The sequence below is a fragment of the Phycisphaeraceae bacterium genome, from assembly GCA_020851465.1.
Lineage (GTDB): Bacteria > Planctomycetota > Phycisphaerae > Phycisphaerales > Phycisphaeraceae > JADZCR01.
Window position 1 is genome coordinate 173,015 of record JADZCR010000002.1, and the last position, 57,671, is coordinate 230,685.

The 57,671-nt window shown below is 59.5% G+C and carries 50 protein-coding genes (2 of these 50 running past the window's edge); 19 read left to right on the forward strand and 31 right to left on the reverse strand.

Features of this window, described 5'->3' with window-relative positions; all coding sequences use genetic code 11:
- The 8 genes in view from IT444_02845 to IT444_02880 are tightly spaced (at most 27 nt apart) and all read right to left on the reverse strand, a layout consistent with a single transcriptional unit that may run on beyond the window.
- A protein-coding gene (locus IT444_02845) for a flagellar protein FlgN (protein ID MCC7191696.1) crosses the window boundary here: on the reverse strand, positions 1-363 show its 5' portion. It extends 165 nt beyond the left edge of the window; only the first 363 of its 528 coding nucleotides appear in the window; the start codon lies at positions 361-363; the stop codon falls past the left edge of the window.
- Positions 356-769, reverse strand: coding sequence for a hypothetical protein (locus tag IT444_02850; GenBank protein ID MCC7191697.1), 414 nt, complete (start codon positions 767-769; stop codon positions 356-358). The genes IT444_02845 and IT444_02850 overlap by 8 nt, the downstream gene beginning before the upstream one ends.
- A gap of 2 nt (positions 770-771) precedes the next feature.
- A complete protein-coding gene (locus tag IT444_02855; protein MCC7191698.1) occupies positions 772-1,923 on the reverse strand; it encodes a flagellar basal body P-ring protein FlgI in 1,152 nt (383 codons plus the stop codon).
- Between the two features lie 27 nt (positions 1,924-1,950).
- Complete coding sequence (locus IT444_02860; GenBank protein MCC7191699.1) at positions 1,951-2,676, reverse strand: flagellar basal body L-ring protein FlgH; 726 nt, start codon at positions 2,674-2,676, stop codon at positions 1,951-1,953.
- Positions 2,673-3,809 (reverse strand): flagellar basal body P-ring formation protein FlgA, encoded by a 1,137-nt coding sequence (gene flgA, locus IT444_02865; protein ID MCC7191700.1) that lies wholly within the window; start codon positions 3,807-3,809, stop codon positions 2,673-2,675. The genes IT444_02860 and flgA overlap by 4 nt, the downstream gene beginning before the upstream one ends.
- 17 nt (positions 3,810-3,826) lie before the next feature.
- Positions 3,827-4,636: a flagellar basal-body rod protein FlgG gene (gene flgG / locus IT444_02870; GenBank protein MCC7191701.1), complete on the reverse strand. Its 810-nt coding sequence runs from the start codon at positions 4,634-4,636 to the stop codon at positions 3,827-3,829.
- 24 nt (positions 4,637-4,660) lie between these two features.
- Positions 4,661-5,440, reverse strand: a complete 780-nt coding sequence (locus IT444_02875) for a flagellar hook basal-body protein (GenBank protein ID MCC7191702.1) — start codon at positions 5,438-5,440, stop codon at positions 4,661-4,663.
- Positions 5,437-5,739 (reverse strand): hypothetical protein, encoded by a 303-nt coding sequence (locus IT444_02880; GenBank protein MCC7191703.1) that lies wholly within the window; start codon positions 5,737-5,739, stop codon positions 5,437-5,439. Before IT444_02880 ends, IT444_02875 begins: the two co-directional genes overlap by 4 nt.
- A gap of 554 nt (positions 5,740-6,293) precedes the next feature.
- On the opposite strand from IT444_02880, the gene IT444_02885 reads away from it, so the two are divergent.
- Positions 6,294-7,058: a phytanoyl-CoA dioxygenase family protein gene (locus IT444_02885; protein ID MCC7191704.1), complete on the forward strand. Its 765-nt coding sequence runs from the start codon at positions 6,294-6,296 to the stop codon at positions 7,056-7,058.
- Positions 7,059-7,077: 19 nt separating this feature from the next.
- Here the strand turns inward: IT444_02885 and IT444_02890 are convergent, their stop codons facing one another.
- From IT444_02890 to IT444_02915, 6 genes are all read right to left on the reverse strand, one after another.
- Positions 7,078-7,833 (reverse strand): phytanoyl-CoA dioxygenase family protein, encoded by a 756-nt coding sequence (locus IT444_02890; GenBank protein ID MCC7191705.1) that lies wholly within the window; start codon positions 7,831-7,833, stop codon positions 7,078-7,080.
- Between the two features lie 97 nt (positions 7,834-7,930).
- Entirely contained in the window at positions 7,931-8,812 is an 882-nt protein-coding gene (locus tag IT444_02895; protein ID MCC7191706.1) for a thiazole synthase, read from the reverse strand.
- A 102-nt stretch (positions 8,813-8,914) separates the two neighbouring features.
- Positions 8,915-9,115: a sulfur carrier protein ThiS gene (gene thiS / locus IT444_02900; GenBank protein MCC7191707.1), complete on the reverse strand. Its 201-nt coding sequence runs from the start codon at positions 9,113-9,115 to the stop codon at positions 8,915-8,917.
- Between the two features lie 113 nt (positions 9,116-9,228).
- A complete protein-coding gene (locus tag IT444_02905; GenBank protein MCC7191708.1) occupies positions 9,229-12,471 on the reverse strand; it encodes an LPS-assembly protein LptD in 3,243 nt (1,080 codons plus the stop codon).
- A 131-nt stretch (positions 12,472-12,602) separates the two neighbouring features.
- Positions 12,603-13,304, reverse strand: a complete 702-nt coding sequence (locus tag IT444_02910; GenBank protein MCC7191709.1) for a methyltransferase domain-containing protein — start codon at positions 13,302-13,304, stop codon at positions 12,603-12,605.
- Complete coding sequence (locus tag IT444_02915) at positions 13,301-13,891, reverse strand: hypothetical protein (protein ID MCC7191710.1); 591 nt, start codon at positions 13,889-13,891, stop codon at positions 13,301-13,303. The genes IT444_02910 and IT444_02915 overlap by 4 nt, the downstream gene beginning before the upstream one ends.
- A gap of 63 nt (positions 13,892-13,954) precedes the next feature.
- Between IT444_02915 and IT444_02920 the strand changes: the two genes are divergently transcribed.
- On the forward strand, positions 13,955-15,346 hold the full coding sequence (locus IT444_02920) for a trypsin-like peptidase domain-containing protein (protein ID MCC7191711.1): 1,392 nt from the start codon (positions 13,955-13,957) through the stop codon (positions 15,344-15,346).
- Between the two features lie 118 nt (positions 15,347-15,464).
- On the forward strand, positions 15,465-17,471 hold the full coding sequence (locus IT444_02925) for a hypothetical protein (GenBank protein ID MCC7191712.1): 2,007 nt from the start codon (positions 15,465-15,467) through the stop codon (positions 17,469-17,471).
- Positions 17,472-17,555: 84 nt separating this feature from the next.
- Here IT444_02925 and metG read toward each other — a convergent pair whose 3' ends face one another.
- On the reverse strand, positions 17,556-17,912 hold the full coding sequence (gene metG / locus IT444_02930) for a methionine--tRNA ligase subunit beta (GenBank protein ID MCC7191713.1): 357 nt from the start codon (positions 17,910-17,912) through the stop codon (positions 17,556-17,558).
- A gap of 191 nt (positions 17,913-18,103) precedes the next feature.
- Between metG and IT444_02935 the strand changes: the two genes are divergently transcribed.
- On the forward strand, positions 18,104-21,865 hold the full coding sequence (locus tag IT444_02935; protein ID MCC7191714.1) for a hypothetical protein: 3,762 nt from the start codon (positions 18,104-18,106) through the stop codon (positions 21,863-21,865).
- Positions 21,866-21,907: 42 nt separating this feature from the next.
- On the opposite strand, the gene bioD is transcribed toward IT444_02935, so the two are convergent.
- The 6 genes from bioD to IT444_02965 all read right to left on the reverse strand — a co-directional run bounded on the left by bioD (position 21,908) and on the right by IT444_02965 (position 28,384).
- The gene (gene bioD, locus IT444_02940; protein MCC7191715.1) at positions 21,908-22,708 is read right to left on the reverse strand and encodes a dethiobiotin synthase; all 801 of its coding nucleotides are present in this window, start codon (positions 22,706-22,708) and stop codon (positions 21,908-21,910) included.
- 37 nt (positions 22,709-22,745) lie between these two features.
- Positions 22,746-24,155: a magnesium transporter gene (mgtE, locus tag IT444_02945; protein ID MCC7191716.1), complete on the reverse strand. Its 1,410-nt coding sequence runs from the start codon at positions 24,153-24,155 to the stop codon at positions 22,746-22,748.
- 119 nt (positions 24,156-24,274) lie between these two features.
- A complete protein-coding gene (locus IT444_02950) occupies positions 24,275-25,603 on the reverse strand; it encodes a pyruvate dehydrogenase complex dihydrolipoamide acetyltransferase (GenBank protein ID MCC7191717.1) in 1,329 nt (442 codons plus the stop codon).
- A gap of 163 nt (positions 25,604-25,766) precedes the next feature.
- Positions 25,767-26,813, reverse strand: a complete 1,047-nt coding sequence (locus tag IT444_02955) for an alpha-ketoacid dehydrogenase subunit beta (GenBank protein ID MCC7191718.1) — start codon at positions 26,811-26,813, stop codon at positions 25,767-25,769.
- 40 nt (positions 26,814-26,853) lie between these two features.
- Complete coding sequence (gene pdhA / locus IT444_02960) at positions 26,854-27,969, reverse strand: pyruvate dehydrogenase (acetyl-transferring) E1 component subunit alpha (GenBank protein MCC7191719.1); 1,116 nt, start codon at positions 27,967-27,969, stop codon at positions 26,854-26,856.
- Positions 27,970-28,186: 217 nt separating this feature from the next.
- Positions 28,187-28,384 carry a hypothetical protein gene (locus IT444_02965; protein MCC7191720.1) on the reverse strand — a complete coding sequence of 66 codons (198 nt, stop codon included), beginning with the start codon at positions 28,382-28,384 and terminating at the stop codon, positions 28,187-28,189.
- Between the two features lie 69 nt (positions 28,385-28,453).
- Between IT444_02965 and speA the strand changes: the two genes are divergently transcribed.
- From speA to IT444_02995, 6 genes are all read left to right on the forward strand, one after another.
- On the forward strand, positions 28,454-30,499 hold the full coding sequence (gene speA, locus IT444_02970) for a biosynthetic arginine decarboxylase (protein MCC7191721.1): 2,046 nt from the start codon (positions 28,454-28,456) through the stop codon (positions 30,497-30,499).
- 13 nt (positions 30,500-30,512) lie between these two features.
- The gene (locus IT444_02975; GenBank protein ID MCC7191722.1) at positions 30,513-31,238 is read left to right on the forward strand and encodes a class I SAM-dependent methyltransferase; all 726 of its coding nucleotides are present in this window, start codon (positions 30,513-30,515) and stop codon (positions 31,236-31,238) included.
- 178 nt (positions 31,239-31,416) lie between these two features.
- On the forward strand, positions 31,417-32,031 hold the full coding sequence (locus IT444_02980; protein ID MCC7191723.1) for a class I SAM-dependent methyltransferase: 615 nt from the start codon (positions 31,417-31,419) through the stop codon (positions 32,029-32,031).
- Positions 32,032-32,100: 69 nt separating this feature from the next.
- A complete protein-coding gene (locus IT444_02985; protein MCC7191724.1) occupies positions 32,101-33,114 on the forward strand; it encodes a sulfite exporter TauE/SafE family protein in 1,014 nt (337 codons plus the stop codon).
- A gap of 35 nt (positions 33,115-33,149) precedes the next feature.
- A complete protein-coding gene (nadC, locus tag IT444_02990; protein ID MCC7191725.1) occupies positions 33,150-34,820 on the forward strand; it encodes a carboxylating nicotinate-nucleotide diphosphorylase in 1,671 nt (556 codons plus the stop codon).
- A 60-nt stretch (positions 34,821-34,880) separates the two neighbouring features.
- Entirely contained in the window at positions 34,881-35,096 is a 216-nt protein-coding gene (locus IT444_02995; protein MCC7191726.1) for a hypothetical protein, read from the forward strand.
- A 7-nt stretch (positions 35,097-35,103) separates the two neighbouring features.
- On the opposite strand, the gene IT444_03000 is transcribed toward IT444_02995, so the two are convergent.
- From IT444_03000 to acpS, 4 genes are all read right to left on the reverse strand, one after another.
- On the reverse strand, positions 35,104-36,270 hold the full coding sequence (locus tag IT444_03000) for an aminotransferase class I/II-fold pyridoxal phosphate-dependent enzyme (GenBank protein ID MCC7191727.1): 1,167 nt from the start codon (positions 36,268-36,270) through the stop codon (positions 35,104-35,106).
- Positions 36,271-36,375: 105 nt separating this feature from the next.
- Positions 36,376-36,696, reverse strand: a complete 321-nt coding sequence (locus IT444_03005; protein MCC7191728.1) for a small basic protein — start codon at positions 36,694-36,696, stop codon at positions 36,376-36,378.
- Positions 36,693-37,580, reverse strand: coding sequence for a hypothetical protein (locus IT444_03010; protein ID MCC7191729.1), 888 nt, complete (start codon positions 37,578-37,580; stop codon positions 36,693-36,695). The genes IT444_03005 and IT444_03010 overlap by 4 nt, the downstream gene beginning before the upstream one ends.
- A 90-nt stretch (positions 37,581-37,670) precedes the next feature.
- Positions 37,671-38,057: a holo-ACP synthase gene (acpS, locus tag IT444_03015; GenBank protein ID MCC7191730.1), complete on the reverse strand. Its 387-nt coding sequence runs from the start codon at positions 38,055-38,057 to the stop codon at positions 37,671-37,673.
- 155 nt (positions 38,058-38,212) lie between these two features.
- Between acpS and IT444_03020 the strand changes: the two genes are divergently transcribed.
- Complete coding sequence (locus IT444_03020) at positions 38,213-39,367, forward strand: CofH family radical SAM protein (GenBank protein MCC7191731.1); 1,155 nt, start codon at positions 38,213-38,215, stop codon at positions 39,365-39,367.
- Between the two features lie 12 nt (positions 39,368-39,379).
- Here IT444_03020 and IT444_03025 read toward each other — a convergent pair whose 3' ends face one another.
- Together IT444_03025 and IT444_03030 are read right to left on the reverse strand one after the other, a co-directional pair.
- Positions 39,380-40,210, reverse strand: coding sequence for an SMP-30/gluconolactonase/LRE family protein (locus IT444_03025; GenBank protein ID MCC7191732.1), 831 nt, complete (start codon positions 40,208-40,210; stop codon positions 39,380-39,382).
- Positions 40,200-40,979 carry a site-2 protease family protein gene (locus IT444_03030; GenBank protein ID MCC7191733.1) on the reverse strand — a complete coding sequence of 260 codons (780 nt, stop codon included), beginning with the start codon at positions 40,977-40,979 and terminating at the stop codon, positions 40,200-40,202. The genes IT444_03025 and IT444_03030 overlap by 11 nt, the downstream gene beginning before the upstream one ends.
- A 67-nt stretch (positions 40,980-41,046) precedes the next feature.
- On the opposite strand from IT444_03030, the gene IT444_03035 reads away from it, so the two are divergent.
- Positions 41,047-41,757, forward strand: a complete 711-nt coding sequence (locus IT444_03035; GenBank protein MCC7191734.1) for an SDR family oxidoreductase — start codon at positions 41,047-41,049, stop codon at positions 41,755-41,757.
- A 25-nt stretch (positions 41,758-41,782) separates the two neighbouring features.
- Here IT444_03035 and IT444_03040 read toward each other — a convergent pair whose 3' ends face one another.
- Together IT444_03040 and guaB are read right to left on the reverse strand one after the other, a co-directional pair.
- Complete coding sequence (locus tag IT444_03040; GenBank protein MCC7191735.1) at positions 41,783-42,841, reverse strand: hypothetical protein; 1,059 nt, start codon at positions 42,839-42,841, stop codon at positions 41,783-41,785.
- Positions 42,842-42,949: 108 nt separating this feature from the next.
- Positions 42,950-44,470 (reverse strand): IMP dehydrogenase, encoded by a 1,521-nt coding sequence (gene guaB / locus IT444_03045; protein MCC7191736.1) that lies wholly within the window; start codon positions 44,468-44,470, stop codon positions 42,950-42,952.
- A gap of 193 nt (positions 44,471-44,663) precedes the next feature.
- Here guaB and IT444_03050 point away from each other — a divergent pair, with 193 nt between their 5' ends.
- On the forward strand, positions 44,664-46,112 hold the full coding sequence (locus IT444_03050) for a glycosyltransferase (protein MCC7191737.1): 1,449 nt from the start codon (positions 44,664-44,666) through the stop codon (positions 46,110-46,112).
- 20 nt (positions 46,113-46,132) lie between these two features.
- On the opposite strand, the gene IT444_03055 is transcribed toward IT444_03050, so the two are convergent.
- Positions 46,133-48,355 carry a tetratricopeptide repeat protein gene (locus IT444_03055; GenBank protein MCC7191738.1) on the reverse strand — a complete coding sequence of 741 codons (2,223 nt, stop codon included), beginning with the start codon at positions 48,353-48,355 and terminating at the stop codon, positions 46,133-46,135.
- A 121-nt stretch (positions 48,356-48,476) separates the two neighbouring features.
- On the opposite strand from IT444_03055, the gene IT444_03060 reads away from it, so the two are divergent.
- Positions 48,477-49,265 carry a methyltransferase domain-containing protein gene (locus IT444_03060; GenBank protein MCC7191739.1) on the forward strand — a complete coding sequence of 263 codons (789 nt, stop codon included), beginning with the start codon at positions 48,477-48,479 and terminating at the stop codon, positions 49,263-49,265.
- A 35-nt stretch (positions 49,266-49,300) separates the two neighbouring features.
- A complete protein-coding gene (locus IT444_03065; GenBank protein ID MCC7191740.1) occupies positions 49,301-51,217 on the forward strand; it encodes a tetratricopeptide repeat protein in 1,917 nt (638 codons plus the stop codon).
- Positions 51,218-52,098: 881 nt separating this feature from the next.
- Here the strand turns inward: IT444_03065 and IT444_03070 are convergent.
- Complete coding sequence (locus IT444_03070; GenBank protein ID MCC7191741.1) at positions 52,099-52,866, reverse strand: prepilin-type N-terminal cleavage/methylation domain-containing protein; 768 nt, start codon at positions 52,864-52,866, stop codon at positions 52,099-52,101.
- A gap of 505 nt (positions 52,867-53,371) precedes the next feature.
- Here IT444_03070 and hemB point away from each other — a divergent pair.
- The 4 genes from hemB to IT444_03090 form a co-directional block, all read left to right on the forward strand.
- Entirely contained in the window at positions 53,372-54,394 is a 1,023-nt protein-coding gene (gene hemB / locus IT444_03075; GenBank protein ID MCC7191742.1) for a porphobilinogen synthase, read from the forward strand.
- Between the two features lie 55 nt (positions 54,395-54,449).
- Positions 54,450-55,379 (forward strand): hypothetical protein, encoded by a 930-nt coding sequence (locus tag IT444_03080; protein MCC7191743.1) that lies wholly within the window; start codon positions 54,450-54,452, stop codon positions 55,377-55,379.
- 12 nt (positions 55,380-55,391) lie between these two features.
- Entirely contained in the window at positions 55,392-57,032 is a 1,641-nt protein-coding gene (locus tag IT444_03085) for a ribulokinase (GenBank protein ID MCC7191744.1), read from the forward strand.
- Positions 57,033-57,276: 244 nt separating this feature from the next.
- On the forward strand, positions 57,277-57,671 hold the 5' end (the start) of the coding sequence (locus IT444_03090) for a chloride channel protein (GenBank protein ID MCC7191745.1). It continues 1,465 nt past the right edge of the window; 395 of the gene's 1,860 nt are visible here — the first part of the coding sequence; the start codon lies at positions 57,277-57,279; the stop codon falls past the right edge of the window.

Consider the following 57,671-nt stretch of genomic DNA (forward strand, 5'->3'; position numbering starts at 1 on the left):
TCGAACTCGCTCCATCCGCTGCCGCACCTGTTCGCGGAGCACCATCAGCCGCCCGCGCGCCGGCTCCGGCATTCGCATCGCCAACTCAGGCAGCCGCAGAGGCGCCGCAGCACGCGGATCAATCTTCAAGGTCAGGTCACCCACCAGCGTTAATCGCTGTTTTTCCAGTTCGCTGATCGCCTGCACGTGACGATTTTCCTGCTGGAGCAGACTCGTCAGTTTTTTGTGGTCCGCATGCACCAGTGCGGCTTTCTTGTCCGTCAGCGTCACGAGCATCTGTTCATGCAGCGCAAGCTGCTGACGCAGGATCACTTCCAGCGCAGCGAGATCTTTTTCCAGCAAATGGTCCGGTGATTTATCCATTGATATTGATCCCCGCCTGCTGAGCTGGCTGCGGCTTGACGTGCTGCATCAGTTGTTTGTAAACCGTCCGCACGATTGGAAAGTTTGCTCCCGCGGTAATGCGGTCACCCAGAATCGTCTGAAGCTGCTGATTGAAAGTCTCCTCCGCCTGTCCGCCGTGAAACATGGGAGTTTTGAACGGGTCGTTGTTCATCTGTGCGAGCATTGGCTGCACGAGCGTGGTGGCCACGAGTTGCTGCGCCGCCTGACGCGCAGTTTCTTCAACCGATTGTTTCCTGCGATCCGTCGCGCCGTCCAGTGACGCCAGCATCGCGCTGAAAGCGGGAGCCGCGGTACGGGTGCTGCCCGGTTGAGGCAGAGGCATGGGCATCGGTTTGAGGGCTGCGGTCTGGTTGTCGATGTTCATGTTCATTCCTCCACCCACTGAGCATGCAGCTTGCCGCTCCGGTGGATTTCACGCAGGATGGCGATGCGATCCTTCGCATCGACCTTGAGTTGATTGAGCTGCATAAGCAGATCAGACAACTTGGCCCCGCCGACGTTTTCAGGATCAATAGCTACGAATCGCTTTTCCTCGATCCGTGGATTCCCCACCGTTGGCGTCGCCTCCGGGGTGATCGTGGTGATGGTCAAACCTTGATGCGAAATCACGACCGGTGAAATCTGCACATCGCCGCTGACAATCACGGTGCCGGTCTTGGCGTTGACCACGACACGCGCTCCGCCGCTGATCTGCGAAGGATGCACATAAGCCTGGAGAATCTGGCTGATGAAGGTCGCGGGGTCTTTCTGATCGTCCGCGGAAACCGTGACTTCAACATTTTTCTGATCCACAGCTTTGGCGACATTAGGCCCATCAGGTGACATGTAGCCGTTGATCAGACTCGCCAGGTTGTTAGCCATCGGCCAGGACGCGATCGAGTCGTCGAGCACCAGCGTGAGCTTGCCGTTATCGATGTATTGCGCACGGATATCGCGGATCAACTGCGCTCCGCCCTTGACGACGCCGACATTCGGATTGTCCGTATCGTCGATCGTCACAGCTCCCTCTGCGAAGGCAAAGGTGGGTGAGCCTGGCAGCGGACCCACCAGTGGAATCATGAACAGCCGCCCGCCTTCGAGACTCTTGGCCGGGCCTACGCAGGAGAGGTTTACATCCACATGATCGCCTTCACGCACACCGCCTGCGGGCAGAGTGGCGGAGAGCGCCACCAGTGCGACGTTTTTGGCGTCCTTAAGCTCGGCAGCGACGACGTTCGGGTCCATCAGTTGCTGAATCACTGCCGCCAGTGGCCGCATCGCCGGCAGGTATTTCCCGCCGTCACCCGTACCCCGCAAACCAAACACCAGCCCCATTCCCACGAGCTTGTTGGTCTCCGCTCCCTTGATACGAACCAGATCCTGCACCTGAACCGCCTGAGCTGTCGTCGCAGCCATCAGAAACACGACAAGCACAGCTGCCAGGCGGCTCATGCCTGCGGGTAAGCGAGCGGGAAACCTCACCGAGTTGCAGCTCTTGCTTTTCATCAACATCCGATCACTCTCCACTGAACCGTCCATGTCCCGGAAGTTTCCCTCTGCGACGACTCAGAAGTTGAAAATCCCATCGAGAACCTTGGTGATAAAGCCCTTCTTCGCTGTATTGCGCAGCTCACCCTTGTGAATCTTCTTGAGATTCAGGTCATAAATCTGTGTCGAAAGAATCGTGTTATCGATGGTGATATCTTCCTTGCGGCATGTTCCCGACAGAACCATCTCAAGTGTTTCCTTGTCGCTCTGGATGAACTTCCTGGCCTCGATCACGATCGTGCCGTTGGGCTTGACATCAATGATTCGAGCAGTGATGCGGCTGGTGAATGTGTCGGATCGCTTGGCACTGCCGTCACCCTTGAAGTTGCTCTTGAAATTCACGCCCAGGCTCGGATTGCCATTGCTGAAGCTCGACGGCTCAAGCTGGAACTGCAACAGCTTTGCCAGTTGCAGATTTGGAAACGCGCTGACTTCGCCGTCGTACTTCGACTCCTTCTTGGTGTCGAGCGTCGATTCGCTGTCACTCTCCGTGCTCTCACGGATGATGATGGTCACCAGGTCATACATGGCGAACTTGCGCGGCTCAGGCATCTTGACTGCCGCCAGCGAATTGCTGGAAAGAGCGGGTGAAAGGCGATCGACCGGGTTGTTGCCAACTCCCTTCGGAGCCGGTACTGCAACCTCTGTGACATAAAGCGACGAAGTCTGCCCGTAAAGGCGGCTGCCCCATGAGCTGACGACTACCGCTATGACCAGGATCGAAACCCATTTCATCAAACTCATGGTTGTTCTCCTTCTCGCCGACGCGCGGAATCCACGGATGATCTGGGTTGAGGATCCGGCTCGGCAGCCTCAGCAGTGACCAGACCTTCCTGAGAGCCGGTGACCTTGACGTAAAACGCGCCGCGTGATCGCTCGTTACGCGCCGAAATAATCTGGCCGTATGTCCCGTCCTCCCCCGCACGGGCGGTCGTCTTGACCACCAGGTTCCCCGCGACACTCCGCACGGTCATCAACTCTCCGCGCTTGACGAGCACCGGCGACTTGATGCCGTTGGCGAAGACCACCGATCCTTTGCGAATCTGTGAGGTGCATTCCTGGCCGATCACACGCGAGATATCCGTCATCGGCGACGAGCCGCGCGACTGGTCGAGGAACACTTCCTTGATCTCCACGTCGTCGCTGGTGAAAGTCTGTCCACGTGACACGGTTCCGGTGGCGACCACCGCCAGGTATCGCCGCGAAACGCTCGCAGTCACGCGCTGAGTATCCATGAGTCGTTCGTCATGCCAGCGTCTTACGATTACCGGCACGCGACCAAGCCCCGTGCTCGACTGCGGCTCGAACTCAAAGCGATCTCCGCCGAATGCCGGCTGCGCGATCAGACGTGCGTCCTCCGGGGTAAACGTGATTTGTAAATCATCCCTGTTCGATCCCGTAATCTGGATAATCAAATCAACGATCCGATCCTTCACCGTGACGGGGCCGTCGAGTGCCACTTCTTTTTTGGGGTTGGCGATCACCACAGCCGGCTCCGCGATCTCGATCGGCTTGGCCAGTGCCGCCGGGTTCGCCGCCTCACGTTGCACGCGGCAACGGGTGTACCCGCGCAGCGAAATCACGCCCCAGTTGATGTTTCGTGCCGTCAGAAGATCACGGATGCTTTCGAGCGAAAGGAAGATTTCCGTATCGTTGAGATTGGAAACCACGACATCCGCGAGTTTCAGAGCCTCCGGGCCTTCAAGCTGCGCGACATCCTTGAGCGTGATCTCCCCGCTGCCGACTCGTACCTCATTCGAGAGCTTGATCGAGTCCGCCCAGACCGGCGATCCCATCGCCAGTGCCAATATCATCGCCAGCGTGATCAGCACGATGATCAGCAGATCACGGAACATCTGGCGTCGAGATGGATTCATACGGCTGAACATTCGACTTAGACTCTCCTGAGGTTGCTGATGACCTGGAGCATTTCGTCCGCAGCCTGGATGGTCTGGCTGTTCATTTCGAACGCCCGCTGTGTCTTAATCAGCATGACCAGCTCTTTCACGGGATCGACATTGGACGATTCGAGGTGACCCTGAAGAATCGTGCCCAGTGCCCCTTCGCCGGGATTGCCCTCGATGGGTTGCCCGGATGCGGGGGTCTCGACATAGATATTTCCGCCGATTGATTCGAGGCCGTTGGGATTGACGAAGTTGGAAAGCTGGATCTGTCCTGCGACGGTTGCCGTCGTCGATCCGGGAGGAATGTAGCTGATCTGGCCGTCAGCGCTGATGCTGATGTCGGTCGCATCTTCGGGAAGGTTGATGGGCGGATCGAGTCGCGGGCCTTCGGTATTACCGAGCACGATGTCGCCTTCGCTGTTGCGGAAAAAGTTTCCCGCGCGTGTGTATCCGATGCCGTTACCCTTCTCCTGGAGAATGCTGACCCGAAAGAAGCCGTTACCCTGCACCATCAGATCGAGGTCTCGCTCGGTAGGGATCGGGTTGCCGGTGCTCAGGTCGTATTGCGTGTTGCTGATGCGGGTACCCAGCCCGACCTGGAGACCGGCCGGTCGCTCGTCGCCGTTGGCGTTCTGCACGCCCGGCTGGAGTTTCTGGTCGTAGAGCAGGTCTTCAAAGTTCGCGCGTGAAGCCTTGAAGCCGTTGGTATTCACGTTGGCGAGGTTGTTGGCGATGATGTCGATGCTCTGCGACAACGCCGACAAACCCGTAGCCGATGAATGAAGTGCGGAAACCGCCATAAATATCCTTGGTTAGGGATCGAGTCAGGCGACACGACCAAAAGTGTTGACCGCGCGGTCCATGAGTTGATCCTGGTAACGGATCAGATTCCCGTTGGCAGTGCCTTCCTTGGTGGCACTGATCATGTCCATCAGGGCACGAATCGGATCAACACCGCTGGACTCGACGTAGCCGGGCTTGATCGTCGGGTCGCTGGGCGCAATGCGTGGATCGCTCTTTTCCGTCCAGGCAAAGAGGCTGCTCCCCTGCTTCCGCAGGCTCGTCAGGTCATTGACTCCGGTGACCTGAATCTGGGCGATCGTCTCGCCGTCCTGAATCACTCGACCCGCGGGGTCAATCTTCACCGGCCCGATGAGGCCAAGCTGGATCGGCCGGTCGTGTGTATCCAGCAATCGATGATTACCCGCAGCGGTTACCAAGTAGCCGTCGGGATCGCGGCTGAGGCGACCATCCCGTGTGAGACGGATGCTCTGCTGCCCGCCCTCGTTGGTCCGCACAGCGAAAAAGGCGTTTTCACCCCGAAGGGCCACGTCGAGGTCGCCGCCGGGTTTGAGCGGCGCGGGGGTGAAGTCGATTCGCTGCGGCCCGGCGAGCACTCCGCCGCCCAACCTTTCCAGCAGACGTTGACGAAAGGCCGAGCCGGTTCCGGGATCCTCGACAGCCTCAGGACGGCGCTGGCGTATGGCGGGGACATCGGGCTTAAATCCGATGGTCTCCACGTTGGCCAGATTGTTGGCAAAGACGTCCTGGCGATACGAGTTCGTCAGGACGCCCGAAGCGGAGAGATACAACCCGTAGTTCATCGATCAGCCTCCTTGCCGACTGACGCCCCCGCGTGCCGTTCCACGCGTCCGGGATTCACCACAGGCCTCGGGCTAAGTCCTTCAGCCCGTCGCTGATGATCTGTTATCTCCGCATCCGATCGGGCATCCCTCATCGCCTTGACCGACTCGAACTGATGGGCCGCCTCCGCCAGCCGCGCCAAGCGCAGCAGCGTCTTTCCGATATTCGCGTCTCCGGAGGCCCGGAAGATGTCGAGCAGGCTTTGTTCCACGATCCGCCTTTCAGAGCACGACGTTTCATTGAGGCGAAGTAAGTCCATGGAGATCGACGCCTCGTGGTCCACTGAACGCAAGGTCAATGCCAATCGACCCTGCCTGCCGCCGGGATGGTGCCGGCAGCGTCAAATGCTCTCTTTTCATGGTGGAAATGCGTTTGCGGCTATCCGCTGTCCGCATTCCCTCAAACCACAAACCGACCGACGAAGACTGATCACGCGCAAGTTTCGCGGCCCAAGCGCATCCCTTGCGCTCCTTCAGGCCTGATGTGATTTGCTGGACAACAATGTCCTGGAAATGAAATTTTCAACGTTCAACAATCAGCAATCCTGTCTTTGGCGGTAACAACCGCCGGAGAACTCCGCTTCCACAAACTCAAGATATGCCAACAAACCTTACCTGGACTCTCGTCCGTACTTCGTGGATGCCGGAGCAATCCCGATTCGCCTGTGAGATGATTTTCAAGCGACCATAATTATAGGCTGACGAGAGGTAAAAGTCAAAAAATTATTTTACATAATTTTATCTGGCCTAGATGCACCGCGGCTAGCATAATGGGTATCCTGAGTCTGTCGCTTAATCTTTTCCGGAGTATTTCATGAGCACTGCCTCCACCACCACACATGAGCCTTTGTTAACCTCGACACAACTGAAGCAATATCGAGACGAGGGATATACAGTTGTGCGCGGGCTTATTCCCGTCGATGTGCTGCCCCCGATTCGTACGGAGTTGCTGAGGGTCGAAGCAGGCGACTCCATATGGCCGGATGAGCATCTTCATGTCTGTCACCCGGACTACGTGAAAAATCCCAAAGGCGGAAAGCTCGTCGCAGGTCTTCAACTTCCCGCCAAGCGGAGTGAGGCATTCCGCCGCGTCGTAGAGCATGCCAACATGATCGGAGCGATGAGTGAGATTCTCGGCGGGCCGGTCAAGCCTTTCACCGACCAGGCTGGGATCAAAAGCAGGCTCATCACCAGCGAGCAAGGCGGCCGGACTTTCTATCATCAGGATTCGTACTACTGGCACATCGACCCGCAACTGGGGTGCAACTGCTGGCTGCCGCTGGACGAGGTAGGCAAAGACGCGATCGCACTGGCGGTCATCCCGCGCAGTCAGCGAGACTGGAAACTCCAGGAACACGAGAATTATTTCGACGATCCGCCCTACATGGGTGGGCGGGCAACGGAGCCGTTTAAGCGGCACCGAATCCCCAACTCATCTGTGGATTTTTCCAAGGAAGTGCTCGTGTCGATGTCGCCGGGTGACGCACTGTTCTTCACCAATTACACCTGGCATCGCTCCGAGCCGAACTACACCGGGAAAACGCTTTCGTTTTACGCGATTGCGTATCAGCGGAAATAATCTTAAATCTCAGCGATATTCACATTCCGCCATTGACGCTTTGACCGCACACCAGCATCGGTTGTTTCCAGTATTCCTGAAGACTCGGCTGGCATTCATCGCGCACCGACGCATCACGATAAGTCGAGATCAGCGACCAGCGGTCGGTTCTGGCGGTATTGGGATAAGAACTATGAACCGCACAATCATGGAAAAACACCGCCCCGCCACGCTTGATCGCCAGCGTGGAAACCGGTAAACCCGCGATCTCCTTATCATCAATCCGATTGACAAACGCATTGCCCTCGTGACTGGTCTTGGGAAATACCTTGACGTGTGTGCCGGGGATCATCTTCAGGCAGCCGTTTTCCGGCGTCGCGTCGTCCATCGCGATCCAGACGGAAATCTTGCTGGCCCCTTCCCAGTAAAACCAATCCTGATGCCAGGGTGAGGCAAAGCTTGTTGTATCGTTTTTGAACACCGCCTTAGCACTGAGAAACTCCACATTCGGTCCGATGATCTGCTGCAGGATCGGCGTGACACGGTCATCCTTCATCGCCGCCCGCAACGTCGGATGGATGTTCGGAGCATTCCACACCCGCACGCCGCTGGAGGTCAGATCCCACGCATCGCCTACCTGCTTCTTTTCCTCATCGAGCACACTCTGGATCAGCCGCTTCCATTCAAGCACATGCTCGGCTGAGTAGAGGTGAGGTACCGCGATGAATCCATCACGACGATAGGCGGCGACTTCCACAGGCGAAAGCAAACGCGATGAAGTGGCAGCGACAGTCATGGCAAATCTCCAGTAATCAGTGGATTTTACCCAATTCGACAAACCCTGATCCACAAGCGATTCGTGCGAGGCAAGCCTTCCCTGCTTGCTCTGTGCTTTACTCTCCCGGTATGTAGGAGATCACGCCGGACCACGGGCTGCTCGCCGTTGCGTAGAGCTTTTTATCAATACGACCTGACAGATACGCCAGGCGACCTGCTTCGGTGCCCATGCGCATCGCGTGAGCCATGCGAACGGGATCTTTGGCGTGGGCGATGCCGGTGTTGAGCAGCACACCGTCGGCTCCAAGCTCCATGGCAATCGCCACGTCGCTGGCGGTGCCGACGCCTGCATCGACAATCACCGGGTAATTCGCATCGCCTCGTCCGCCGGACAGTTCCTTGCCCTTGAGCAATTCAAGGATGAGACGGATGTTGTTCGGATTGAGCACCCCCTGCCCTGAACCGATCGGCGAACCGGCGGGCATCACGCTGGCTGCCCCCGCATCACGAATGCGCTGCGCCATGATCGGATCATCACTCGTGTAGCACAGGACCTGAAATCCATCGGCGACCAGTTCGCGGCAGGCTTCGAGCGTGCCGACAGGATCAGGCAGCAGCGTTTTCTTGTCGCCGAGGACTTCGAGTTTCACCCAATCCTTGCCTGCATTGCCGAGTTGATCAAGCAGTTCACGCCCCAGACGGGCGACACGTACCGCATCTTCCGCGGTAAAGCAGCCGGCTGTGTTCGGCAGGATCGTGTATCGCTTGAGGTCGATGAACGAAAGCAGGCTTTCACCTTTTTCGTTGTACAGCCGTTCACGGCGAACAGCTACGGTGATGACCTCGGCACCGCTGGCGTCGAGTGCCTGCTGCATGGTCGAGTAGTCACGGTACTTGCCCGTGCCGACGATGAGCCGTGAACGGAAAGTCCGGCCGGCCAGAACCAGCGGTGCGTCAAGAGAAGCCGATGCCTGTGATGTTTGGATGGAAGCGGTCATAGATCACTCATTATGGCGTAAATACACGAATAAGTCGGGCTGCATGCAGCGTCCGCATCGATGGTGATGCGATGTCGCATGCCCAACCACGCTCAGGAGCCTCTAACCGCCGCCAACAAGCGTTACCAGTTCCACCACATCGCCTGTCGCGAGACGTGTCGTCTCATGCAGCCGGCGGGGAACGAGTTTTTTGTTCACTTCCACCGCGACCGCGCGATCGCCGAGCTTGAGTTGATCAATCAACTCGCGCACGGTCTGTCCCTCGCGGGCATCGGTGGTTTCACCGTTGACGGTCAGTCGCATGGGGGAATTATAGGAGCACTGCCCGCTCCGAGAGTGTCCGCAGGTCTGATTGTGTATCCGTTCGCTCGATGCGAGGAAATGAAGGGGCACCGATTCGGACAGGCGGTAAAGGCTTAATCCGTATTTCTAAATGCGCTGAATGGGTCGATCAACCGCGCAGCCGTCACGCCATGCGGAATCAGCACAACGCCAATGGTCTGATCGTCGTCCACCTGATCGAACTGCGCGATGACGATCAGCTCCCAGCGCGGCAGGCGGCGATTGATCGAAATATCCAGGCTCCGTGCCTGATGGGTGGCGACATCAACCGTCTGGCGCAAGCTCACCGTGTACTTGCGCGTCAACTGGTAGGTAAAGCCGAAACTCAGCAACCTGCTGTCGAGAACTTCCGTATCGGTGTAATCGATAAAGGTCGCGAGGTACGGCGTGTGCTGCATATTCACCCCCAGACGCCACTGGGCGGTTTTGCCGTCTTCGAGGTCTTGAATGATCTCGCCCACCACGGCGAGCGTGTCGCTGACCTGCCACATCGCGTCGGCGTGGAAGTGATCCCCGCCGAGACTGTATTCGGGTCGGTAATCAATGAAGCGACCGATCGGGCTGGACGTATCGCCGTCATCACCACGGAAGAAAAAGTCGGTGTTGACTACGAGCCAGTCCACGCTGCGCCAACGACCGGGGCCGCCCCGCTGCGTCTGCAGGGTATTGGTCGCACCGACGCTGACGCCGGCTCCATCCGTGATGCCCTCGATGTCGGGATCATAAATGGGCAGATCACCCATCTCGATCGTACTGCCGGAGTAAAACAGATTCGCGTGCGGCTCGATGATGTGCCTCAAACGATGAAGATCGAAGATTGCGACATCGACATCATCGTAAGTCCTGCTCAACTCGGTCGAGAGTTTTACGCCGACACTTCCCCAGCCGCGAATACGATCATCTTCACCCGACATCTTCTCAAAATCGTCGTCGTAACCGGTGAACCGGCCAGCGATGTAAGGCGTCACGTCGAAGATGCCCATCGTCAGCGGCATGTCGATCTCATGCCGTGAATCGAGTCGCAGTCGGTAATCGCTGGGTGTTCCCGGGGTCAGCATCGCCGAGAACTCCGACGTATCCGGGATGCCAAAGAGCGCAAGACTTTGAGCAGGCGTAAATCCGCGCTCCGCGGGCGTATCCTCGCCTGCACGGATGCGTACTCGGCTGGCGCGTGTTTCCGTGTAATAGGTCAGTCGGTCGTCCCACAGGCTCGTCGCCACCCGGTAGTAGCCAAGCTCCGGAGCCTTATCCACCGAGTAACCGGGGGACTGAAGCTGCGTCGTCTGAGTCTGAAAATCCTGAAGGTCGTACTTGGCCAGGAAGGTGAACGCCCAGTCGTTTTCCTGCTTTTTGATATAGACCGAAGTTTCGTAAGGCTTGGCTTCGTCCGCTTCGCCGCGGAAAAATTCTTCCAGGAAAGTCGGGTCGGAGACGTAAGCCGCCTCAAGCGAAAGTTCCCAGGTCTCCGCGAGCATCTGACGGTGCTGCCAGTGGGCAAAGCCGCGTGTCTCATGATCGAAGGAAACGTCCTTGCGATTTCCGATTTTATCCTCGCTGTCATCGAGACCCACGAGATAGCCATTAAACTCGCCGAACATCTCCGGGCGGTCGTATTCCAGATGCGCTCCCAGTGCAGGGCCGTGCTCGCCGAGGTAGTCGATGTTGGCGGTCAGATCAACACCCGGCGGACGTTCGCGGCCCATCAGGCCAAAGACATCCCACGTCGTCTTGATAATGGGGCCGTTGCTGTTGCTGTATGTACCTTCGGCCTTGCGCAGCGGAATGTCATTGGCGTTGCCGGACATTTTCGGCAGCCAGAAGATGGGCTGCTTTCCGACTCGCGTGGTTACATCCTTGGCTGTGAACTTCGTCTCGACCGTGCCGTCGCCGTTAGGCTCTTGCTTCACGACGATCTGCTTGGCGGCGATTGAAAAGTGAGGCACGGCAAACTCGCTGGTCGTGACCGCCGCCTGCTGCGCCGTCCAGAGATTGGCCGCCTCCTGCCGCATCTTTTCCGCGCGGACGTAAATCGGAATGTTGCGCCGCGGATCCCACGTAAAGAGCACCGCGTCAAGAATGACCGCCTTGTTGCGGCTCAAGTCGTAGTAAACGCGCGGAGCACGAACCGTGTAAAGGTCGTAAGTCGCGATCACGTTGTCTTCGAGATAGATGCCGTGAACATCGCCTGCGTTGAGCTTGCCGCCGGCGTTCATCGCCAGCTTGTCCTTCGAGAGGAAAATGACCGCCCGTTCTGCGGTAAGCGATGCGCCGGGTTTGCCCTGATAATTCTGATAAAGCACGCGCACGTGTCCCAGCAGCACGATGGTGCTTTCGCCATTCTTCCCCGGCTCGACGACCATCTGGTCGAAGTTGAAGCTCACCATGCCCTCCGCAGGCAGGATGGCTGATGATTCCTTTGTCGGCAACGACACAGGAATGCCGCCTGCCGCCGCGGTCTGCCCCCCGCCAGCTTGGGCCGCCGATGGTCCGGTGCCGCTAGCTGTCGGCTGAGTCGTCGCGCCGGCCGTTGGCGTCTGTCCTGAGCCGGCCTGCGCTATTGCGGTTGACTCACCGCCTTTACGGTGTTTCGCCTTCGCTGCCAGCGCCTCCTCGGATCGAGCGCGGATGTCCTCTGCGATCTGCGCCCGTCGCTCATCTCGAATCGCAATCATCTCCGGAGTCATCACCGGCCCATGATCGGGCACATCACGGACAGGCTGGGAAATCGCAGCGAGGTAGTCATCAATGCGTCGCTGTGCGTCAACGACAAAAGGATCGGATGCAGCTGACTTCTGCTCGAGCAGATTGGTGATCAGATCGATCTTGCCGATCGTCGAGGCGGTGACCAGCAGACGCGGGGCCTCGGCCTGTACGGGGCCGCGACCGCGCAGAGGTTTGACGTTATCCAGATAAAGCGAGAGGTGGCGAATCTTTCGCCCCGGAGCCACCTCGGTGTCAATGCGAACAACCGCGCGATCAGCACGGAAGCCGTAAGTCCCCATGGTGAATCTGATGTCACCCTCGACGAGTACCAGTCGGGAATTGCCGACGCTCCAGGAGACGGCTTTATTGCCTTTGATCTCAGCGTCGTTGTCGAGAACAGGATCAGCCAACGGCAGCGCGTGCCGGGCGACGGGTTCGGTTGACGTGCCGCTGCTTTGTGCGAAGGAAAAACTCGGAGCGATCAGACTCGCTGCACCGATCACGCAGGCCGAGGCCAGCAGGAGTGCCGTGGTTGGTCTTCCGGCGTGCCGCGTACTGCGATCGGCGATCACCCAGGGCGCGCCGCCCGGTCTTTGCTGCGTTCCATTCGTCAAGCGATGGTCCGGTCCGAGGTTAGGCCGCGATTATAGAGGACACACACAGCGCAGCAAACCAGACGACATCAACCACTCAAGCGGTTCAAAAGCGGGAGATGATAGCTGCGCTGACAGGCAGGCAACCATGCTCACTGACCTTCGATTGCCAGGCGTTGTGTGGGGATGATCTGCGGCGGATTCGTCGCGACAGGCGGCGGTGCTGCGCCGGCACCGGGATGTTTGAGCACAACGATCTGCCAGAGGTCCACCAGCCGCATCTTGAAACGGTACTCGACGTGCAGGTCGTTGCCGCGCAGGACTTCCTCAAGTGAAAGGTCGCTGCGCCACCCTACGTGGACAAACATCGGATTGAATACATGCTCGAACCACGCGAAGAAATGATTGGTGGATTGGAAGTGGTTGAGCAGGACGATACGGCCGTTTGGCTTCACCAGCTTTTCCGCCCAACTGATCAATTTATTCGGATCGCTGACCACACTGATGGTGTGACTGATCATGATGTGGTCGAAACTGCGCTCGGCAAAGGGCGGGAGCATCGCATCGCAGCGCACCAGACGGCAGTGGTCGAGTCCCAGCTCGGCACATTTATTCGCGGCCTTGGCGAGCATTCCCGCGGAGAGATCCATACCCACGACGGTTACGTTCCGAGGGTAGTGATCGAGGGTCATGCCGGTACCGACGCCGATATCGAGTACGCGGTCGCCCGGACGCAGGTGAAGCTGCTGCAAAGCTCTGATCTGCCTTCGGTGGACGAGTGCACCGAAGGTGTGGTTATAAAATTTGGACCAGACGTCGTAGGTCTTTTTCGTTTTTGCCTCGACCATTTTCATGGTTGTTTCACCGAAGATGGTGTAGAGAGCAGCTCACGGGTACGGGATAATACATCATCCACGCGGGGATCCGTCACGAATTCAGAGGCAAGATTGCCTGCCTGATCATAAATGAGGATAGCGGGCACGACCAAATCGTTCCACTGGCGCGCGATTCCGGCAATGGCCCGGAATCGGGCGTCGGTGTCAGGAATGAGCATAAAAGCATCTTTCCGGGCATGGTGGTCCTGGAGAAACTTCAATGCTGCTCCCTCGGTATCGGGATCGTCGAGCGTGACGGAGACTAACCGAACATCTTTTCCCAAAGCTCCCAGCCGGTCATGCAGCGGGCCGAACATTTCCACACAAGGGACGCACCAGGTGGCCCAGAAATCAAGCACCAGAACTTGTTTCTCAGCCTTGGCCTCGGCGATAAGCCGACGCAGACCGTCGAGGTCGATCCGGTCCAGCTTTTCACCGTTTGGCTGGGTGGTGACGGCTGCGGTTGGCGCCTTCGCTGGTGGTGCGGCCTGCTCACCGCATCCCGCCAGAGCGGTGACTAGAATCGTCAGTAACGCGAATCGTCCTGTTATCTTTGAGTTTCTCACAGCCACTCTCGTAGATGCCCCGTCGCTTCGCTGCGATGTTAACGGCCCCGGAGTCCTGCTTCCATGATGCGATACCTGAAAAATCCGCTTTTTCCGCTGATCTTGCTCCTGCCGGCGGTGGGACTGGCCGCACCTGTCACGGAATCCGCCAAACCTCTCTCTATCGACCCCATGCAGCTTCGTCGTACAGCCGTGGTCGATGTCTTTCAGAATTGCAAGGACGCGGTGGTCAATATCTCCTCCACCCAGGTCATCAAAGTGCAGACCTCCGGCATCGATTCGCTGCTGGATGACTTTTTCGATTTGCCCGGCGAGCGGCCACCCGCCGGTGTCCGCGAGGTCAAGCGGACCAGCGTCGGCAGCGGATTCGTGCTCCACCCCGCCGGATACGTAGTGACCAACGCCCACGTCGTGGCGCGTACCGCTGAGCGGAAGGTTATTTTTTCCGATGGGAAGGAGTTCGATGCCCAGCTTGTCGCCATCGACACCCAACGCGATCTGGCAGTCCTGAAAATCTCCGCAGGTAACGCGCTGCACACGCTCAAAATGGGTCGCAGCTCCGATCTGATGGTCGGCGAAACCGTCATCGCCATCGGTAATCCGCTGGGCTATCAGAACACCGTCACCGCAGGCGTCATCAGTGCGCTGGACCGCAGCATCCGGGTCAGCGACACCATCAGCTTTGACGGTCTCATCCAGACCGACGCGAGCATCAATCCCGGGAACTCCGGCGGGCCTCTGCTCAACGTCCTGGGTGAGCTTATCGGCGTCAATACCGCCATCCGAGGTGATGCCCAGAACATCGGATTTGCCATTCCCGTCGATCATCTGCGCGATCTGCTGCCCGATCTGCTCGATGTCGAACGGCGATATCGCATCACCACTGGAATGATCTTGAATCACGATGGCCCTGCCAGGGTCGTCTCAATTCAACAGGGTTCCCCTGCCGAAAACGCGGGACTCGAACTCAACGATATCGTTGTGAAAGTCAACAGCGACGAAGTCACCAGTGACCTCGATTTTCAGATCGCGTTGATCGAACACAAGGCTGGGGACAAGATCGCGGTAACTCTCGAACGCGGAGGAAAGCTGGTGACCACGACGCTGGTCCTCGGTGCCCGCGCCAGGCCGGACGGTCAGCGGCTGCTACATGAGATATTCGGCATCTCCGCTGAGAACGTCAACGAAAAAACCGCGAGGGCACTGGGACTCCGGAATGTCGAAGGCATCATCATCACGTTCATCGAGGAACGCAGCGCAGGCGATGTCATCGGTCTGAAGCGCGGCGACATCATCGACCAGTTAGGCGGTTACCGGATCGCTACGCTCGACGACGCCGGCCAAGTGCTGGAAAAGGCCAAGCTCGCGACACCGATGTCGATCAGCGTGCTCCGTGCCAAAGGGAGAACCATTTTCCGGTTGCAGGGGACCATCCCCGCCACCGAGCCGAAGTAACTCCGACGGTTTCTTCCGACTAAATTTCACAGCGGGTCGGTTTGGTCAGGGGTAATCCGACTCGTCCGGCAGCGGTAGGGAATCACCTGATGTGCCGCCTGCCGCTATACTCCGCCTTATGTTCAAGTTCTTCCGCAAATATCAAACATGGCTCCTGGCGGTCGGCGGCTCGCTGCTGATGGTTGTTTTCCTCATGGAAGGCGTGCTTGGCAGGGTTGGTAACCGCGACCCTTCCGCTGAAATCGTCGGCAGGATCAACGGCGACAAGCTCCGCGTTGCGGAGCTTCGTGACGCCCAGGGGCAGATCGATCTGATCAACCGTCTCGCACCGGTCCTCGGCCAGATGTCCGCCCAGCACGATCTCCAATGGGCCTTGATGCTCCGCGAAGCGAACCAAATGGGGCTTTCCGCCAGCGAACATGAAATCTCACAGGTCATGGGCGCGCTGGGGCTGGACAATGAATCGCTCAAAAAAGTCGCGCGTGAGCTGAAGGTGTCACCCGCTGCTATTCAGCGCACGCTCGGTAACTGGATCATCATCCAGAACTATCACGAGCTGGTGCTCGGCCTGGCACACGTCTCGCTGCCGGAGAAATTCGCCCGCATCCAGCAGGCGCAACAACTGCTCAGTTTTGCGCGGCAGCTCCAGTCGATGCCGGAACAGTCGGCCCGGATCACCCACGCGGCGATGCTGGCGTTCGGCGCAACCAGCGGAGACCCCCGTCTAAGCTCAACCCTGCTGACGAACTTCGTCCAGAGCCAGAGCGCGGAAGTCAAGATCACCGGGGTCCGTATTTCTGCTGATCGTTACATGGCTGATGTCAAAGTTGATGACAAGGATGTGACCGAGCTTTTTGAACGATACAAGGACAACCTGCCGGGCGAGGGTGAGCGTTATGGGTTTGGCTATCGCCGTCCGGACCGTGTGAAGATTGAATACCTGTCGTTGCCGTTCCGTAAGCTGCTCGACAAGGTCGACGTCGGCGAAGACGAAGTGCTCAGCTACTACGACGCCAACCGCAAGGACTACCACGGCCAGAGCGAGACTCAGCCGGCACCGCCGGACCCGACCCCTGAAGTCCGACGGTCGATCGTGAATGAACTCAAGCATCGCAAAGCCCGTGATCTGGGCGGCCGGGTGATCACCGAGGCACAGACCCAGCTCAATCGTGCTGCGAACAGCTACACAATCGGCGTGCAGGGTTATTACGAGCTTCCCAAGGATTTCAAACCCACGCCGATAACCGAAGTCGCTAGCCTGATCGAGAAAAAGTTTGGTGTGCAGCCCGATGTCGTCCAGAACGATAAAGCCTTCATCGATGCAGGCGGGCTTCGCACGCTCCGTGATATCTCGCAGAGTCTTCTCATCCTGCCCGGCAACGTCGGCGCCCCCTTTGCCGATTACGTGCTGAGTGCCAGGGAGTTGTCGCCCAAAGCCAACAATCCTCTCATCGGCCGGAGACTGCAGGTCGGTATCGCCAGCCAGCCGCTGACCACTCAGAGTCTGGATGAGCCGTCGCAATTCATGTTTCGCCTGATTGCAGCCGAGCCGTCACATACGCCTGCGTCGCTGGCGGAGGTGCGTGAGGAAGTTGAGCGTGATGCAAAACAGCTCAAGGCTTTCGAGAAACTGGTCAACTCCGGCCAGGACTGGGTTGACCGTTTCATCAAGGAAGGCCCCGAAATACTGGCGAAAGAAGTGCAGTCTCTGGTGATCGCGCCGCCGCCGTTCCCGCGACGTGAGTTCGACATGCAGAGTCTCGACGTGCCGAACGTCGAGGGCGTCGGTCGAAGCGAAGCGTTCGTCAATCGCATCTTTGACCTGGCGTCCTCGCTCAACGATGCGGGCGGCGTGGACAAGGCGACCCTCGCCAGCCGCGTCACGTCGATCCCCGTGGACCGACAACTAAGCCTTTACGTGGTCCGTCTGGACAGCTTCACACCCATCACGCGCACACAATACGAACAAAATGCGACGCGCGGAATCGCAGCGATTCATCAATGGGTGATGAGTGAGGCGAAGGATGACCCCTTCAGCGTCGAAAGTATTTCCAAACGGATCGGTTACGTGGCGGAGCACCCGGAAACCGCCAAGACCCAGCCGACTGAAGGCGCTGCGGAGTAAGGACGATCTCGCTGACAGGTGGTGGTGACGACTTTCCACCGCCTGACGCGGTAAACAGGCAGCGTCTGCATTGTCCCGATGTCGTTACGACACGGTTGAACCCGGCGGAACCTCCTTCGACGGCGTCAGCACGACCACATCACGAATTTCGTCGCCGTCCCTGGCACTGGCCGCCAGGAGCATGCCGTTGGAGACTTCACCGCGCATCGCACGAGGGGCGAGATTGGCGACCACGATGATCTGTTTTCCCACGAGCACGGATGGATCGGCGTAAAACTGTCGGATACCTGCGCAGATTTGCCGCGTTTCATGGCCAAGGTTGACCTGAAGTTTGAGCAGGCGGTCGGCGTTGGGGTGCGGTTCGGCAGCAACCACCGTCGCCACCCGCAGGTCGATCTTCGCAAAGTCCTCGATGGTGATCGTGGGTTTAATATCCATCATGATGATGCCTCGTCGGGTTGGAGGAACTCCGCAAGGATAACTCATCATTCGCTTTGACGCATGATGCGGATGCGATGGATCACATTTCGCGCAGCCCCGTCTAGAATGGTTACGGAAACGGATGGCTGTCTCGGCTGTGGTACACACCGGCGGGCAGTCATCGGAGATTGCCTGTCCGCCCAGAGGATTCCTTGTCGCGACTGAGGCACATCACCGGGAAGTTTGGACGCCGCCGACGTCTCCGTCGCGGCGTGCTGCTGTCCATTCTTCTGCTGCTGGTCTGCTTTCTGGGATTGATTTTCTACGTCAGCAGGCCCAAGCGGCTCGCGGGACTGGCGAGCATGTTGCTGACGGAGATGACCGGTGCCAACGTGACGATCCAATCCGCGCGGATCGGCATCGACGGAAGCATCCGACTGCGTGATGTCGAGCTGCGGGTGCCGGGTGACAACGTGGACGCCGACCGACTCTTCACTGCGGGCCGTGTCCACATACGTCAGGACGTACTAAGCCTGCTCGGCGGTCGCTTCAAACCCACGAGCATGGTGCTCTATCAGCCAACGCTCTACGTCACGGAAGACCCCGTGGCGGGCACGTTCAATTACCAACGTCTGCGGAAAATCGAAAAGCCTCCTTCGGAAAAAAAGATCAAGGAGCTACCCGACGTGGTGGTACGCGAAGGTGTGCTGGCCTTCGGTGAGGTCGAGGCCGGCCACTATCTCGAGCTGGGTCGCATCCAGGCCAGCGGAAATCTCGTCGGGCAGACCGGCAGCACGAACATCTACTCCTTCGTGCTGCGACAGGAACAGACGACCGACCAACTCGCAGCCGGCAACGGCACGCAGGCGCAGCCGGTGCTCAGCGGCAAACTCGATCTGGAAAAGCGCACCGTGTCGGGTGAGCTGCGTGGTTTTGCCTTCGAGGGGTCACAGCGCAACGTCCTGCCGCGGCGTTTCCGTGAATGGTGGGACCGACTCGAACCGACCGGCGACTGGCCGACCGTGAGCTTTGGTTTTGATCCCGATCCGACCATCGGTCTGCACGCCATCCTCGAAGTCAAGAATGCGTCCATCCAGATTCCCAAGGAATACCTTGACGCCCGCATGACGGAGGTTTCGGGAAAGTTCACCATCGCCAAAAACACGATCAACGTATCCCAGCTCAGAGGAAACATTGCCGGCCTCAACTACATCGTCAATGGAAAGATCGAAGGCTTCGATAAATCTTCACCCTTCAATCTCAATGTCAAAGTGGATGCCTTCGACGTGCCTGCTGATCCCGACTTCTGGCGCAAACGCTCCGCGAAAATCGCCAAGATTTTCGACCGCTTCCCCGGCACGGGAAAAATCAGCGGCTACCTCAACCTCGAACGAGACACCGCTGACGGAGAATTGAAAAAGGACGGCTTGATCCAGATCCGCAATGCGAAGGGTTATTACTCCAAGTTCCGCTACATGCTCCAGAATGTCTCGGGTGACATCCGTCTGCATAACGACCGCATCGAAGTGGTGAACGTCTCTGGCGTGGGGCTGCACGGCGGACAGATCATGATTACCGGCCAGATCGCGCCGGTGGCGGAGAACGCCGCGGTTGACCTGACCGTAACCGCCGTCGGCCTGCCTGTGGATGACCTGCTCCGCGAGGCCCTCAATGACAAGCAGCGGACAGCTCTGGATATGTTCCTCGACGCGCAGCATTACCAGCGGCTGCGCACGATCGGCATTTTGCAGAGCACAAAGGATAAAGAGTCACGACGGGACGAACTCGACTCCCTCCGCGCGCAAAAACGCGACCTCGAAGGCAAAGTCGGCACGAGCGATCAGGTCTCCCTGGTCACCAAAAAGATCGAAGAACTCAAGACGGTGCTTGAGCAGCCGGTCTTCGACCTTGCGGGGAAAATCAACCTCACGGTGCAGATCACCCGTCCGCTGGGACGCGGAAAAAAATTCCGCAGCAAGATCATCGCGGAGACCGACGAGTTCAACATTCTTTTCAAGTACTGGCCTTATCCCTTGCGGCTCGTCGGCGGAAAGCTGACGATCAACATGCCCGAAGTCATCGCGGAAAAGATCGAGGCTCAGGGCCTGACCGGTGGGAAAGGCCAACTCGACGGTACGGTCCAATTTGAAGGCGGCGTCAATCCAAAACTCACCGTCAGCGGTTCCGCCCTGCCGGTGGATGAAGTGCTGCTCGCGTCCATCCCGCAGCCGCAGGATCGCTGGGTTCGTGATTTTCACCTCAATGGCGCGATAGACGCCAATGGGTCGGTCTTCAAGGAAGCAGACGGCCAGATTGATTTCAACATGGGGTTACAGATCACCGACGGAACCGCCCGCCCATTCAACGGCCGGTACCAGATCGATGATCTCAAAGCCCGGATCGCGCTGGAACGACGCAAGGCCACCATCGAATCACTCACGGGTAAGCACAACCAATCCAATCTTTCGCTGGCGGGGGTTGCGGAGTGGCTGGAGGGAGCTGCGAATGTTGCCGTTAACGTGAAACTCGACGATGTCCGGCTCTCGGACCCGGTGCTTGATCTGATTCCACCCGAAGAAGCGGCCTCCAGGCGACTCCGCGCGCTCTTCGACACTTACAAACCCGACGGCACGCTTGATGCCGAACTGGATTACAAAACCAACGGCCGCAAGGAGTCGGAATTTTCACTGACGATGAAGCCCGAATCTCTCGCCTTCGACCTGCGCGGCCAGCGGGTGCAGCTCACCGACATCACCGGCGAAGCGACGGCGTATCGCAACGGCGTGCGGTTGAAGGACTGGAGCGCAACTTTCGACAAGGGACGTTTCAAAGCATCAGGGGAAATGAACTTTGGAGAAAAGCCCGAAGTCGATCTGAGCTTCGACGCGACGAACAAGAGCTTCGGTCCGGCGATCCGATCCGTCATCCCGCCCAGCGTCACTAAAGTGATCGATGCCCTGAAACTCAACGGCGGATACGAGATCAAGGACGCTCACCTGATCTACCGCCCCGCCGCCACGGATAAGGACCTAGTCGATTTCAAAGGAAAACTGAAACTCATCGACGCAACAGCCACCGTTGGCGTGGCGATCACCGACCTCCAGGGTGAGCTTGATATCGCTGCAACGCTCGCGCCCAACGCCCAGTGGCCGCGACTGGACTTAACGCTCGATGCGCCGCAACTCAAAGCGGTCGATCGACAGATTGCGCCGTTGACGCTGCATCTGGTATCCACCCGGGATCCGGCGGTGATCGAAATCAAGGAACTCAAGGGCGAACTCTACGGCGGCGCGATCTGGGGCACAGGCTCCGTCGATATGAGCCGTGGCGGTCATTACAGCCTGAGCATGAGCATGCACGATGCACTGCTCGACGGCGTGGTGCATCCGCAGAATCATCCGCTGGATAAGCCGGATACGACGACCCAACCCGATGGAGAACGGGTGCCGACCGGCAAAATCGCCGCAAGTCTGACGATCGAAGGCACGCCGGGGAACCCCACAGACCGGCGCGGTCGAGGAAATATCGACATCCGTGATGCGAAACTCTACGAGCTGCCTATGGCACTGGGAATGCTGCAATTACTTAATTTCAGCCTGCCCACCTCCAGATCGTTCGACCGCGCATCGGTGAGTTATCTGATCTACGGCGATACGGTTCGGTTCGACGCCATCGCCATCGAAGCCCCGTCGATCCGTATCGTCGGCACCGGTGAAATGGAATACGAAAGCCTCAAGCTCAATCTGAATCTTGCCAGCCGAAATCCCAGAGCACTCAACGATCCGCTGACTTCCATCATGTCGGGAATCAAGGATGAACTCGTCAGCATCCACGTCGGCGGCACACTGACCAAACCTAAAACACAGGTCCAGAGCTTCACGAAGGTCAAAGGAACATGGAAGGAAATTTTCGGCGGTAAGTCGTCATCGAAATCTTTCGACTCCTCGATGACAACGACTTCCGCGGAAAGGTAGCTCCGCACCAACGAGGCGATGCCCGTCTTGTTCTCTGACTACTCAGCGGCCCGCGTCAAGCGGTTGGGACGGCCTCATCACGTCGGTCCAGTAGGTCAGGGCTACGGCATCAATGATGGCTTCAGGCAGAAGCCCGCGATGCGGCACTACACTCGACGATGGCTGTACCGGCACGGTCGCCAGAATAGGCACGCGACTCATCTTCTGCAGCCAGGGACGATTGGTGGACATCGCCAGATCGCGCGTCGGCGTGCCTGCGGATGAGTCGGCATCAAAGCCGTTGATCACGATCCCTGCTATTTCGCAGCCTGACTGACGCAGGGCATCGAGTGTCAGGGCGGTGTGATTGAGCGTGCCGAGAGTAGCACGGGTCACGACGACGACAGGGAAACCCACTGCGCGGATCAGGTCGAGCACAGTGTGATGCGGGTTTGTGCCGTCAATGGGGACCTTCACACCGCCAACGCCTTCGATGAGAAGGACATCGTTTGCATCATCGAGGACAGCCAGACAACGGGCGATGTTGTCGAAATCGACCGGTTCACCGGTAACTTCCGCTGCGACAGCGGGCGCGACGGCGGGCAGATAACGCACGGGATTAATCACATCGAGCGGCGCAGCGGTCTGCGCAAAGTGCGCCAGAGCTTCGGCGTCCTCGCTGACAAGACCTTCCCGGTCGCGGCGGCATCCGGTCGCCAGCGGCTTGCATACGCCGACACGGACCGCTGCTTGTCGTCTCAGGGCTGCGGCGATGGCGCAGGTGATGACCGTCTTTCCGACGCCGGTATCGGTCGCGGTGATGAAAAGGCCGGGCTTGGTGAGACGGAGCGGGCGGGAAAACATCGAGCGCATGATAGCGGCAAAGCGGAGGTCGCCGGCGTTACTTGAGTACGGTTCCCTTGAGCATGATCGCGGCGACGGTGAAATAAATAATCAGTCCGGTCACGTCCACGAGTGTCGCCACCATCGGCGCCGAGACGACCGCTGGATCGAGTTTCATGACGCGCAGCAGAAACGGCAGCATGCTGCCCATGAGTGACCCCCAGAGCACGACGCCGATCAATGCTGTACCCACCGCCAGGGCGACGAGGTGGTAATGGTCGCCGTAGTTCGCCCAGCCGAACCAGTCCCAGATATTGATGCGGAAAAAGCCGATCATGCCGAGGAAGACGCCCAGCAGCGCGCCGCAGGCGATTTCGCGGACGAGCACGCGCCACCAGTCGCGCAGACGGATTTCGCCGACAGCCATAGCGCGGACGATGAGGGTGGAGGCCTGTGAACCGCTGTTGCCGCCGCTGGAAATAATCAGCGGAACAAACAACGCCAGCACTACCGCCGACGCGATTTCATGTTCGTAGTACGACATCGCCGACGCCGTGAGCATCTCACCCAGGAATAGTGCTCCGAGCCAGATGCCGCGCTTGCGCACCAGCTTGAACACCGGCATGGTGATGTACGGCTCATCAAGGGCTTCAACGGCAGCCATCTTCTGAATGTCTTCGGTGGTCTCGGCCTGTTCGACGTCGGCCACGTCGTCAAAGGTCACGATACCCACGAGCACTTCGTCACGGTCCACCACCGGCAGTGCGGGATGATCGTAGCGCCGCATGATTTCGACGGCCTTCTCCCGGTCATCCTGTGCGTGCAGCGTGACGAACTGCTCGTTCATCAAAGTCCTGATCGACGAGGACGGATCAATCAGCAGAATCTGCCGCAGACGTATTTCGTCGATGAGCCGGCCCTGATCGTCCACGACGTATAGACGGCTAAGCGTCTCGGCATCGCGGCCGTTTTTTCGGATGTGATCGAGTACCTGCTGCACGGTCCAGTCAGGCCGGATCGCTACGTAATCGGGCGTCATCAGACGTCCGACACTGTCAGGCGGATATCCCAGGATGACCTGCGTCTGACGCCGCTCTTCGGGCTTCATCAGCGCGAGCAGCTTGGCTGCGACCTGGCCGGGCATTTCATCAAAGAGCATGGCGCGGTCGTCGGGAGCCATTGCGTCAAAGAGGCCGGCGAGTTGTTCGTTGTTCAGCTCGCTGAGCAGTTGCTCCTGCGCTTCGGGCGGGAGGTAAGTGAAAACAACAGCAGCGCGGTCGCGTGGCAGGAGACGAAACGCGACAGGACGCTGACCCGGTGCCAGGGCCATCAGCACGTCGGATATTTCGGGGTCCATCAGGTCCAGCAGCAACGAGCGCACTTCAAAGGTCTGGCGCTGGTCAATCAGCTCGCCGATGTCGGGCGCGAGCAGGCTGCCGACGAGTTGGGTGTTCTCGGATTCGGGCATGGGAGGGTCAAGTTGTACGTCTGCGCTGTCAACCAGACAAGCGAGGCACTTTTACGCCATCGAGTTCGGGGGATCGCACCGCCCGGACTTTCACGCATGAAAAGAGGTCGAGATCGCGGCTAGACGAGCAAGGCCGCAGGATTTTCCATCAGTCCTTTGAGCGTCTGCAGGTATTCCGCCGCCATCGCGCCGTCGATCACGCGGTGGTCGGCACTGAGTGTCAGCGTCATCTCGGTGCCGATGGCAAGCTGGTCACCCTGCGGGGTGGACTTGACGACCGGACGCTTCACCGCCGCACCGACGGCGAGGATCGCGGCCTGCGGCGGGTTGATGATCGCCTCGAAGTGATCCACTCCGAGCATTCCCAGATTTGAAATCGTGAACGTACCGTCGGACATTTCCTCAACGGTCAGCCCCTTGGTGCGTGCCTTTTCCGCGAGCGTCCGAGTTTCGCTGCTGATGCTGCGCAGTCCCTTGCTCTGCACATCGCGCAGCGTCGGCACCACGAGACCGCCGCCCTTCTCCTGCGGCAGAGCGACGGCGACGCCGATGTTGATCGAGCCGTGCTGCTGGATGCCCTGCTCGGACCATGAGGCGTTAATCAACGGGTGACGCAGCAACGCCAGCGCACAGCCGCGTACCACGAAGTCGTTGACCGAGAGCTTGATCTGCTGGCTTTCGAGCTGCTGGTTGAGCGTGGTCCGCAGAGCCAGCAGAGCATCCATGCCGACGGTGACGGTGACGGTAAAATGCGGGATGGTAGCCTTGGATTCCACCAGCCGTCGGGCAATCGTCTTGCGCATGTTCGAGACGGCAATGGTTTTCGATTCGAGCTTGCCGACGATCAGCGGCGCGGGAACGGTTGACGCTGCCGCCTGCGGTTTGGTGACGGGGACTGGCGAAGCGGTGTTCGCTGCGAGTACGTCGCGCTTGATGATTCGCCCCTCCGGGCCGCTGCCGGCGATGTGCGTCAGATCGACTCCGCGTTCCTCCGCGATTTTTCGCGCCAGCGGGCTGACACGCAGCCGGCCGCCATCCGTCGCCGTCACTGCGACACCAGCACCGCCCCCGCTGGATGAACTCCCTGATGCCGTATCAGCGGCAGACGCCGCCGTCTTACCCGCTTTTGTTTGATCGGCTTTATCCGAAGGTTTACCGGCTGCGCGATCGCCCGCGCCGCCTGCTTTGGCTGCTTCCTCCACGCTCTCGCCCGGCGATGCAAGCACGAGAATCAGTTTGCCCACCGGAGTTGCCTGACCTTCGGCGACGGCGAGCCGCGCCACCGTCCCGTCGTCGTAGGACTGAAGCTCCATGGTGGCTTTGTCGGTCTCGACATCAGCGAGATTGTCGCCGGCCTTGACCTTGTCGCCGACCTTGACTTTCCATTTAACGAGCGTGCCTTCCTCCATGGTGTCGGAGAGGCGCGGCATGGTGACCTGAATGGGCATTCGCAAGACTCCTGCGGGCGAGGCGAAAATTACACCGCCTATGTTACGCAACCTCCGTCGTCTTCGCCCCCTTGCGGGTACGGATTTTCGACGGCTGGACCCTTAACCGAAATTGGTCGGGAAACGCGATCGACCACGGCGAGTAACGGCCGGCGGCCTGATCTTACGCGGCATAGGTGACCGCACGGACAGCTTCGACGATCTTCCCCGCGTGCGGCAGCATCGCCTGTTCAAGATTTTTCGCGTAGGGTGCGGGTACGTCGTCGTTGGTTACGCGGATGATCTTGTTATCCAGGTCGTCCATCGCCCGTTCGTACACCTGCATGGCGATCTCGCTGGCCACACTGGCAAACGGCCAGCTCTGGTCCACCACCACGAGGTAGCTCGTCTTCTTCACGCTGCGGACGATCGAGTCGATATCGAGAGGCCGAACGGTGCGCGGATCAATCACCTCGCAACTGATGCCCTCTTTTTCCAGTTCTTCCGCTGCCTTGAGCGCGAAATGTACCGGACGCCCCAGCGCAACGATGGTGCAGTCCGTTCCTTCCTTCTTCACGTCCGCCTGACCGAAAGGAATGAGGAACTCGGAGTCATTTTCCGGCGGTGCCCATCGGCCGCCGCCCAGATAGGGTGAAAAATCATGATCGCCTTTGGCACCCCAGCCGAGCATGCGTTCCGATTCCAGAAAGAACACCGGATCATCGTCACGGATCGCCGTCTTGAGCAGTCCTTTGGCGTCACGAGGCGTCGAAGGGATCGCCATCTTCAGGCCGGGCACCGAGGAAAACATGGATTCGACCGCCCATGAGTGGGTCGAGCCAAGCTGACCACCGGCACCGTTGTTACCACGGAAGACGATCGGAACCTTGAACTGCCCGCCGGACATGTAAAGCATCTTCGGGGCGTTGTTGATGATCTGATCGGCAGCGACGAGGCAGAACGACCAAGACATGAACTCGATGACTGGTCGCAGGCCGTACATCGCGGCCCCGATACCCAGGCCTGCAAATCCCGTCTCGCTGATGGGCGAATCGACGATGCGTCGCGGCCCGAACTTTTCCAGCAGCCCCTGACTGACTTTGTAGGCACCGTTGTATTCCGCGACCTCCTCACCCATGAGAAAGACACGATCATCGCGCTCCATCTCTTCACTGAGGGCTTCACGAAGCGCGTCACGGTATTGGAGTTCTCGCATATCAGTGCAACTCATCAACCCCAGGAAAACCTCGTTTCGACACACTTGTCGAATGTCACCCGTTCTCCCTCTGCCTCAGCATCTCCGGCAGGTCTCCCGTCATATACGGCGGGAATGGATTCGCATACACGTCCGTGTACAGCTCGCCCTCCGGAGTCTCAGGACTTTCGTTGGCGAACTTCACCGCATCGAGTGAGATCTGTTTGACTTCGACATCGATCTTGTCCGCCTCTTCCTGTGTGATCTGATGGGTTTCGATCATCAGGTTGGCGAGCTTGTTGATCGGGTCCTGCTGCTCGTGGGCGGCCACTTCGTCTTTGGTCCGGTACTTCTGCGGGTCGCTCATCGAGTGACCCTTGTACCGGTAGGTCTTGCAGTTGACGAAAGCCGGCCCGCCTCCCGAATTATTTTCAAATCCCAGCGCCCGCGAGGTGCTGCCGCGGATGTCATCCGCCAGCCGCTTGAAGGTGTCGTAGGTATCGAGCACGTCCATGCCGTCGCACTCGGCGTAGGTTATGCCGTAGGCATGTGCCTTGACGGAAAGATCGTCGGCCATGCTGGTGCCGCGAGCGATGTGCGTGCCCATGGAGTACATGTTGTTTTCGCAGACGAAGATGATGGGCAGGCGCCAGATCGCAGCCAGATTCATTGATTCATGGAGCGCGCCCTGATTGAGTGCCCCATCGCCGAAGTAGCAGACGACGACGCCGTCTTTTTTTTCGTATTGCAGCGCGAACGCCAGCCCGACGCCCAGCGGTGCCTGACCGCCGACGATCGCATGTCCGCCGTACATATGGTGCGGCTTGTCGAACATGTGCATCGACCCGCCTTTGCCTTTGACGCATCCGGTGATCCTGCCGTACATCTCAGCCATGCAGTAGCGCGGGGCCATGCCGCGAGCCAATGCGTGACCATGATCGCGGTAGGCGGTGATGATCGGGTCATCCGGGCGCAGCGCGGCGATCGAGCCGACAGCCGTCGCCTCCTGGCCGATGTAGATGTGACAGAAGCCGCCGATTTTCGTCTGGGTATAGCTCTGACTGGTGCGCTCTTCAAACCGGCGAATGAGCATCATCATCCGCAGCATCTCGCGCCGCCGCCCGGCATCCAATGCATCTGACGGGCGGGCTGTGCTTTTTTTGCCCACAATTTCACCGGTTAGTATGGTCATAGGCTTCTCACGAGTTCTTGGAGAAGTCGGGATAGCACAGCAACTTACGACCCTTCCCGCAGTTTTTACCTTGGCGTGTCGAGTCTCACCGCTGCGCATCGACCTAACTGACTGGGAAGTTTAGGGGAGGTAGTTATCGGCAGCAAGTGAACGCCGCAGTTTCACACATCATTCCTTCCCCCGCCGTCTGACCTATTCCCGCCCGCGCCGTCGTTATTCATCCGACAAACCACTGTTCAAGCTCAACTGCGACGACGTTATCGCTCTCCATCGCAATGCTCGCCGCACCGACAGGCTGCCCTCTGATGGTGCGTAACTGATGGAGCGTGACGCCCGGACCACCGGGAACCGACGCGAAGGCTGGCTTTGATACGAGGTGAAAGGTGCAGGAATTTTCTTCAATCACATATCGCATGACAAGCTATCACCGATAAGATATTCGCAATGCCCGCGCGCTCTGCGCTGGGCCGGGAGTTTCCTTTACATGACACAGACGACTGTGCCTCCGCAGGCTGCCTCCACGTCCGCTGCCCCACCCGCCGCAAACGGTCATGGCTCAACCCCCGGAAACGCCGCCGGCCCGCTCTTTTCCAACGGTCAGGGGCAGCCTGCCAACGGCAAGCCCAAATCCGCATGGACCATCCGCGACTCGACACGACTCTACGGCATCGACCGTTGGGGCCAGGGTTACTTCTCCATCAATGATGAAGGCAACATCGTCGTCACTCCGACCAAGGAATCCGACAAGGCCATTGATCTCAAAAAACTCGTCGAGGAGCTGAAGCAGCGAGACATCGGGCTGCCCATGCTCATCCGCTTCACTGACATCCTGCGCGATCGCGTCAACATGGTTCACGATGCGTTCGACAAGGCAATACGAGATCACGAATACAAAGGCGGCTACCGCTGCGTGTATCCGATCAAGGTCAATCAGCAGCGGCACGTCGTTGAGGAGATTTTTGAGTTCGGCAAGCCCTATCGCTTCGGACTCGAAGCAGGGTCAAAGCCGGAGCTATTGGCGGTGCTGGGGGTCGTGACCGACGATGACACGCCGATCATCTGCAACGGTTTCAAAGATGATGAGTTCATCGAAGCGGTGATCCTGGCGGCGAAGATCGGCAAGAACATCATCCCCGTCGTCGAAAAATTCAGCGAGCTGGAGCTGATCGCCAAGTACGCCAAGCTGCACAACGTCAAGCCGTCGATCGGGGTGCGCGTGAAACTCGCCGCCCGCGGCGCAGGACGCTGGGAGCAGTCAGGCGGCGTGCGGTCGAAGTTCGGCCTGTTCGTCAGCGAGGTCATCGAAGCGATGGCGTTTCTTCGCAAGAACGACATGGGCGACTGCCTGAGCCTCCTGCATTTCCACCTGGGCAGCCAGATCAACAACATTCACAACGTGAAGTCAGCGATCATCGAGCTTGTCCGGGTTTACACCGAGCTTCAGAAGGCCGGTGCCGGATTGCATTACATCGACATCGGCGGCGGGCTGGGTGTGGACTACGACGGCTCGAAGACCAACTTCGAATCGAGCATCAACTACACCCTCCAGGAATACGCCAACGACATCATCTTCCACGTCAAGGAAATCTGCGATCAGGTCGGCGTGGAGCATCCGACGATCATCAGCGAATCCGGCCGGGCGATGGTCGCCTATCACAGTGTGCTCGTGTTCAACATCCTCGGCTGGTCGGGCTTTGATCGCTTCACGCTTCCAGACACATTGACGAACACGGAGCGGAAAAAACTACCCAAGCCGGTGCTGAACCTCTTCGAGGCTTACCACGATCTGAACGAGTCCAACTTCAACGAGTATTACCACGATGCGCAGCTCGCGCGGGACGAGACCCTGCACCTGTTCAATCTCGGTTACTGCTCGCTGGAACATCGCGGACTGGCGGAAAAACTTTTCTTCGGCATCTGCTCAAAGGTGCTGCGGCTCATCCGTCAGATGGAGTTTGTCCCGGAGGAGTTCAGCGGCCTTGAGAGCGTGCTGAGCGACACCTACTTCTGCAACTACTCGATTTTCCAGTCCATGCCCGACTCCTGGGCGATCGACCAGCTTTTCCCGATCATGCCGATCCACAGACTTGGAGAGGAGCCGACCTGCCGAGGCATCCTTGCTGACATCACCTGCGACTCGGACGGCAAGGTGGATCGCTTCATCGACCGCCGTGATGTCAAACCCGTGCTCGAGCTTCATCCTTACACGGGAGATGATTACTACGTGGCGGCCTTCCTCGTTGGCGCGTATCAGGAAATTCTGGGAGACCTCCACAACCTGCTGGGCGACACCAACGCGGTTCACGTCCGCCTCGGCGAGGACGGGGCACCGATGATTGACGAGGTCGTCGAAGGCGATACCGTGCGCGAAGTACTGCAATACGTTCAGTTTTCAGCCGACGAATTGATGCGCTCGATGCGTAAGGGTGTGGAAAAAGCCCTGCGTGACAAGAAGCTCACGATCGACGAGTCGCGTGTGCTGCTGAAGTTTTATGAGAGCGGGCTCAAAGGCTACACCTATCTGGAATGAAAGCGTCGTCTTCATGAATGAACCCGCGGACCGTCGTTATGAATCCGGAGCCTATTGGACCGATCACCCGGAGTGGCTCGCTGAAGCATCCACCCCGAAGGTGCAGGACATGCTGCCGAGCTTTCGTGCCACACTTGAGGCGCGGGGCGGCGACTCATTTGTCATTGCGGATGTCGGCACGGGAACGGGAGCATCCATCCAGACCATCGCCCGCGAGTTGACCAGGCTTTACCCCAAAACGCAGGTCCGGGTGGTTGGCTACGAGATCGCGCCTAACGCCATCGCGGTCGGTCGTGAACGGTTCCCGGAAATGGAGTTTCGCCAGAAACACTTCGACGGCACCGACGGAACCTTCGACGCGGTGAGTTTTCTCGATGTGCTCGAACACGTCGAGGATCCCTACGGCTTGATGCGGTCAGCGGCGAAGGCTGCCCCCTTCATGGTCGTGCGTCAACCCCTCCTGGAAGGATTCAGCTCCTTCCGTCACAACGCATACATCAACCACATCAACGGTGAAGGGCACATCACCTTTTTCAACTGCCGCTCATTCGTCGCGATGGCAAACTTTTCCGGTTGGCTGCCCCTGCACACCGAACTGCTGGCCCCCTGGCAACAAGCCGGCAACAGCAGAAACCGTGGGTTATTCAAGTCGCTGCTTCACAAGATAAATCCCGAACTCGCCTCCATCATCATCAGCGGTTACTACCTCAACGGGGCTTTCCGCCGTAAAGCAACCTGAGCGACCCTCCGAAGCGTGCAACTCCCTCACGCACGGCGGACTTTTCGCTGCGAGCTGCGTCCCCTGCCTCGGCGCGGTACACACTTCAGTGGCTTTTTTGTTGCGATGCGAACATGCAGCAGTTGTCAGCACCCTCCCAGCCAGCCTACCCTGACAGGATGAACTAAGGAGTAAAGTGATGACCACACTCGCACCAAGAGACTGGAATCAACGCTACGAGACCGGCCAGCTTCCCTGGGATAGCGGCGAGCCGGACGGCAACCTGCTGGAAACGCTCGAACAGCTCACCCTCAAAGATACGAGGGCACTGGAGATCGGCTGCGGCACAGGTACCAACGCCATCGCCCTTGCACGTCACGGCTTTTCCCATGTCACCGCGACCGACCTCTCACCCAAGGCGGTCGAGATAGCCGTCGCCAAGGCGAAAGCTGCGGGTGCGGCGTCAATCGACTTCAAGGTTCACGACATCGTCGCTTCGCTGCCGGAAAAACCTGCAAGCGTCGGCTTTGTCTTCGATCGGGGGGTGTTCCACTCCGTCAGCGACGAGCAGCGGGTGACCTTTGCCCGTCACGTCGCTCAGGTGCTGACCACGCATGGCTGGTGGCTGACACTCTGCGGCAACACGGACGATAAGACCGAAGGCGGCCCGCCACGACTGACTGCGGCGCATATTGCCTCGGTGGTCGAGCCGCTGTTTGAAGTCCACGCGATCACCCGCAGCCAGTTCCGCAAGGTCAAAGAAAAGACCAGCGATCACTTCATGTGCTGGCGGGTGCTGTTGCGCAAGCGATAGGCCAGGGAGGACGGTACGTTTGATGCACCCGTTCGTGTGCTGGCCTTTACCTTCCTATACTCTCGCTTCATGCCAGCATGGCTGCTCCCCAACATTCCTCAAGGCATCAATCCCACGTGGTACTACCTCTGCGTCGGTGCGGCGGTGCTCATCACCGGCATCTCCAAGGCGGGCTTCGGCGGAGGGGTGGGAATTCTCGCAATCCCCGTCATGGCACTGGTCATGGGGGCGGACCATATGCTCGGCGTCATGCTGCCCCTGCTGATCGGCTGCGACATCCTGAGCAACCTGCACTACCTGGGCCAATACGACTGGAAACGGCTGCGACCGCTGCTGGCCGGCATCATTCTGGGGATCTCGCTGGGAACCGTGATTCTTTTTTATCTCCGCGACATGCCGCCGGAGAGTTTCCGTCACACGATGGATGGAGTAGTCGGCGTGATCTGTCTGGCGGTGGTCGCGCTGCAGGCGTATCGGCTGACCGGCCGCGAGGTGCCGACTCTGCCGCCGCATCCCGGATCGGGGGTCGCGGTGGGATTTGTCGCCGGCACCGTCTCGACCATCAACCACTCTGCCGGACCGATCGTCACCATTTATCTGCTTCAGGAAAAACTCGAAAAGCGCAAGCTCGTCGGCACGCTGCTGCTTTATTTCCTGATTGGTAACTCGCTCAAGCTGCCCACGTATCTGCTGCTGCCGATGTCCAACGGCCGGCCGCTGATCAACGCCGACACGTTGCGCGACTCGATCTGGTTCATCCCCTTGATCCCGGTGGGCACGATGATCGGCGCATGGATGAATAAGCATGTCGCGGAAAAACCCTTCGCTGCGGTGCTCTACATCGCCGCGGGACTGGCCGCGGGTCACATGCTGCTCCGAGCCACCGGTATTTCGGCGGCTTATCCATGGACGAACTTCGCCATGGGCGGCCTCGTGCTGGCGGTGGCGATTGGTTTGATCGTCTGGTCCCTGCAACGGCGCAAGGCAGCGGCGTGCGTCTCTTGTGGTTTCGACTTGCGCGCGACACGCACCGCCGGCCGGGATTCATGCCCGGAATGTGGAGCGAAAGTCTCGCCGGACTAATCGACAACAGACGATCCGCAATCGACAATTCCTTCATGGCCACCCACGTTGCGATTCTTCTGCCTCGTTATCTCGATCTCATCCTCACGGGCGAGAAAACGGTCGAGAGTCGCATGACGATCACGCGGCATCCCCCCTATCGGCGTATCAAAACCGGCGAGCGAATCTATTTCAAAGAGTCGTCCGGTCCGTATCGCGCGACAGCCGTGGCCGGTAAAGTCGATTTTTTCGACAACCTGACGCCGACCCAGATGATGGCCCTGCGAAAACGGTTCGACGCGAAAGTCTGCGGCGACAACGCCTACTGGAATGCCAAATCACGCAGCCGGTACGCGACATTCATCGAGCTGCGCGATGTCAAAGCCTGTGACGATGGGCCGGATCTGAGGCCTTCACACGGGTTGGCGTGGTTCACCTTTAGTGAGGAGAGCGACGATCGCTCCAACTCAACGCGGTCGAGAGAAATCGCAGCATCCAATGCCGCCTTTGACATCGTTCTCAAACGCAGTGCGTTCACTACACGGGTTATCCGTGTACCGCGCGATGTGCATACGTTCATCGAGTCGGCCTACGGCGGGACGTCGGCGGCGAGCAAGGCCCAGCCCATCGAACTGCTCATGCCCAACGGCAAGGTGATCAAAACCGATCTCGTCCGAAAGGATATGAAGATTCGCTGGCGCGGCTGGGGGCCGTACCTCGCAGCAGCAGGCGTCCGTGTCGGAGATACTGTTCGATTCACACAGCAAACCCCACAGCAATACCTCGTGATGTTTGTGAAAAAAAGCCAGACAAAAGCAGAGAGCCTTGCTGCCGGCCCGCAACTTGATAAGTTCATCGAGCCAGCCGAGGTGGATGACTTGATCGCCCGCGCAAGGCGGGAAGACCTTGGCCCGCAGGGCATCGACATCACAAGTGAGCTGCTGGTTAGCGCTGCGCAGAAAGGCTCTGCGGAGTTTCGCTCACGTAAAGCCGGCCGACTCGCCGGCGCAGCTCTGATTCCCGCTGTCGCGCGGGCGTATGACACGAACCTGCGCGTCACGCCATGCCTGGCTGATGGTGCAGCGCTGACTCCGGGAGCTGTCGTCGCTCGGATCACCGGGCCGTTGCGCGCCATCCTCGCTGCGGAACGGGTCGCATTGAACTTTCTGACCCATCTTTCGGGCATCGCAACGCTCACCTCGCGTTATGTCGATGCGGTCAAGGGGACACGGGCAGGCATCTACGACACCCGCAAAACCCATGTCGGGCTGCGCCGACTCGAAAAATATGCGGTCGTTTGCGGCGGCGGGCGCAGCCATCGCATGGGACTCTTCGATGCTGTGCTCATCAAGGACAACCACATCGCGCATCTGTCGCTTGATGAACTGCCGCGATTCCTCGAAAACGTCATCGCCCAAGCTGCCAGGCGGAAGCCTCGGCCAAACTTCTTCATGGTCGAAGTGGACTCCCTGGCGCAACTCCAGCGGGTGCTCTCCGTCCGCCCCTGCGGGCCTGATCTGGTTCTGCTCGACAACATGACGACCGACCAGCTCCGCGATGCAGTCGCCTTGCGCGACAAGCTCGCACCCGGAGTCGAACTGGAAGCCAGCGGCGGAGTCAATCTCGATACCGTCCGCGACATCGCCCTGACAGGAGTGGACCGCATTTCCGTCGGCGCGATCACTCATTCCGCTGCGGCACTGGACCTGGGATTGGACATCGAATAGTCATCCTGCACCGGACGTTCACGAAAATATCCGTGCTGATTACACCGCTAACATACAGCGGTGGAATACCTCGGCGCGTTCATCTTCCTTGGTCTGATGATCCCGGCGATTGTGATCGTCGCCATCACGATCATCCTTGCTGTGCGAGCTTCCACACAGACTGTCGGCTTTTGCAGAAAGTGCGGCTACGACCTTCGGATGCTGCGCGACGTGAGGCGATGCCCTGAATGCGGCCGCGAGTTCACCGTAAACGATCGCGGTGATCCGATCAGCTGACCTCCGATCAAGCTCGCGCCAGATCCACCAGTACGTCCAGCCCCTTCTCAAGCATCTTCTCATCACAGGCGTAACTGATGCGGAAGTGCGTGTCACGGCTGGAAAAGACGCTGCCCGGAATGATGAGCAGCGAACGCGCGATGGCTTTTTCGACAAACTGGCTGGCGGTCAGCTTCAACCGATCCGGCACCTTGGGAAAGGCATAAAACGCACCGCCCGGTGTCGTCAGTTCAAAGGTACCCTTCAATCGCTGCGCGACCAGATCGCGCTTCCTGCGGTACTGTTCGACGAAGGGGGTCATGTCCAGATCGAGCGCGGAGACTCCGGCCATCTGCGCCATCGACGGCGCACAGACGAATGAATACTGCTGAAGCTTGGTCATTTCCTCGATGATTCGGGTCGGTCCTACCGCGTGACCGAGACGCCAGCCGGTCATGCCATAGGTCTTGGAAAATCCACGGAGCAGCAGCACGTTGGGCGAGTAGGCCGCAGGCGAGGGACATTTTTGCGCCGTGCTGCCGTCAGCGAGCTTTCGAGTTGTTTTTTCGTAACAGAACTCGTCGTAGATCTCATCGGAGAGCAGCAGGAAATTGTGCTTTTCCGCCAGTTCGACCATCGCAAGGCAGGCAGCGTCAGTAGCGACGACACCGGTTGGATTCGATGGTGAATTGAAAAGCAACAATTTCGTGCGCGGCGTGATGTGCGGCTCGACCCGTGCAGGCGTGAGCTGGAAATCCGGATAGGTGTCGATGTAAACCGCCTTCGCCCCCGCGAGTGTCACGAGGTGGCGGTACATCACAAAGTAGGGATCGGGGATCAGCACTTCATCACCAGGTCCGACGCAGGTCATCAAGGCCAGGAGCAATCCGCCGGAGACGCCGGAAGTGATCAGCGTGCCGAACGGCTCGGACCAGTTGGGAAACTCGTGCTTGATCTGTCGCGTGACCTTGCTGTGCAGATCGGCTGCGCCTTGCGTAACGGTGTAGCGGTTCTGGCCTTTCTGGATCGCGGCGATGGCGGCCTGCTTCACCGGATCGGGCACGTCGAAGTGCGGCTGGCCAATGGAGAGATTGATCGGGTCTTTGAGCTTCGCAGCCAGATCAAACACCCGGCGAATCCCGGAGGCGTCAATCGCACGGAGGCGAGGGGTAATGAAGCGTTCGGGGTCGAACATGGAAAACCCGTTGACCAGATGGTTGAAATTGAAAGCCTGCGACGATGCAACCAATAGTTTCCCACCAGCCGGATCAGTGATGCCGACCGAGGGCTTCGAGACCGGTTACTTCTTCGCCTTGGCAGCGGGGGCGGCTGCTTTAGCAGGAGCAGCTGCTTTGGCGCCGGCGGCGGGTGCAGCGGCCTTGGCACCGGCAGCGGGAGCGGCACCACCAGCGGCGGGCGTACCTTCGGCTGCGGCGTCTTTCTTCGCGGCCTTGGCTACGGCTGCCTTGCGGTTGCCCACCTTCGGCAGGTTCAACGGGCTGCTCGATGTCATGTCGAACTTGCCCTTCTCCGTCAGGCGACCAATGCGCTCGGCGCGGGAGAGGACGTTACGGTGACGGGAAAGGCCGGATCCGGTCTTGAGGCTGCGGTCGAGGCTCATCGTGGCTTGGTCCTGTTGGCGGGCGGCGCGGGTGTAGGCTCGCCCTGGTACGGGTCCGCGGGGATGTACATATCGCTGAGGTCTTTGTTGCCCCTGCTGGCGTTGGCCCAACGCCGACCGACGGCGTGGAGCTGCTTCTCGTAGTCACGATACGCCAAGGCTTTGACCTCGTCCCGGGTGAAGCCGCGGAGCGCCAGCACCTGGAAAGATCGGCCATTATTGCGTGAAACTGCCGCTGCATCAACTCCGTTGTCAATCAGGAACCGGACCAGCTTTTCCGCCCCCGGCTGATTGGTCGTCGCCAGCACAAAATAATAAAGCCCATTCTGAGGCTGCGAAGGTGTCGCCGTACCCGTTCCACTCGATGCTCCGGCGTTGACGGGAACCTTACCAGCCGTGGTATTAGTCGATCCCGTCAAAGGTTTGGCTGTGGAGCGAGGCGTGCCGGGCTGATTACCGAGGTTTTGCAGGGCGGCGGTTCGCTCGTTGGCCTGATTCTGAACAGCAACCTGAGCCTGCCGGTTGAGCTGGCTGTCCCTGCGTAGCCATCCCACCCAGTAGGCGGCAAAAAGGATGACGATCAACGCCAACGCAGCCAGCAGAATCCCCGCGCGGGGAATCCGGATCACCACCGGACGTCTGGCACCGGCAACCCATTCCTGAGTCGTCGTTGGCCTGGCGGACGCTGAGCCGCGAGCAGCCGAAACGGGTGCGGCGGCTGAGCTGGGATTGCTGCCTGTCGCAGCTGCGGGTGCAGAAGGTGCGGGAGACGACGCCGGTCGTGTCGGTGCCGCGGCGGGCGGTGCTGGCCGTGATGGACCACCGGCACGGGGCGGTCCCCCCATGACCTCGTAAGGCGGCGGTGTAGAGCGGCGACGAAACATGTCTTTACTCTAAGCGACGAGGAAGCAATCGGCTATTCGGTGGCATCGGCAAACAGCACAACGAAAGGTGAAGTTTGCCGACGCCTTTTCTTACTGCGTACCTACCCCGATCGCACTGGCGATCGCATGCGTCGAAATATGGCTGATGCTGACCCACCATTGATCGATACCCAGATCATGGGCGATCCGCGCGCACTGGCCGTGCAGCACCACCGCTGGTTTACCCGAGAGTTGCCGAACCACTTCCGCATCGGTCCATGCGATACCGCCTGACCAGCCGGTGCCAAGTACCTTGAGGATCGCCTCTTTTGCGGCGAATCGTCCCGCCAGGTGTTCGATGCGTCGTTGCTTATCACTGGCGTAAAGCTGCTCGGCGGCAGTGAAACACCGGGTGAGAAACGCCTCGCCGTGCTGTTCGAGCATCCGGGCGATCCGTGAAGTCTCCACCATGTCGATTCCGTGGCCGATGATCCGCATGCGGTGGAGTGTCGCGGCGTGACGTGCGGATTGTCAAACTCCGAGCATCCTTACGGCACTGGGCGCGACTCAGACGGCAGCGGTACTACCTTTCCGCCAGCCTGTGCTCTATGATCTGGGATTACCCCCAAGTCGGGTTTTCTGGAGATGGTTGCGTGGACCGCGCGCTGCAAAAAATAGCTGAAAAGATGCAAGCAGGGATTCGCCTTGACGCGGAAGACGGCCTGGTGCTGCTGCGAACGCATGACATCTGGACACTGGGCGAGTTGGCCAACGAGGTCCGCGAGCAGCTTCACGGCAAGGCGGCCTATTACAACATCAACCGTCACCTCAACTACACCAACCTCTGCGCGCTGTCGTGCAAGTTCTGTGCTTTTTATCGCAAGAAGGATGATCCTCGCGGCGGGGTCTATGAGCACTCGATCGAGGATGTCGTAGCCGAAGCGAAGAAGGCCGCCGCCGCCGGTGCCACCGAGATGCACATCGTCGGCGGACTTCATCCGTATCTGCCGTTTACCTACTACACCGACATGCTCCGGGCGATCCGTGAGGCAACGCCAAAGCTGCATATCAAGGCCTTCACCGCCGTCGAAGTCGTACACCTGGCGCGAATCGACAAGCGTGGCCGTGACATTGCCGGGGTGTTGTCGGATTTGAAAGATGCCGGTCTCGGCTCGCTGCCGGGAGGCGGCGCGGAGACTTTCGATGATCGCGTACATGACGCGGCGTTCAAGGGGAAAATCCGCTCGGATATGTGGCTGGCTGTCCACCGCGAGGCCCATCGGCTCGGCCTGATGTCCAATGCGACGATCCTCTACGGTCACATCGAAAGCCTCGAAGACCGCGTCCAGCACTTTCTCATGCTGCGTGACGCGCAGGATGCGGCCATCCGTGAAGGACTTCCCGGACGGTTTCAAACGGTCATTCCGCTGCCCTTCGTCCCGGACGATTCCGAATTACAGCACCTGCCCGGACCTACGGGACTCGACGATCTGCGCATGCTGGCGACGAGCCGCCTGATGCTCGATAACTTCGCGCACGTCAAAGCCTTCTGGATCATGCAGACGCTGGCACTGAGCCAGCTCGCCCTGCGCTTCGGCGTCGATGACATGGACGGTACGGTGGTCTGGTACGACATCACCAAAGTCGGCGGCAGCGACACGCATCAGGAGGTCGGCGTAAGCGATCTCCGCAAGGCGATCGTCGAAGCCGGATATCAGCCGATCGAGCGGGACACGCTCTACCGGCGAGTCAGCCGTGACGGCGCTGAATGGTCTGTGGATGAAACCCTGGCTGCGACAGCCGGGTAATGGCCGGCTCGATCATTTCCACCCATATTGTCGTTGCCCCGCGCGCTGCCACGTCGTCCGCCAGAGGCCGTGCGTGTCGTGCTCGGTGATCAGAATCGTTGTGTGCCCCGGACCAGTGAAGTGGATGTTCGACGGCCGCTTGAATGGCGTGTCGATCCGACCGATGCGCTGGCCAGCCGGATCGAATACATCCACGCACGAGCCGCCCCAGTTGGTCGCAAGCATATAGCCGGCGTCATCGAAATCGATACCGTCCGGCCCGCCCTCCTCGTTACCCGAGAGCGTACCCCAGTGCCGCTTGTTGGCTACCACACCCGGTTCGCGGATGTCGAAGGCATACAGCCGTTTGGTCATCGTCTCCGCCACGATCAGCGTGCGGTCGTCAGCACTGACAGCCAGACCGTTGCAGAATTGATAACCGCCGTCGAGTCTGACGATTTTGCCGTTGCGCAACCGACAGAAAAGTTCACCTACGGGCTTATCCGCGCCTGATCCCGCAGGTGCAGTGACGTAAAGATTGCCTTCGCTGTCGAACGAACAATCATTGCAACCCCGGATCGGCTTGCCTTCGAAAGTTACACCTTCCTCGTAGAGCTTGCCATTGAGTCCGACGCGCAGGATTCCTCGCTTCATGTCGGCACACCAGAGGTCGCCGTTACGGTCGAGTTGGAGGCCCGCAGGGATGCCGTCGTATTTCACGATGTCACGGGTCGATCCGTCGGGACGCACTTCGAGCACACGCCCATGATTAGGCCCCACCATGAAGACACGCCCATCCAAATCCACACAGGGGCCTTCCGCGCCTTCGATGTCGCGTACAAGACATTCAAAATTACCTACCATGATTATTTCCTCCTGATGAGATTTCCGCCCAAGGCTCGATGTTGACTCGCTCACGATCCGCCTTCTCCATGGCACGCAGTGCCCGCGCGATGCGCAGCCCCTGAAACGCCTGCATGGCGACGAAGATGGCCATTACGCCGAGCCAGATATCTTCCTGCTGAAGCGCAAAGAGTCCACCCAGCACCGCGCAGATAAGACCGATCCCCGCTGCGATTGCGATGCTGGTACTGCGCTTCATAAAAAACCAGAGAATGCTCTGGAGAATCTGTCCGCCGTCAAGCGGATACACCGGAAGCATATTGAACACGAACAGGCCGACGTTGATCCACGCCAGCATGAAGAAAAGTTTTCGGATGTCGGTGATCTGATGAAACCCATCATTCCAGACGACACCGACCGCAATCGCCAGCGCCAGCGTGACCGGGATGAGCAGAAGATTCACCAGCGGACCGGCCGCGATGCTCCAGAGCAGCGCTCCGGGGCGAGCCGGCGGGCTTACGAACGCGACACCTCCGAGCGGCCAGAGGACGATCCGGTTGGCGGTACCGCCCACCGATCGGCACGCCAGCGCATGACCAAACTCATGCAGGAGGACAATCACAAACAGCCCGACATACTCCGCAGCAGCCCATGTCCAGCGGCTATACGCTAAAACCGGATCCTGTTGACGGCTGAAGACCTGGTAATACGCCATGAGCAGCCAGAGCCAATGGAGATATACGTTGATGTTCAAGACGCGAAAAAGCCGGATGGTCCCACTGTTTGGCATGGTGAGAGTATAGCGGCGTCACTTCAGAGGCTTTCCTCGTTACGCTTAGCGTTTTTGAGGAATCGCTATGCCTTCTAAACCCTGTGTCATCGTTACCGGAGCCGGCAGCGGCATCGGACGCAGCACGAGTCTGCGACTCGCAGCCCTTGGTTATCACGTCGTGCTCGTCGGCCGCACACGCTCCAAGCTCGAAGCCACTGCTGCGAAAATCAAAGCTGCATCCGGCGAAGCGCTGGTCCTTCCCGCAGACCTCACCGACGCGGAACAGACGCGCCGCATCGTGGATCATGCGTTGGGAGCCTTCGGTCGCATCGACGCTCTGGCAAACGTCGCCGGTACCGCCCCGCTCCAGCCGATCGAACGGATCACGCCTGAGATCTGGCGCAACTGCATCGACGCGAATCTGTCCTATGTCGTCAACCTCACCGCTGCCGCATGGCCGGTGTTTCGCCGTCAAAAGTCGGGCACCATCGTCAATGTCTCATCCATGGCGAGCATCGACCCCTTTCCCGGCTTTTCGATCTATGCTGCGGCGAAGATCGGCATCAACATGTTCACCCGCTGTACCGCGAGCGAAGGCGCAGCCATCGGCGTCCGCGCGGTCACTATCGCGCCCGGTGCTGTGGAAACGCCCATGCTCCGCGGCTTGTTCGACGAATCAAAAATCGCGCATGACAAAACGCTCAGCCCGGAGGAAGTCGCACAGGTCATCGCCGACTGCGTAACCGGCAAAAGGGAATTCATATCCGGCGAGGTGATCGTCGTCGCATCGCCGTAGCAGACGATGAAATCAACCAGCTTCCTTACAACCTCACACCCAGAAGCAGCCTTACCGCTTCGTTAATCGCACCCTGATCCCCTGCGAGGATGTGAGTCACGCTCGAACCGCTGCGAGTCGAGGGGGTCCGCCCGGCGACCAGTGCCGGGTCGTGATACTCCATTTCCCCGAAGCCGCCGAATATGCCGTCATCCTTATCGTTGTAAGCCTGTAACGCATCGCCGCCGAATATCTCCGTACTCGCGCGAGGCAGATCAACATAAGGCTCGCCCGGGAGCGGCGCGAATGTGCGAAAGATCAGCGTCCAGACTGTACCCGCCTTGCGCAGGTATCCCATGCGTCCCGTCGTTTGCGTCGGCGTCAGTCCCATTTTGATCCGATGTTTGCCGTCAATCACAAAACGCACATGGTCATCCGTGCAGATCACGTGCCTATCGCCAAACGGGTCGTAATAGCTGCGCGGCGGATTGACGCGCGTCACCGTCGGACAGATCAACTGGCCAACCGGCGGGAGTTGCAGTAAATCCCACCCGCCGACGACCGCACCGGCATCACTCTCCAGCAATGTCAGCGTATTCGTAATGGAAAAACTTATCCCGCGCAATCCACGAGGCAGACCGTCCGGCGGCTGTGAAGTACCAAAGCGTCGATCCGCGCGGAGCGCGATCTTTTTCTTCGTGCGAAAATCGGTGAGCCGGATTTCGGTCGTCAGGCGCAGGTGACCCTCGGAGTCTTCGACGATCTTCCAGTCGGCAGGATCCATCGCGCCGGGTAATCGGTAGGACTTCAGGGGTTCGATGCGTGCAGCTGCCAGGTCTTCCCACATGAAGGCCACTTCCGGCGCGAGCCAGAAGCGATCGCCGCCACAACCACCGGCAGCGTTAAAGCGAGCCTTTACCTTATTTGGATCTTCCAAGTCGGGAGAATGCCAGAAAAGGTTGCCCTCAACTCCCTCGATCTGACACGCCAGCACTCGTGCCGCGTGAGGCGTCACGAGCAGTCGTCCCGTCTCAGTCTTCCACTGACGTGACTCGTATCCCGATGATTGAAGCGTGGAAGCAATGCGGTCAAACCAGGTGGGCATGGGTGGATCCGTGGAGAAGGTGATTGAAATACAGCTTGCCGTGGTCGTCGATCAAACCGGGCACCCGCACGACGTATCGCCTCAGAATTGCAAAAGACGAGCTACCTGCTACTCCTCCCCGCGATACTCGATCGTGTAGTTAGGGCTTTCTTTCGTGATCGTGATATCGTGCGGATGGCTCTCAGCGAGGCTCGCCCCACTCACGCGGCAGAACCGCGCGTCGCGCTGGAGCTGCTCAATGGTCGGCGTGCCGCAATACCCCATGCCGGCCCGTAATCCGCCGACGAGTTGGTAAACAAAATCGCTCAGCGGTCCGCGATACGGTACACGGCCCTCGACACCTTCAGGCACAAATTTTTTCGTTGTCTTGACACCGGCCTGACCGTAGCGGTCCGCCGAGCCGGCCATCATCGCACCTTCACTGCCCATGCCGCGATAGGTCTTGTAACGTCGGCCCGCATGGATCACAAGCTCGCCGGGACTCTCATCGAGACCGGCAAACAGCGAGCCGAGCATCACGCAGCTCGCACCGGCGGCGATGGCTTTCGTGATGTCACCGCTGTGACGGATGCCGCCGTCGGAGATCACCGGCGTGTTCGTCGCAGCCGCACCGCGGCAGGCGTTCATCACCGCGGTAATCTGAGGCACGCCCACACCGCTGACGATTCGCGTCGTGCAAATCGAGCCGGGACCGATACCGACCTTCACCGTGTCCGCACCGGCGGAAATCAGATCGCGGGCTCCCTGCTCGGTCGCCACGTTTCCGGCGATTACGTCGATCTTGTGCTTACTCTTGATCGCACGGACGGTCTCAATGACGTTTTTACTGTGGCCGTGCGCGGTGTCCACAACGATTACATCCACCTCAGCTTTGATCAACCCTTCGACCCGATCGAGTTGCTGCACGCCGACCGCCGCACCGACACGGAGCCGACCGCGGTCGTCGCGGCAGGCGAGCGGGAATTGCGCCAGTTTGTCGATGTCGCGCATCGTAATCAGGCCGGTCAGCCGTCCCCCCTTATCGAGCAGGAGGAGTTTCTCAACCTTCGCTTGATTGAGAATGCTCTCCGCCTTTTCGAGCGTCGTATCAGGCGGCGCGGAGATGAGACGATCTTTCGTCATCACTTCCCGGATGGGCATGTCTTCGGTGCCGAGGAATTTCATATCCCGCCGGGTGAGGATGCCGACAACTCGTCCATCGCGGCTGCCGTTTTCCGTGATCGGAATTCCGGAAACATTCTGCTCACGCATCAATCGGCGGGCCTCGCTCACCGGCGCGTCCTGGGGAAGCGTGACCGGATCGGTGATGATGCCGTTGGCGGATCGCTTGACCTTGAGCACTTCGCGGACCTGCGCTTCGATAGGAAGGTTTTTATGGATGACGCCCAATCCGCCCTCTTGCGCTAGCGCGATCGCCAGCGATGACTCGGTGACGGTGTCCATCGGGGCAGAGAGCAGAGGGATGTTGAGTCTGATGTTGTGGGTCAGGCGGGTCGAAGTATCGGTCTGGTTGGGCAGAAAATCGCTGCGGGCGGGCAGGAGGAGCACATCATCGAAAGTGATGCCGTCAGCAATGATCTTATTCGTGCTGGATGATCCAGCGGAGGAGCGGATAGGGTTGTCTTCCATGTAACACAACTAAATGAAGCGTCGCTCCGCGTCAAGTGAACGCCCCGTTCAGAGAGGACGTAAGAATCGCTAACATAGGCTGTTTCTTACCTCTTGCGCCTGTCGGGAAAGGCAGTTGGGAGGTTATTGGTTTCTCTGTATTTTCCGTGGCTGACGCGGGGATGCGTCGCTGACGGACATGTGAAAGCACGACTTGGACGAAAGCCAGCAAAATTTTGAGCGGACCCGTCGGGAGCACTGGGATCGCGTCGCCGCCGGCCGACGGGGGCTGAAGGTCAATGGCTACTATCACCGCCGTTTGAACAAAATCTACCGTCACCTCATCGCGCCGGGTCAGCGTGTGCTCGAAGTCGGTTGCGGTAAGGGTGACCTCCTGGCAGCAGTCAAGCCGTCATACGGCATGGGGATCGATTTTTCCGAACGAATGATCCAACAGGCCGCAGCCGCACATCCTCAGTTGCGGTTCCTCATCGCCGATGCCCACTGCTTCGCGCTCAACGAGACATTCGACGCCATCATTTTGTCGGACATCGTCAACGATCTCTGGGATGTGCAGACCGTGCTGGAACGACTCCGGCCAATGACCCACGACCGCACCCGGATCATTCTCAATTTCTTCAGTCGCCTCTGGGAACTGCCTCTCCGCGCCGCCCGCCGGCTGCGTCTGGCGAATCCGGCGTGTGAACAGAACTGGCTGACGACCGACGACCTGCGCGGCCTGCTCACGCTCGCCGGCTTTGAAACTTTCCGCTCCTGGAGCGAGATCATATGGCCAGTCACTACGCCCGGTCTCGACGCACTGGCGAACCGCTACATCGCCCGGCTCTGGCCGTTTCATCTGTCCGCGCTGACTAACTTCATCGTCGCCCGGCCGGCGGACTGCGCCGCATCCACCCGGCAAACCGCAGCACCATCAGGCGACGCACCCAGCGTCTCCATCATCGTGCCGGCACGCAACGAAGCGGGAAACATCGCTGCGATCATGGCACGCACACCGGAGATCGGACGCGGTACAGAGTTGATCTTCGTCGAAGGGCATTCGAGCGACGACACCTACCGCACGATCGAGCGCGTGATGGCTGAAAATCCGCAGCGGCGATGCCGACTGTTTCGTCAGACAGGCAAGGGTAAAGGCGACGCAGTGCGTCTGGGATTTGAGCAGGCGACGGGCGAGGTTCTGATGATTCTGGACGCGGATCTGACCGTACCGCCGGAGGATCTGCCGCGGTTTTACGAGGCCGTCGCAACGGGTAAGGCCGACTTCGCCAACGGCGTGCGGCTGGTGTACCCGATGGAAAAGCAGGCGATGCGTTTTCTCAACCTGCTGGGTAACAAATTTTTCAGCCTCGCGTTTTCATGGCTGCTCGGCCAGCCGATCAAGGACACACTCTGCGGCACCAAAGTGCTCCGCCGCACCGACTACCAGAAAATCGCGGCAAACCGAGCCTATTTCGGTGATTTCGACCCCTTCGGTGATTTTGACCTGATCTTCGGCGCTGCGAAGCTGAACCTGAAAATCGTGGACGTGCCGATCCGCTATCGAATGCGGACTTATGGCACAACCAATATCCAGCGCTTCCGACACGGCGTGCTGCTGCTGCGCATGACTGCGTTCGCGGCACGGCGGATCAAGTTCATCTGAGGTTCAAACCGACGCAGACATCAAGGCGCGGACTTCTCCGCCGGATGGCTTGTCGGTTGGGTCGCAGCGGCGCGGCGGTCGCGCAGCTTGCGCGCCAGCTCCAGTTTCTGAGCCGTCACTTGCAGCGTGTGGTCAAGCTCCAGTGCCTTCTCAAAATGGATGATGGCTTCGTCGAACTGATTGAGCACCGCCAAAGCTCCCCCGTATTTGTCATGCACTATTGCGTTGTCGGGTTCCTCATTCAGCGCGCTTCGATACGCATCGGCGGCGGCGGCAGTGCGGCCCAATTGCAGGTACGCATCGCCCAGCAGGACGTACCCAGCGAAGAGATGCGGCTTGTAATGGACCGCCTGACGAAAATGTCCGACGGCGTTACCCAAATCTCCCTCGATCGCCAGCAACGAGCCAAGCCCCAGATGCGCATCGGCAAAGGACGGGTTGATCTCCAGCGTCCGCTTGAAGTGTTCACGAGCCTCGGCGAGCTTGCCCTCGACCGCCAGGGCCGTCCCCAGATTGTTGTGCGCACCGGCCATGTCCGGCATGATCGCCAGTGCCTGCTGATAGTAGCTGATCGCTTCTTCGATCTGCACATTGGGCTGCGTCGCGGCAGGTGAGGCGGCGAACTTCGGCGTCGCCCCGCCAAGCGTCTGGGCAAAAAGGGCTGCTCCCAGGCTGTTGAGCACCTTCGCGGATTTAGGGTTAATCCGCAATGCGTCCCGGTAATGCGCGATGGCCTGGGAATACTGCTTCCGGTTGACCGCCACCTCACCCAGCAGCCAATGCGTTTCGTAGTCGTTTGGCTTAAGCTCGAACGCGGCTTGCGCGGTTATGCTGGCCTTGTTCAGGTCGCCCAGCTCAATCCATGTCGTAGTCAGCGAGCGGAAGATGCGCCAGTCGCGCGGAGCCATCTCCAGTGCTTTGTGAAGGTATTGCAGCGCATCGTCATAGCGTTGCAGACCGCCATAAGTCGCGGCGAGATTCTGCAAGGCTGTGCCGCTGGTCGGTGACTTGCGAACCGCGTCTTCCCATAATGCCAGATCGGTGTCATACACCCGCGCCCGCCGTTCCGACGCCACGGCCAGCACTGCGATGAGCAGGACCAGAAACACCGACACTCCGACCAGCAGCGACCTGCCGCATGAGGCGGCCTTGGCGCAGCTCGCCTGCTTGCGTTCCAGGATGCGGTATCCCCCCGCCACGACCAGCGCGGCAATTCCCGCCAGCGGGATGTACATCCGTCGCTCGGCGGCGATCTCCGACATGATCGGCAGCACGCTCGATGTCGGCGCGAGGATGAAGAAAAACACCGCGCCGACAAATCCCGCGGGGGACTTTTTCCAGATCAAAACCACGGTGAGGGCAAAGAGTGCCGACATCGCAGCCAAGTATGGCCAGACACCCGCCAGCGACCGGGCGATGTGATTCGGATAGATGATCGTCAGCGGCTCCGGCCAGAAGGAGAGCCGCAGATACCACAGCAGGATGCGGCTTTCGGTAGCCAGATACTGCCACCATGTGATGCCGTGAGAAAAACCCGTACTCGATTGACGGTGGCCCGAAAGGACGACCAGGACGAGCAAGACCCAACTGGCGAAGATGCCGCCATAGAGGAGCTTTGATCGCCGCAGCGCTGCGACGAAGCCTCCGCTGACAAACGTCCGGTCATAGAGCCAGATCAACAGCGGCGCGGCGACCATGATTTCCTTGCTGGCCATGCCCAGACAGCAGGCCGCGATGGCGGTCCATGTCCAGCCGACACTGCCCGCGTCTTCCCACGCACGGATGGCTGCGTAGAGCGTCAGAAACAGGAAAAAGGCCGCCATCAGCTCGGTGCGCTGAGTGATGTAGATCACCGCTTCGGAGTTGAGCGGGTGCGCCAGCCAGAGGAGCGACACCCCGCCGGCGATGAGCAGGTCGCGTCCGTCGTGTCCCGACTCCAGAAACCGCAGCGTCCGCCGGACGATTCCAAATAGAATCCAACCGCAAGCCAGATGCAGTAGAAAATTAACAGCGTGGTATGGCCAAACCCACAGCCCGTGAATCGCGTATTGAATGGCGAAAGTGGCATTGACCAGCGGTCGGCCGGTCATGGACGAGTCATTCGGCGGGCGCAGGCACACCGCGGGATTGAGGGAGCGGATCGTGGGGTTTTCCAGGAGTGAATCAAAATCGTCAAAGAACGGCGGCGCATCGAGCGACGGCAGGTAAACAACGCCGACCAGCAACGCGCTGAGTACCACCATCGCCGTAACGCATATGGATTGCTGCACTCGAGTCAACGCATGAATCTCCGCTGCTTCGCCTGCTCAGTTTTTGATTCACGATCAGCTATTACGTAAGCTTACCGAAATAGTCAGGACGAGCATGTCCAGCACCACCAATCCGCCAAATCTATCAGCACCAGGGCCGTCGAACAGCGGCTCAGCTCGCGGCGAGCATGAGATCGCCCACGGAAAATTTCTTGTTGAGCACGGAGCTGAGCTGACCTGGGGCTGGGGCACGCCTGCGGGTAAAGTCCGCGCCCAACGGCGGGCCGCGATCATCACCCGCAATGCCGGCCTTTCGCCGGGCAAGCTCGTGCTGGAAATCGGTTGCGGCACGGGTCTGTTCACCGAGGCCTTCGCCCAAAGCGGCGCGACCATCGTCGCTGTCGATATTTCCGACGACCTGCTCCGGCTGGCGCAGCAGAGGGGCCTGCCGGCTGACCGCGTCCGTTTCGTCTGCAAGTCTTTCGAGGACTGCGCTCTCGACGGCCCGTTCGACGCGATCGTCGGCTCGTCCGTGCTGCACCATCTGGAGGTCGAGCGTTCGCTGAGCAAGTGCCTGTCGCTGCTCAAGCCGGGCGGGACATTCAGCTTCGCCGAGCCGAACATGCTCAATCCGCAGATTTTCCTGCAAAAAAACGTAGGGTGGATCAAGAAACTCGTCGGCGACTCGCCGGATGAAACCGCATTCGTCGCCGGGCGGCTGGTGAAACTGCTGACCCGCATCGGTTTCACGGAGGCACGCGCCGAGGCTTTTGACTGGCTGCACCCGGCCACGCCCCGGCCTCTGATCCCGCTGGTCAGCGCGATCGGTCGCGGCCTTGAGGCCACCCCCCTGCTGCGGCGATTTGCCGGTTCGTTGGCGATTTTTGCCCGGCGGCCGGCCTGAGCACGAGTTCTGGACCAAGGCTCTGAGTACTTTCTATGACCGCAAACCCGCCATCCCCGGATTTGACGCTAAACCCGCCGCCTGCCGGCGCGCTGCGCCACCTGCAAAAGCCCTGGGTCATCAGCATCCTGCTCGTGCTGCTGACGCTCATCCCCTACGCGCAGATGCTTGGGCAGAATTTCGTCAACTATGACGACGACCTTTTCATCACCCGAAATCCGCACATCAATCACGGCCTGACGCGCGACGCGGTCAACTGGGCGTTCGGGTTTCAATCCGCCAGCCAGTATCACCCGCTGACGACGCTTTCCCACGCGCTGGATTGTGAGGTTTTCGGGCTTAACCCCATCGGACCCAAGGCGGTCAACCTCACCCTCCACCTGGCGACGACCGTGCTGATCTTCCGGCTGGCCCTGATGATGACCGGCCGCCTCTGGCCATGTGCCGTCCTCGCCCTGCTCTGCGGCATCCATCCCCTGCGCGTCGAAGCGGTCGCATGGATTGCCGAGCGGAAGGAAATGCTCAGCAATTTTTTCGGTGTCCTGACCATCATTTCCTACGTCTGGTACACACGACGGCGGAACATCGGCCGGTATCTGCTGATGCTCCTGCTCTACACGCTGACGCTCATGTCCAAGCCGATGCTGGTGACCATGCCGTTCATCCTGCTGCTGCTGGATTACCGCCCGCTGCGACGCTTTGACCTCACGCCGGTAATGGAACTGCCCCGCAAGCTGCTATGGCTCGTTCTCGAAAAGCTGCCGATGTTCCCGTTGCTGATCGCGTCGTCCTACCTGACATGGCGGGTGGTGCAGGTGTCGGGCGCAGCCCACTCTCTCGAAGCGACGCCGGTCGCCTACCGACTGACCAACGTCATCATCGCCTACGGCTGGTACATCTACAAAACTTTCGTGCCGCTGAACCTGACCTGTCTCTACCTGTTCGACCCCACATGGTCAGCATGGGAAGTCACCGCAGCCTCGGCGGCCTTTTTCACCCTGACCTATCTCGCCATCCGTTACATTCGCAAGCTGCCCTATCTCTTCGTGGGCTGGTTCTTCTTCGTCGGAACCCTGGTTCCGGTCATCGGACTTGTCCAGGTCGGCGCACAGGCTTACGCGGATCGCTACTCCTACGTGGGGCAGATCGGCTTGTTCATCATGATTATCTGGGGCGCAGCTGACCTGATCCGGCGGCTGAGCATCAAGACCTCGCAACTCGTGCTGCTGCTCGGTGCGGTTGTCGTTGTCTGCCTCTGCGTGACCTGGCTTCAGGTCTCCTACTGGTACAACTCGAAGTCGCTCTTCACCCATGCAATCGATGTCAATCCCAACAGCAGCACCGCTCATAACAACCTCGGCTCGATCTACCTGATCGAGGGCAACTACCAGAAAGCTGCGGAGGAGTTTTTCGCAGCGACCAAGATTTTCGCATATACGCCCGAAGCCTGGAACAACCTCGGACAGGTTTTCATCCTCAAGGGTGACTACGACAGCGCGATCGAAGTGCTGCGCGTCGCCTTTAACCAGAGACCAGACAACAAAATGGTTTTGACCAATCTTGGCATCGCCTTCCTCGGTAAAAACGACTTGGACAAAGCAGTCAATTTCCTTCAAAAGGCGATTCAGAGCGACCCCTTCTACGGGAATGCTCACTATTACATGGCTGTTGCGCTTAAATCTTTGGGCAGGTTCCCGGAGGCACGCGAGCAGGTGGCTCAGGCAATCAAGTTGCAGGAAACGCCGGAAGGCTGGACGTTGCTGGCGGATATTTACAGTGCCCAGGGAGATCGCGTCGCTGCGATGGAGGCCGTCAAAAATGCGATCCGGCTCAGTCCGAATTACGAGCCGGCAAAGATACGAATAGAGCGACTCAACCGCGGCGAACCCACCGAGCCGCCGCAGGCGACGACACGACCCGCCAGTCAACCAGCCACCCAGCCAAAACCGTAGCGGAATGGTCCAGCGGAACGCGAAGATGGTTCGGCAAATCGCGCGGTGCGGAGCAGAGGTAAGCGGTGAAATGTGCGGCTCGGCAGAGCAGACGGTTTGGCGGAAATCGGTTCAGATGCAGACGGTTCGGCAGCAGGAGCAGAGCAAAGCAAACGGCTCGGCAGAGCCTCGCCCTCCCATCAGGTAATCGTTGCCCTCCCACGAGGTCGTTGATAATTCCGGGAGAGCGAGGCGCACGCACACGGGAAAGAAATGACCCCGCGCACGGGAGAGCGAGGCTCCAGCCGAGCTTGTTCGTGCGTCCAACACAAACGGCTTGGCGGAAAACGGCTCGACGGAGTCTCGCCCTCCCAGACAGAATCGCCCTCCCGTGGGATCGTTGATGATTCGGGGAGAGCGATACGCGCGCACACGGGAAAGAAATGACCTCACGTACGGGAGAGCGAGGCTCCAGCCGCACGGGAGAGCGAGGCTCCAGCCGAGCTTGTTCGTGCGTCCAACACAGACGGCTCGGCAGAGCCTCGCCCTCCCATTCCGCACCTCCCATTCCGCACCCTCCCGAGCTTAATTCGTCCTCGCTGGCGAGGAGACGGGCGCAAAAAAAACGGCCACCCTTTCGGATGGCCGCTTCTAGATTTTCAGACATTTTCAAACGTCTTCAGACATCTTCAACATCATCTTCGGACATTCTCAAATATCCTCAGACTTCTTCGGACATCCTTGGATATCCTCGGTCATCCTTGAACATCCTCAAACATCCTCTGACTTCTTCGGACATCCTTGGATACCCTTGAACATCCTCTGATATTCTCAGGCATCCTCGGACATCCTCAGACATTCTCTGACATCTTCAGACGTTTTCAGACCCAGACAACGGGCGATCAGTTACCTCGGACGAACAGCGCGTTGTAGCCGGCGACGGTGCCGGTGGCGGTGTCGTTGTTGAAGAGGTAGTCATCGCCGGTGTTGGTGGTGTTGGCGTAGCGGGTCGGGCTGACCTTGGCGGTGGTGATGAACTGGCTGGAGTTATCACCGAACACCACGCTGCCGCGCCAATCGCTGGTGACAGTCGTCCAGATGCTCTGGGCAACCGAGGTCACGTTGGTCGCGTCGGTCATGACGCGGTCACCCATGATCAGAGCCTGCGAGTTGTTGGTGGTCTTCCACTCAGCCATGTGGCCGCCTTCGAGCGAGGAGGTGGTGCCCAAGGAGAGCATGGCGTAGGAGTAACCCTGAGTCGCCGTGCCGCTCATGGCGACGTTCACACCCGAGTTCGCCGTCTTGATGTTGGCGGTGTCGGTCTCGCCCGGGGAGATGCAGTAGTTGCTGGTGAAGTAGTTACCGTTGAGCAGTTGGGCGATACGGTTGGAGACCGCAAAGCCGTTACCCGCTGCACCGTACGAGGTCGAGGTGGTGGCGAGTGAGGCCACCGAGGCGCCCGTGCCGTCGAGGCCGGGCATGTACTCGTTGTTACCGCTGGCGAACATCACCATACCCTGGTGGATGCCGCGGACCTGCGTGCTGTTTTGCATCTGCCGAGCCGTACGGCGGGCAGCGCTCAGAGCAGGCAGGAGGATGCCGATGAGCAGCGCGATGATTGAAATAACCACGAGCAGCTCGATCAGTGTGAAGCCCTTCATCTTTCGCATGATTCAAACTCCCATATAAGGGGACTCAAGAGAACCAGGATGAATCCGCGACGTAGAAGACAAGGCCGGCTTCCGGATCCGGAAATGAAGTCTCGACCACCGAGACTGATTTCCAAGGACGGACGATTTGATGTGATGATGCCGGTGATGCTGCCCTGCTTCCGAATCGTGTTCATCCTTACTTGTGAGGTGAACCGTTCACCCCACGTATGCAATTTTAGCATTCCCGTACGAAACAAGCATCCCTGCCGCGAAAACGGCAGGCGGGAATGTTAATTTTTAGTCCTATTCAACATTATCGGCTTAATCCGTCGCGCTGAAAATCGGTTTTGATGCTCAGCTCCCCTGTCACCTGAACTCGAGCACATCGTCAGACGTATCACTGAAAAAGCCTAACCGGGTAACTTATCCAAGTCAACAGGAATCTGGATAATGGTTGTATTATGGGCCACCCCGCCTGTGGATAACTTTCCTGAAGCAAGCGGCGGGGTTTATGATGGCTGCCATGTCGAGCAAGCCCAATGAGCCGCATCGTCCCCGCCGACTACGCCGCGGGGCGGGATTGCGTGACGCGGTGGCGGATGTGATTATTCATCCTAACCACCTGATTTATCCGCTATTTGTGACAAATCTGGATCAATCCAAGCCTGTTTCCTCGATGCCGGAAGTCAGTCAGCTACCCGTCAAGGAAGCGGTGAGCCGGATTCGAGAGCTGGCCGGGCTGGGGCTGAGGCAGTTTCTGCTCTTTGGTGTCACCCCCGCTGACCAAAAAAATCCGCAAGGCAGCTATGCCTCATCACCTGAGGCGCCGGTGAACCGCGTCCTGCGCGAGGTGCGACAGGCGGGCATCGACGCGGTGATGTATGCCGACCTCTGCTTTTGCGAATACACGGATCACGGACACTGCGGCATCTTGAGCGAAGCAACGGCTGATACGCAGCGCAGCGGTTCGGCTCACGCCTGCGCGGATGTGGACAACGACGCAACGGTCGCGCGACTGGCGCAGACGGCTGTCGTGCAGGCGCAGGCGGGCGCGGATGTCGTCGCGCCGTCGGGCATGATGGACGGCCAGGTCGGCGCGATCCGTCGTGCGCTGGATGAGGCGGGCTACCCTCACACGGCGATACTCGCGTACAGCATCAAGTACGCTTCGACTTTTTACGGTCCCTTCCGTGAAGCAGGCGAAGGGGGAATGAAGACCGGAGACCGGCGGGGCTACCAGATGGACTTTCGGCGCTCCCGCGAGTGGCGGATCGAGCTGGAAGCAGATCTGGCCCAGGGCGCGGATATGGTGATGGTCAAGCCTGCGGCGACGTATCTCGACATCGTGCGGCAGGTGCGAGAGGCGACGAGTGTGCCGGTGGCGGCCTACCACGTCAGCGGGGAATATGCGATGCTGCACGCGGCGGCACAGCGCGGGTGGCTGGACCTCAAGGCTTCGGCACTGGAGACGACCTGCGCCATCCGCCGTGCCGGTGCGGACCTGATCGTGACGTATTTCGCGCCGCGACTGATCGAGTGGCTTTAGCTGTTGATGAATCGACGGCTCAGGCTGGGGCGATATCAAACCTCTGAGGAAACCGATGCTTCCTTCTCTGCGACAACGACTGATCCTGGCCGGGGCCATTCTGCTGGGGGCGTTGGGCTTCCTCGCGGCACGTCCGTATCTCGAACCCTATGACCTCTCGACGGGTATCAGCCTCTTTTCCGCACGGGTCGCAATGCCTGCGGCTTTGGGTATCGCGCTGGTCGCGTCGCTGCCGGCGGTGGTCCTCGCCATTTTCGCTTCGGCGACGGGTCATCCGCTCGCCGGGGTTTTCGCCATGTGCATGTCGCTGGCGGTACTCGCAGGCATGGGGGGATCGGTTGACGGCTGGTTCTGGCGTTCACCTCTGCCGAGCGAATACGGCTCGCTCATCAGCGAAATGGTGATCTGGCAGACGGGGATCGTGCTGCTGATCCTGTTGATCCAGAAATTTCGTGAGCCGATCCGGAAAAAATTTCCCGCGCTGGCGTTTAACGATCACCTCGGCTCGAACACGTGGGTTCGTCTGCCCGGTCTGACCGCGCTGCTGGCGGGGGTAATCAGCGCAGCGGTCGGCGCGCTGCTGACCTTTGTCCTCATGCGCAACACCGACACCGGGCAGGCCGTCGGTGCTGTGCTCATCGCGTTCACCGCGGGCGGGCTGGCGGCCCAGAGCCTCTTTCCGCAGCGCAATCCCATCGGCATCCTCTTCAGCCCGGCATTGGTGGCGATTATTTCGTATGTCTTTGCGATGCTGCGCTACGACTCTGCTGAAAGTCTGCTGAGCGCGCTCTACGCGAACAAGCTCATGGCCGGCCTGCCGGGAACGTGCAAGGTGCTGCCGATTTTCTACGCCTCCGTGGGCGTCGCCGGGTGCATCATGGGTATCGGCATGGCGCAGAGCATTGAGCGCTCCGGGAAAATGAGTGAGTCCCCCGCCGGCTCGACCGCCGCTGCCGGCGCATCAAACCACGTCCGCACTCCTTAACGAGATAACACGATGCCGCGACGATCGACATCCCTTGCGCTGGGTCTGGATTTTGGTACCGAATCGGTGCGTGCGCTGCTTGTGGGGCTTGACGGCGAGGAAGCGGCGTCGGCGGTGACGCCCTACCGTCACGGACAGATCACGCGGCGACTGCCCGGCGCGGCGCACGATCTGCCGCCCGACTTCGCCTTGCAGGATCCGCGGGACTGGATCGACAGCTCAGGCCGCGCGGTCCGCGCTGCGTTGCGGCAGGCGCGCGTTGACGCCGGCGCGGTGGTGAGCATCGGGGTGGACTTCACCAGTTGCACGATGCTGCCGTCCTTGCGTGACGGCACGCCGCTGTGTCAGACCGGGCGGCTGAGTTCTGAAAAATACGCCTGGCCCAAGCTCTGGAAACACCATGCCGCCAAGAGCCAGACGGATCGGCTCAATCAGATCGCCCGCGAACGTAACGAGCCGTGGCTGTCGCGTTACGGCGGGATCGTCGGGCTGGAGTGGTTTTTTCCGAAAATCTTCGAAACGCTGGAGCAGGCACCGCGCGTTTACGACGCCGCTGAGGTCTGGCTCGAAGGCGGCGACTGGTACGTCTGGCAGCTCGTCGGGCCGGAAAAGGTCGGCGCGGAATTGCCGCGTTCGACCTGTCAGGCTGGTTACAAGGCGATGTGGAACGCCCATACGGGCTATCCGTCGAGCGAGTTTTTCGCGGCACTGAACCCGAAAATGGCGCGCGTGGTCACGGACAAGATGCCCGGACGACTCATGGCACCGGGTGAGCTGGCGGGCGGACTTTGCCCACGGATGGCGGGGGTGCTGGGGTTGCGTGAAGGCACGCCGGTCAGCGCCGCGGTGATCGATGCGCACGCGGGCGTCCCCGGCGCGGGTGTCGCCGAGCCGGACACGCTGGTGATGGTCATGGGCACCAGTTCGTGTCACATGCTCAACTCGCGGCTTGAGCGGCTCATTCCGGGAGTCGCGGGCGTGGTCGAAGGGGGAATCCTGCCGGGATTTTATGGATATGAAACGGGTCAGGCGGCAGTGGGCGATGCTTTCGACTGGTTCCGCCGTCTGACGGGGCAGAAGGATTTTGCTCAGTTGGATAAGCGGGCCGGGGCGGTGCAGCCGGGCAGTGACGGCGTGCTCTGCATGGACTGGCTCAACGGCTGCCGCACCCCGCTGATGGACGGCTCACTCAGCGGCGCGTTTACGGGAGTGACGCTCAACCACGGGGCAGAGCATCTTTATCGCGCGTTGCTCGAAGCGTCGGCGTTTGGCGTCCGCTGGATTACGGATACCTTGCGTGAGGGCGGCATCCCTGTTCGACGTTTCGTAGCCACAGGGGGACTGCCGCACCACAACCGGCTGCTGGTGCAGATTTACGCTGATGTGCTGGGCCAGAACATCATCATTCATCCCTCGAAGCAGGGACCGGCTCTGGGTGCGGCCATTCTCGGCACACTTGCGGCGGGTAAGCGCGTGACTGGATTCACCTCTGCCGCCGCTGCCATGCACGCGATGGCGCGAGCTGATGAAAAGATCCGCGGGCGCGAGCCGATCGTTGTGCGCCCTCATCGAGCGGCTACGAAACTGTACGACCGTGTTTACGCTCGATACCGCAAACTAGCCGATGAATGTTCCGCCCGGTCGCGCAGTTGAAGCGGCTCCGGGCAAGCGGTAACGAGTTGATTTCGGGGTCGTGGCGAGGGTTGTGAAGCCGCCGCTTGGGGAATCTATCGACCCCAGCGCTTTGCTCGCGACGGATAATACCCCTAAACTGATACATTCCGATCGACCGACCGGGACAATTGCCGGCCGCATCATCACACCCGCACTTAACCCTCCAAATCACCCGCACCGAATGGAAAAAGACAAGAACGCCCTTTCGAGTTCAACCGATTCAATGACCGGTGGAATCCCTGTTGCGACCTCCTTAAGCCCGCTGCTGCGTCGGGTGGAGTCGCCGCCACCAGCGGCATTGATTGACCGCCGCGTGCTGCTTTTTTCCGTGATCGCAGCTTTGCTGGGGATGGTTTCAGCATTCGTAGCGCAGGCGATGCTCGCGTTGATCGGGCTGATTACCAACGTCTCATTTCACCAGCACTTCGCTTTTAACAAGCAGGCATCACCCATCGGCCACACGCTGGGGCTATGGGTCATCCTCGTGCCGGTAGGCGGCGCACTGGTCATCGGCCTCATGGCGCGATTCGGTCATGAAGCCATCCGCGGCGACGGCATTCCGGAGGCCATGGAGAAAGTGCTCACCAGCCGCAGCCGCATCGCGCCGCGCATCACCTG

Excerpts from the sequence above, each read along its gene's own strand:
- IT444_02850 (MCC7191697.1), bottom strand. The coding sequence starts at position 769 with ATGAACATCGACAACCAGACCGCAGCCCTCAAACCGATGCCCATGCCT.
- IT444_02855 (MCC7191698.1), bottom strand. The coding sequence starts at position 1,923 with ATGGACGGTTCAGTGGAGAGTGATCGGATGTTGATGAAAAGCAAGAGC.
- IT444_02860 (MCC7191699.1), bottom strand. The coding sequence starts at position 2,676 with ATGAGTTTGATGAAATGGGTTTCGATCCTGGTCATAGCGGTAGTCGTC.
- flgA (MCC7191700.1), bottom strand. The coding sequence starts at position 3,809 with ATGAATCCATCTCGACGCCAGATGTTCCGTGATCTGCTGATCATCGTG.
- flgG (MCC7191701.1), bottom strand. The coding sequence starts at position 4,636 with ATGGCGGTTTCCGCACTTCATTCATCGGCTACGGGTTTGTCGGCGTTG.
- IT444_02875 (MCC7191702.1), bottom strand. The coding sequence starts at position 5,440 with ATGAACTACGGGTTGTATCTCTCCGCTTCGGGCGTCCTGACGAACTCG.
- IT444_02880 (MCC7191703.1), bottom strand. The coding sequence starts at position 5,739 with ATGGACTTACTTCGCCTCAATGAAACGTCGTGCTCTGAAAGGCGGATC.
- IT444_02885 (MCC7191704.1), top strand. The coding sequence starts at position 6,294 with ATGAGCACTGCCTCCACCACCACACATGAGCCTTTGTTAACCTCGACA.
- IT444_02890 (MCC7191705.1), bottom strand. The coding sequence starts at position 7,833 with ATGACTGTCGCTGCCACTTCATCGCGTTTGCTTTCGCCTGTGGAAGTC.
- IT444_02895 (MCC7191706.1), bottom strand. The coding sequence starts at position 8,812 with ATGACCGCTTCCATCCAAACATCACAGGCATCGGCTTCTCTTGACGCA.
- thiS (MCC7191707.1), bottom strand. The coding sequence starts at position 9,115 with ATGCGACTGACCGTCAACGGTGAAACCACCGATGCCCGCGAGGGACAG.
- IT444_02910 (MCC7191709.1), bottom strand. The coding sequence starts at position 13,304 with ATGAAAATGGTCGAGGCAAAAACGAAAAAGACCTACGACGTCTGGTCC.
- IT444_02920 (MCC7191711.1), top strand. The coding sequence starts at position 13,955 with ATGATGCGATACCTGAAAAATCCGCTTTTTCCGCTGATCTTGCTCCTG.
- IT444_02925 (MCC7191712.1), top strand. The coding sequence starts at position 15,465 with ATGTTCAAGTTCTTCCGCAAATATCAAACATGGCTCCTGGCGGTCGGC.
- metG (MCC7191713.1), bottom strand. The coding sequence starts at position 17,912 with ATGATGGATATTAAACCCACGATCACCATCGAGGACTTTGCGAAGATC.
- bioD (MCC7191715.1), bottom strand. The coding sequence starts at position 22,708 with ATGTTTTCCCGCCCGCTCCGTCTCACCAAGCCCGGCCTTTTCATCACC.
- mgtE (MCC7191716.1), bottom strand. The coding sequence starts at position 24,155 with ATGCCCGAATCCGAGAACACCCAACTCGTCGGCAGCCTGCTCGCGCCC.
- IT444_02950 (MCC7191717.1), bottom strand. The coding sequence starts at position 25,603 with ATGCCCATTCAGGTCACCATGCCGCGCCTCTCCGACACCATGGAGGAA.
- IT444_02955 (MCC7191718.1), bottom strand. The coding sequence starts at position 26,813 with ATGAGTTGCACTGATATGCGAGAACTCCAATACCGTGACGCGCTTCGT.
- pdhA (MCC7191719.1), bottom strand. The coding sequence starts at position 27,969 with ATGACCATACTAACCGGTGAAATTGTGGGCAAAAAAAGCACAGCCCGC.
- IT444_02965 (MCC7191720.1), bottom strand. The coding sequence starts at position 28,384 with ATGCGATATGTGATTGAAGAAAATTCCTGCACCTTTCACCTCGTATCA.
- speA (MCC7191721.1), top strand. The coding sequence starts at position 28,454 with ATGACACAGACGACTGTGCCTCCGCAGGCTGCCTCCACGTCCGCTGCC.
- IT444_02975 (MCC7191722.1), top strand. The coding sequence starts at position 30,513 with ATGAATGAACCCGCGGACCGTCGTTATGAATCCGGAGCCTATTGGACC.
- IT444_02980 (MCC7191723.1), top strand. The coding sequence starts at position 31,417 with ATGACCACACTCGCACCAAGAGACTGGAATCAACGCTACGAGACCGGC.
- IT444_02985 (MCC7191724.1), top strand. The coding sequence starts at position 32,101 with ATGCCAGCATGGCTGCTCCCCAACATTCCTCAAGGCATCAATCCCACG.
- nadC (MCC7191725.1), top strand. The coding sequence starts at position 33,150 with ATGGCCACCCACGTTGCGATTCTTCTGCCTCGTTATCTCGATCTCATC.
- IT444_03000 (MCC7191727.1), bottom strand. The coding sequence starts at position 36,270 with ATGTTCGACCCCGAACGCTTCATTACCCCTCGCCTCCGTGCGATTGAC.
- IT444_03005 (MCC7191728.1), bottom strand. The coding sequence starts at position 36,696 with ATGAGCCTCGACCGCAGCCTCAAGACCGGATCCGGCCTTTCCCGTCAC.
- IT444_03010 (MCC7191729.1), bottom strand. The coding sequence starts at position 37,580 with ATGTTTCGTCGCCGCTCTACACCGCCGCCTTACGAGGTCATGGGGGGA.
- acpS (MCC7191730.1), bottom strand. The coding sequence starts at position 38,057 with ATGCGGATCATCGGCCACGGAATCGACATGGTGGAGACTTCACGGATC.
- IT444_03025 (MCC7191732.1), bottom strand. The coding sequence starts at position 40,210 with ATGGTAGGTAATTTTGAATGTCTTGTACGCGACATCGAAGGCGCGGAA.
- IT444_03030 (MCC7191733.1), bottom strand. The coding sequence starts at position 40,979 with ATGCCAAACAGTGGGACCATCCGGCTTTTTCGCGTCTTGAACATCAAC.
- IT444_03035 (MCC7191734.1), top strand. The coding sequence starts at position 41,047 with ATGCCTTCTAAACCCTGTGTCATCGTTACCGGAGCCGGCAGCGGCATC.
- IT444_03040 (MCC7191735.1), bottom strand. The coding sequence starts at position 42,841 with ATGCCCACCTGGTTTGACCGCATTGCTTCCACGCTTCAATCATCGGGA.
- guaB (MCC7191736.1), bottom strand. The coding sequence starts at position 44,470 with ATGGAAGACAACCCTATCCGCTCCTCCGCTGGATCATCCAGCACGAAT.
- IT444_03055 (MCC7191738.1), bottom strand. The coding sequence starts at position 48,355 with ATGGTGGTACTCAGCGCGTTGCTGGTCGGCGTTGTTTACCTGCCGTCG.
- IT444_03060 (MCC7191739.1), top strand. The coding sequence starts at position 48,477 with ATGTCCAGCACCACCAATCCGCCAAATCTATCAGCACCAGGGCCGTCG.
- IT444_03065 (MCC7191740.1), top strand. The coding sequence starts at position 49,301 with ATGACCGCAAACCCGCCATCCCCGGATTTGACGCTAAACCCGCCGCCT.
- IT444_03070 (MCC7191741.1), bottom strand. The coding sequence starts at position 52,866 with ATGCGAAAGATGAAGGGCTTCACACTGATCGAGCTGCTCGTGGTTATT.
- hemB (MCC7191742.1), top strand. The coding sequence starts at position 53,372 with ATGTCGAGCAAGCCCAATGAGCCGCATCGTCCCCGCCGACTACGCCGC.
- IT444_03080 (MCC7191743.1), top strand. The coding sequence starts at position 54,450 with ATGCTTCCTTCTCTGCGACAACGACTGATCCTGGCCGGGGCCATTCTG.
- IT444_03085 (MCC7191744.1), top strand. The coding sequence starts at position 55,392 with ATGCCGCGACGATCGACATCCCTTGCGCTGGGTCTGGATTTTGGTACC.